Consider the following 56,238-nt stretch of genomic DNA (forward strand, 5'->3'; position numbering starts at 1 on the left):
TCAACAGCCGCAGGGCTGGTCATCCAGTGCCTTTGCGGCAGATGGCCAGAGCGAAAGACGCTGGATGACCAGCCCTGCGGCTGTTGAGAAGCGCCTCCAGCCTTCGCTGGGATGACGGTGAGGGAACGCGTTGCGCTTCGTTGTCCGATCACCTAGCCGTCATAATGGATGCCATGACCACGACCGATACCATTGCCGCCATCGCCAGTGCGCCCGGCGCCGCTGGTGTTGGTGTGTTGCGTGTGTCCGGTCCGGCCGTGCCGGCGATTGCCGAAACCCTACTCGGACGCGCGCCCCAGCCCCGCCACGCGCACTTCGCCGCATTTCGCGATGGCGATGGCGAGTTGATCGATCGCGGCTTGCTGCTCTACTTCCCCGCTCCCGCGTCCTACACCGGCGACCATGTGCTCGAATTGCAGGGGCACGGCAGCATGGTGTTGCTGGACGCCTTGCTGCGCCGCATCTGTGCACTGGGCGCGCGGCTGGCGCGCCCAGGCGAATTCACCGAGCGCGCGTTTCTCAACGGCAAGCTGGATCTTGCCCAGGCCGAAGCCGTGGCGGATCTCATCGCCGCGCGTTCCCACGCAGGTGCACGCGCCGCGCTGCGTTCGATGGAGGGCGTGTTCTCGCGCAAGGTGGATGCGTTGCAGGACGCGTTGATTGCCTTGCGCGTGCATATCGAGGCGGCAATTGATTTTCCCGAGGAGGAAATCGACTTCCTGGCCGATCCGCTGATCAACGAGCAATTGCAGCAACTGCGCACTCAGCTCGACGAGCTGCGCCGCGAGGCCCAGCGCGGTGTACGCCTCAACGATGGCCTGCGGGTGGCGATCATCGGCCGTCCGAATGCGGGCAAATCCAGCCTGCTCAATGCGCTGGCCGGCAGTGATCGCGCCATCGTTACCGACATAGCCGGCACGACCCGCGATGTCTTGCGCGAACAACTGAGCCTCGATGGCATTGCGCTGGAACTGGCTGATACCGCGGGCCTGCGCGAAACCGATGATCCGGTCGAACGAGAAGGCGTGCGGCGCGCGCACGGCGAACTGGCGCGCGCCGATGTGGCGCTGCTGGTCACGGATGCACAGCACGCCGAGCACGATCTCACCCTGCTCGCCGATCTGCCCTCCAGCGTCGAGCGGCTGGTACTTATCAACAAGATCGATCTCCAACACGCGAGTGCGCGCTACGAGACGCGCAACGATTCCATCTGGGTCTGGGCTTCGGCTAAAACCGGTGCTGGCCTAGATGCATTGCGCGAACACCTCAAGCAGCTGGCCGGTGCAGGCAGTGGCGAAGGCGCGTTCAGCGCCCGCCGCCGTCACCTGCTGGCGTTGGAGCAGGTGGTGCTGCATCTCGATTGCGCCGACCATGTTCTGCAAACGACGCGTGCTGGCGAACTCGCGGCCGAAGAGCTGCGCCAGGCCCAGCATGCTCTGGGCGAGATCACCGGCAACTACACCAGCGACGATCTGCTCGGCGCGATCTTCAGTTCGTTCTGCATCGGCAAGTAGTCGCCGCTCGCGCAACGCGACGCAGGTCTGCAATAACCGCCCGTTACCGAACCGTCGGCTGACGTGCCTGACACGATGGCGCTAACATGCTGAGTTCGCAGGCGCAGTTTGAACGAACCCAGGCATGCTCAATCTCTTCTTCGGTGCCTTCGGGCTGTCCACTCTCTGGCTGATCCCCCTGCTCTGGCGCCTGCTGCGGGCGCGACTGGCTCGGCGCAAACCGTCGGTAGGGGGTGAGGGAACGATCCGCTTATGGCTGGGCGCTCTGCTTGTACTGATGGCCAGTGCGACGCTGGAAGGGGCCATCGTCGATCATTACACGGACGATCCGACTGCCGGCGGCGTCATCTGTCGCGCGCTCGCCCACGGTTTTGATCGCTTGCTGGGAACGCCGCTGGCAAGCCTATTGATGTTGGCTACGCTCGGGGCTGCCCTGCCCTGGTACCTGGGCACGCCGTGGCTTTCCGCCCTCAAGCGCATCACAGTCGCCGTCGACCTGCTCGCTGCGCTGTTGGGTCGTGGCGTGGAGATGCTGGGTGCGCGCTTCGGTGGTCGGCGCACGCGCGGTGCGGTACGTCGTGCCGATCGCGCGGCGAGCCCGACTCGCCGCCGCACGCAGGCGAGTGCACGCCGTACTACGGCTGTTGCCGCACCGGCCGCGGTGGTCGAGCGACCAGCGCCGGTGCCACCGGTAGCGTCCCTGATGGCGTCGACTGCCTCGCGTCCACGCATTGCGCCGGTGCGAGAGAAAGTCATCAGCGAACCGTGGCTGCTGCCCAAAAACGCGAGGCTATCCTCACCGGCGCCCGTGATACCAACAGCGCGGGCAACATCGACGATGGTCAAGACGAGCCAACCTGCGATGGCCATGGCCACGGCCGCAAGCATGCGGGCGACCGCTGCTGAAGCGGTGCCGCTCGTGGAAGAGCAGCCGGTCATGTCGACACGTACTGACGTTGTCGTCGACGCGATGCCGATCACGCCGGCGTCGCACGCGCAAGAATCGGTTGAGGTGGTCGCAGCCCTCGATGAGCCAATGGAAGACGGCGTCGAGCCGGACATCGAGCCAGAACTCGTGCCGCTGGCTCAGCTGGTCAATCCGATACCCGTCGCATCGACTCGTTTTCGCGCGGCCAATGATGACCCGGTCGCCGCGATCGTCGTGCCGACGGTGATGCCCGTCGCCATGTCCCCGCGCTCACGTTCGGCGGTCCTGCTGCCGCCGCTGACCCTGCTCGCCGCCGCGACCACGCAGTCGACGTCGGTCGATGAGGCGCAGCTGGCCGAGACCAGCGAGCTGATCGAACAGCGCCTGCGCGAATTCAAGGTGCCGGTGACCGTGGTCGGCGCATCGGCCGGTCCGGTGATTACCCGCTTCGAAGTCGAACCGGCTGTCGGCGTACGCGGCAATCAAATTGTGGCCTTGATGAAGGACCTGGCACGCGGCCTGGGACGGACGTCGATTCGCGTGGTCGAGACGATTCCCGGCAAGACCTGCATGGGCCTGGAGTTGCCGAACGAGCAGCGCCAGATGATTGCGCTATCGGAAATCCTCGACTCGGCTGAGTACCGCGATGCCGATTCGCTGTTGACGCTGGCGATGGGCAAGGGCATCACCGGCGAGCCGGTGGTGGCCGATCTTGCACGCGCGCCGCACATGCTGGTTGCCGGCACCACCGGCTCGGGCAAGTCGGTGGCGGTGAACGCGATGATCCTGTCCATGTTGTACAAGGCCACGCCTGACGACGTGCGCATGATCATGATCGATCCGAAGATGCTGGAACTCTCGGTCTATGAGGGTATTCCGCATCTGTTGGCACCGGTCGTGACCGATATGAAGCTCGCGGCGAACGCCTTGGCCTGGTGCGTGGCGGAGATGGAGAACCGCTACCGCGTGATGTCAGACCTGCGTGTGCGCAATCTCGCCGGCTTCAATCAAAAAGTGCGTGAAGCGCGGGCGGCAGGACGGCCGTTGATGAACCCGTTCCCGGCCCATCCCGAAGTACCCGAGCTGCTCGATACCTTGCCGATGATCGTGGTGGTGATCGACGAGCTGGCCGACCTGATGATGGTGGCCGGCAAGAAGATCGAAGAACTGATTGCGCGCCTGGCGCAGAAAGCGCGTGCGGCCGGCATCCATCTGATCCTGGCCACGCAGCGGCCGTCGGTGGACGTGATCACTGGCCTGATCAAGGCGAACATCCCCACCCGCGTGGCCTTCCAGGTGTCGTCGAAGATCGACTCGCGCACCATCCTCGACCAGATGGGCGCAGAAAGCTTGCTGGGCCAGGGCGATATGTTGTTCCTGCCGCCGGGCACGGGTTATCCACAGCGCATCCACGGTGCCTTTGTCGCCGATGAGGAAGTGCATCGCGTGGTGGCCCATCTCAAGCAATACGGCGAGCCCGATTACAAGGACGAGATCCTCGCTGGCCCACCCAGCGAGGCTCAGGGCGATTTGCTCGGCGAGGAAGGCGGCGATGCCGAACTCGATCCGCTCTACGACGAGGCCGCCGCCTTCGTGCTGCGTTCGCGTCGCGCTTCGATCTCGTTCGTGCAGCGCCAGTTCCGCATCGGCTACAACCGAGCCGCGCGTCTGGTCGAGGCCATGGAAGCCGCTGGACTGGTGTCGTCGATGGGCATCAACGGGCAGCGCGAAGTGATCGCACCCGGTCCGTCCGACTGAAGCACATCAGCCGTGGCTGACGAGCCAGCGATCGAGTTCGTCCAGCCGCGGCATGCCGCCCTGCGCGCCGAGTTTGGAGACGGATAGCGCGGCGGCGGCACAGGCTTTGCGCACGGCGGCCGGCAGGCCTTCGTGCAGGAAGACGGCCAGCGCAGCGTTGAAGGTATCGCCCGCGCCGGTGCTGTCGACCACGTCGATCTTGAAACCCGATTGGTGCACCGGTTCGCCAGCGTCGCAGTACCACGCACCTTCGGCGCCGTGCGTGAGCACGACCGGCGCTGGCGAGCGCTGCATCAGTGCGCGGAAATCCTCCGCGGGGCCCGCGTCCAGCAGGATGGCCAGCTCATGCTGGTTCGGCGTGAGATAACGCGCGAGCTTGAGCCATTCGAGCGGCAGCGGTTGCGCCGGGGCAGGGTTGAGAATGACCGGTTTGCCGAGGCTATGACCGAGCCGCAAGGTCGCTTCCACGGCATCCAGCGGAATTTCCATCTGTACCAGGATGGCATCGGCGCTGGCGAGCGTGGATTGGGCGCGTTCGATCTGTGCAGGCGTGACCCGCGCGTTGGCGGCCGGTACCACGATGATGTGGTTTTCGCCTTGGGCGACGGTTATGGATGCGGTGCCGCTGCCGCAATCAGGGATACGGGCAACATGTTCCAGCGAGATGCCTTCATGGGCGAGGCCGGCATGCAGCTGCTCACCGAAAGCGTCATCGCCCAGCGCGCCAATCAGCGTGACGTCGGCGCCAAGGCGCGCCGCCGCCACCGCCTGGTTGGCACCTTTGCCGCCATGCACGGTGAGAAACCGCTCGCCGAGCAGGGTCTCGCCCGGCGCGGCGAAGCGCGACGCCAGCGTCACCAGGTCCATATTGATGCTGCCGACCACGACAACGCGTGTCATAGCTCATCCATCCGCTGCCCGAAACGACCGGTGAGCATACGTGATGGTGCGTGCCGCTGGGATGACGCGCAGTGAGATGGAACTTAACCGCCGCTGCTGGCCGAGGACGGCACGTGTTGGCCGCGCCGCTCCAGCGCATGCTCCATGGCTTTTTCCCGCATGGCCTTCATCTGGTCACGCTGCGCATTGGTCAGCACCGCATCGATCTGTTTACTGCTGTCCTGCGCCAATGACATGAGCTTGGCGCGACGATCCGCCTGCGACAGACTGGTGTCGGCACGCAGCGCCTGCATCTGCTTATCGCGCTGCTGCAGGATCGGTCCAATCTTGGCCTGCTGATCGGCGCTGAGTTGCAGTTGCTTGGTCAGGCGCTGCAGCTGCTGTTGCGGATCGGGGACGCGACGTCCCTGGTCTGGCTGCGTGGCGTGCGCCGGGGCGGTGGAAGGGCTGTTGTCCTGTGCCTGGGCGCAGGCAACACCGGCGATGGCGAGGCCGAGGGTCAACGCGGCAAAACGGGAGAGGCGGTTCATGGGCTTAACTCCAGTGGGCATGCCAGCGGAGGAACGCGGCGTACGCAACATGGGTTGACGGTACCGCGCCTTCGTCACGCTCTGGCTTGAATCCGCACGGGCTGCCCCGAACATCCTTTCATCGCCCTGAGGAAACGACATGATCGAGCTGCACTACTGGCCCACGCCCAACGGCCACAAGATCACCCTGTTCCTTGGAGAATCCGGCCTGCCCTACACCATCAAACCGGTGAACATCGGTAAGGGGGAGCAGTTCGAACCCAAGTTCCTCACCATTTCACCGAACAACCGCATGCCGGCCATCGTGGATACCCAGCCGGCCGATGGCGGCGAGCCGATCAGCGTGTTCGAGTCGGGCGCCATCCTGCAGTACCTGGCCGAGAAGACCGGGCGCTTCATGCCTGCCGATGCGCGCGGCCGCTACAAGGTGCTGGAGTGGCTGTACTGGCAGGTGGGAGGCCTCGGCCCGATGCTGGGGCAGAACCACCATTTCAATCGGTATGCGCCGGAGAAGATCCCCTACGCCATCGACCGCTACGTCAACGAGACGCGGCGCCTGTACGGCGTGCTGAACAAGCGGCTGGAAGGTCGCGCGTTTATCGCCGGCAAGGACTACAGCATCGCCGATATGGCGGCCTACCCATGGATCGTGCCGTATGAGAACCAGGGCATGGCGCTGGAGGATTTCCCGCACCTGAAAGCCTGGTTCGTAGCCATTCGGGAGCGTCCTGCTACCCAGCGCGCGTATGCGATGGGGGAGCAGATCAAGGGTCGCTTCGACCTCACCACGGACGAGGAAGCGCGCAAGGTGTTGTTCGGGCAAGGCGCCCGGCACTAAAGGCTGAAGCGGTGCTTTCACGTCGGATGTGCCGCTTTTCACGGGAAATTGCTGGTATCGGCTGGCGCGACGCGGTCTAATCGCCGCTTGTTCTTGCGTACGTCGCACCGCCCCAGGAAGTACCCATGCGTGCCCTCCTCTTTGCCGCCCTCACGATGGTGGCCCTGCCGACCATGGCCGAAAAACTTACGATCGAACGCATCTTTGACGGCGGCAGTCTGGCCGGTCCCGCGCCACGCGGCCTGCAGATCTCGCCCGATGGCAGTCGCGTCAGCTTCCTGCGCCCGCGTGCGGACGATCAGTACCAGCTCGACCTGTGGTCCTACCAACTCAAGGACAACCACACGCAGCTGCTGGTCGATTCGAAGAAGCTGGAGCCCAACGGCGAGCAGCTGTCGGATGCGGAGAAGGCGCGCCGCGAGCGCGAGCGCACCGCCGGCCTGCGTGGCATCGTGAGTTACCAGTGGTCGCCGGATGGCAAGCAGCTGCTGTTTCCCATCGGTGGCAAGCTCTATCTGTACTCGCTGGCCACGCCCGATGCCGCACCGCGCCTGCTCGACTCGGGCGACAACGTGATCGATCCCCGCTTCTCGCCCAAGGGCCGCTTCGTCTCGTTCGTGCGCGAGCAGAACCTGTGGGTGATCGACCTCGGCACCGGTGAGGCGAAGCAACTCACCCATGATGGTGGCGGCAGCGTGCACAACGGCGAGGCGGAATTCGTCGCGCAGGAAGAAATGGATCGCAGCAGCGGCTACTGGTGGGCGCCGGACGATTCCTTCATTGCGTTCGAACGCTTCGACGAATCCAAGGTGCCGGTGACCAAGCGCACCGAGCTCTACGCCGACCACACCGAGGTGGTCGACCAGCACTATCCCGCCGCCGGTACAGCGAATGTCGCGGTGAAACTGGGCCTGGTGTCGCCCACGGGCGGTCAGCCGCGCTGGATCGACCTGGGCAAGGACAACGACATCTATCTCACACGGGTGAACTGGCTGCCCGACGGCAGGCATCTCGCCTACCAGCGCATGTCGCGTAACCAGCAACGCCTGGATCTGCGGCTGGTCGATGCGAAGACGCTGGCGCAGCGCACCCTGCTCAGCGAAACCAGCGACACCTGGATCAACCTCAATAACGACCTCACCTTCCTCAAGGACGGCAAGTCGTTCCTGTGGGGCAGCGAGCGCAGCGGCTATCACCATCTCTACCTCTACGGCATCGACGGCAAGCTCAGGCACGCCGTGAGCGAAGGCGAGTGGCAGATCGACGGCGTGCTGGCGGTGAATGAACGCACCGGTACCGTCTACGTCAGCTCCAATCGCGATGCCGTACCCGAACGTCACATCTACGCGCTCAAGCTCGATGGCAGCACCGCCAATGCGCCCATGCGCATCAGCCAGGGCGCCGGCACGCACACCGCCGAATTCGCACCGAACGCATCGTTCTATCTGGACACGTTCTCCAGCATCGACACGCCGCCCCAGGTGAGCGTGCACAAGCCGGACGGCAGCCTGGTGAGCTGGATCGAGCCGAACAAGCTCGACGAGAAGCATCCGTTCTGGCCATACCGCGACAGCCTGATCAAGCCGGAATTCGGCACCATCAAGGCCGCCGACGGGCAACTGCTCTACTACCGCCTGTACAAGCCGGCCGGCTTCGACCCGTCGAAGAAGTACCCGGTGTTCAACATGTTCTACGGCGGTCCGCACGCGCAGCTGGTCACCAATGCCTGGGGTGACTACTTCAACCAGTACATGGCCAACCAGGGCTTCGTGGTGTTCACCCTGGACAACCGCGGCATGGCCCGTCGCGGGCGCAAGTTCGAGGACCCCATCTACCAGCAATTGGGCGCGGTGGAAGTGGAAGATCAGCTCGCCGGCATCCACTGGTTGAAGTCGCAGCCGTGGGTCGACCCCAAGCGCATCGGCGTGTTCGGCTGGAGCTATGGCGGCTACATGACCACCATGATGCTGTCCAAGGCATCGGACGAACTGGCCGGCGGCGTGGCCGTGGCCCCGGTCACCGACTGGCGGCTCTACGACACCTTCTATGCCGAGCGTTACCTCGGCCGTCCGCAGGACAATGACTCAGGCTATACGCGCAGTTCGCCGCTGGCCTGGCTCGACGGCCTCACCTCCAAGCTGTACCTCGTGCACGGCATGGCCGACGACAACGTGCTGTTCCTCAACTCCACCAAATTGATGGCGGAAATGCAGAAGCGCGGCACGCAGTTTCAGTTCATGGCCTACCCCGGCGCCAAGCACGGCCTGAACCTGCCGGGCCAACGCAGCCACGTCTATCACCTGATCGAGAATTTCTTCCAGCGTGAAGTGAAGGGCGCTGCAGCGGTAGCGCCGCGCGTGACACCTGCAGCCGCCTCGACATCGTCCTGATGCTTCGCGCCGGTCGCCCGTCCGACGGGCGCCAAGGCAGGTAACGGATTCAACCGCTGCGTCGTTTTTTCGCACGCCAGCTCGCCTGCTCTGGCGCCAGCGTGTATTGATGCGCTTCATCCAGTAGCCATGCGCGAAAGGCGAGCAAGGCAGGATGTTTCTCGGAGCGTGGCGGATAGACCAGGTAGTGAGCAAACTCGGCGCGCAACCGATGCGTGCTCAGCCATACCAGCTGTCCCGCATCGACCAGTGGGCGGGCCATGGTGACACGGCCGAGTGCGATGCCCATGCCTTCGATGGCCGCCCGGTGCAGCGTCTCGGTGTCGTCGAAGTGCGCGACATAGCGAGCCGGTGGCTTGCCGCCAAACGTATGGAACCACTTGGCCCAGACGTTCTCGGGATCGCGCAGCAGCGGCCAGTCCGACAACGTCTCCAGCGTCGGCCGTCCGAGTCGAGCGATGAGATCGGGGCAGGCGATCGGCGTGAGCCAGTCATCGAACAGATGCTCCGCAATCACGCCCGGCCACTCGCCGGGACCGAAGCGCATGGCCGCATCCACCTGCTCGCGCTCGAAATTGACCAGTTCCACGCACGACTGCAGGTTGAGCTGCAGTTGCGGATGCTGGGCCACGAATTTCGGCAGGCGTGGCAGCAGCCAGCTTGATGCCACCGACGGCATCAGGCTGAGCGTAAGCACATCGGCATGCGGCGCGCAGAATTGCTGCATGGCGCGATCGATGGATTCGAACTGCGGGCCCACCGACTCGAGCAGCCGCACACCTTCCGGCGTCAGTTCGACACCGCGTGGTCCGCGTATGAACACACGAATGCCGAGTCGCTCCTCGAGGCCGCGAATCTGGTGGCTGAGGGCGCTGGCCGTGAGATGGAGTTGCCGGGCAGCGAGCGTGAGATTGCCCGTGCGCGCGGCAATCACGAAGCCTTGCAGGGCAATCAGTGGTGGTCGGCCCATATTGAATCTTCCTCAATACTGGGGTGCAAAAATCTCGCTTTTTGCGAGGCTCTGGCTGGCCTAGTGTAGACCTTGCCCAGCAAGCGGGTGATCTTCGAGGCATACGACCATGTTGCTCTTCATCCAACCCTTCGTGATCAAGGCATCGGCAAACAAGCCGGCTTCATCGTACTTCGACGTCAAAACCGACTTGACCGTGCTGCCCAGCGCAGCGTCTCCCACCGTGCATGAGAAGCCGCGTCACGGCGAATTTCACGTGAGCGGTCTCGACCACTACATCGACAGCCGCTTTTCCGGCGAACTGTTCCGCATCGACTGATGCGCTTCACCCCGCGCGGCAACTCCCAGCCTGAAACGAAACTGCCGGCCACGAGGGCCGGCAGTAGGAGGATGTCACGCGTGATGGATCGGGGCTGCGCTCAGTTAGCGTGGCCCACACCCGAATCGCCTTGTTCCAGCGGCGGCGGTGCGCCGGCGACGGCCAGCAAGGACGTGGCGTAGCCATCCTCGATGCTGACGGTGGACACCTCGTCCCACGAGAAGAACGACGCTTCACGCAGCCATTCCGCATCGGGAGAGATTTCCTGCATGTTGAAGCCGTCTTCCTCGACGCTGACCAGTCGGCCGATGTAACAGACTTCCGACTCGTCCTCGCTGTCCACGTGTACACCGATGACCGGCGCCTGCACGGCAGCGGCCTGGATGACCTCGCGGATGTTGTCCAGCGGGAAGCCGCGCGGCGTGCGTGGCATCAAGTGCTTGACCGCCAGTGCCTTCTCCATGAAGGGGGCATGCTTGTCCGGCGCTTCCAGTTCGGACACGTCGCGATGGCGCATCACATACATGCCGTCATAGGTGATGCCGTCGCCGACGACCCAAAGCAGGAAGAATTCGCGCCCGACACCGCCCACGTAACCACAGAAGCTGCCGTGTTCGAGCTCGGTACGCCACAACCGGATCAGCTGGTGCTTCTGCTGTGCTTCGCGCAGCTGGGCCCGCTGACCGGTGGTTTTCAGTTCGATCACATTACTCATGGTCATAATTTTAACAGCTAGGGGCTTTCCCCTTGTTTACAGGATGTAACGGCTCAAGTCCTCGTCCTGGACCAGGGTGCCGAGATTGATGTCGACATATTCGGCGTCGATCACGTACTTTTCACCGGATTTGTCTGCAGCTTCGTAGGAGATCTTCTCCAGCAGCCGCTCCATCACGGTGTGCAGGCGACGGGCGCCGATGTTCTCGGTGCGCTCGTTGACCTGAAAGGCCACCTCGGCCAGGCGGTCCACGCCGGAGTCGGTGAAGTCCACCGTGACCCCCTCGGTGCCCAGCAAAGCCATGTATTGGGTGGTCAAGGCGTTCTGCGGCTCGCGCAGGATGCGCTTGAAGTCATCGACCGACAGCGCCGACAACTCCACGCGGATCGGCAGGCGGCCCTGCAATTCCGGAATGAGGTCCGACGGCTTGGCCAGCGAGAACGCGCCCGAGGCGATGAACAGCATGTGGTCGGTCTTGATCGGGCCGTACTTGGTCGATACCGTCGAGCCTTCCACCAAGGGCAGCAGGTCGCGCTGCACGCCTTCGCGGCTGACACCTGCGCCACCCCATTCCGAACGCTGCGCCACCTTGTCGATCTCGTCGATGAAGACGATGCCGTTCTGTTCGGCCGCTTCCATCGCCTGCGCTCGCACTTCCTCGTCGTTGAGCAGCTTGGACGCTTCCTCTTCGATCAGCAGCGGGCGCGCCAGCTTGATCGCCAGCTTGCGCTGCTGGGTCTTGGCGCCGCCCAGGTTCTGGAACATCTGGCGTAGCTGCTGGCCCATCTCCTCCATGCCCGGGGGCGACATGATCTCCACGCCCACGTTCATGGCGAAATCGAGCTCGATCTCGCGCTCGTCGAGCGCACCTTCGCGCAGCTGCTTGCGCAGCTTCTGGCGGGTGTCGCTCTGCTCGGGGTTGGCCGGGGCCGCATCGTGGCTCCAGTCGGTGGCCGTCTGCCGGCGCGGCAGCAAGGAGTCGAGGATACGGTCCTCGGCACGATCCTCCGCCTGCGAGCGCACGCGCTTGATCGCCTGCTCACGGGTCAGCTTGTAGGCGACGTCGGCCAGGTCACGCACGATCGACTCGACATCCTTGCCGACATAGCCCACCTCGGTGAATTTGGTCGCCTCGACCTTCACAAACGGCGCATTGGCCAGGCTGGCCAGGCGGCGTGCGATCTCAGTCTTGCCCACGCCGGTGGGGCCGATCATCAGGATGTTCTTGGGCGTCACTTCGTTGCGCAGGTTCGGCTCCAGCTGCATGCGGCGCCAGCGGTTGCGCAGCGCGATCGCCACGGCGCGCTTGGCGTCGTGCTGGCCGATGATGTAGCGGTCGAGTTCGTTGACGATTTCGCGGGGAGTGAGTTCGGACATGAGGTCACCGGAGGTGTGGTCTTGGCTCGTCTTCCCGGCGCATCCGGGTTGACGACGAGGATGGCTGTCGCGCCGTGCGCTTACAGCTCCTCGATGGTGGTGTTGTGATTGGTATAGATGCAGATGTCGCCAGCGATCTTCAGCGCGCGCTCGACGATCTCGAAGGCGTTCAATTCGGTGTTCTCCATCAGGGCCAGGGCGGCCGATTGCGCATACGGGCCGCCGGAACCGATGGCGATCAAGCCATGCTCCGGCTCCAGCACGTCGCCGTTGCCCGAGATCAGCAGCGAGGCTTCCTTGTCGGCCACGGCCAGCATGGCTTCAAGGCGGCCCAGGCGGCGGTCGGTGCGCCATTCCTTGGCCAGTTCGACTGCGGAACGAGTGAGGTTGCCGCCGTGCTTGTCCAGCTTCTGCTCGAACAGCTCGAACAAGGTGAAGGCGTCGGCGGTGGCGCCGGCAAAACCCGCCAGCACGTCGCCCTTGCCCAGGCGGCGGATCTTGCGTGCATTGGCCTTCATCACCGTATTGCCGAGGGTGACCTGGCCGTCGCCGCCGATCACGACGCGCCCATGGCGACGCACCGAGACGATGGTGGTGGCGTGAAAGGATTCCATGGGGGGCTCCGCAGACAAAGTGGTCCGCCAGAAGTGGGGCCGTGCCGACGGAATCCAAGACGCCAGGCGGGTTCAGCGCCGGGAGCCGGCCCTTGACCGTTACTTGCGTCGGGCGCGCGGATGCGCCGCGTCGTACACCTTGGCCAGGTACTGGAAATCCAGGTGCGTGTAGATCTGGGTCGTGGCGATGTCGGCGTGCCCAAGCAGCTCCTGCACGGCGCGCAGGTCGCCCGACGATTCCAGCATGTGGCTGGCAAAGGTGTGGCGCAGCAAATGCGGATGCACATGCTTGGCCATGCCCTGCTGCAGCGCCAGGGTCTTCATGCGCAGCTGCACGGTGCGCGGACTGATCGGCGCGCCGCCGCGTCCTCGGAACACCGGGCTCTCCGGCGTCGTGCCTTCATCGTCGCCCAGCGCGCGCAAGGCGGTCACCGCATGGCGGCCCACCGGCACGATGCGCGTCTTGTTGCCCTTGCCCAGCACGCGCACTTCGCCCGCCTGCAGGTCCAGGTCGATCCAGCGCAGGCCGGTGAGTTCGGACAGGCGCAGGCCCGAGGAATAGAACAGCTCGAGCATGGCGCGGTCGCGCAGGGTCAGTGCACCGTCGCCCACGGCTTCGACCAGGCTGGTGGCTTCATCCACATCGAGCACTTGCGGCAGCTTGCGGTGGACCTTGGGGCCGCGCACGCCAGCCATCGGGTCGTGCATCATCAGGCCTTCGCGGTGCAGTTGGCGGAACAGGCCGCGACAGGACGACAACAGCCGTTGCAGGCTCTTGGGTGCCAGTCCGCCACGATGTTCGGCGGCAACGAAACTGCGCATGCGGTTGGGTTCGAGCGCGTCGAAGGCGTCGATGCCCTGCGCTTCCATCCAGCGCAACAGCTTGGCCAGGTCGCGGCGATACCCATCCACCGTGTGCGCGGAGGCCCGACGCTCGCCCGCCAGTCGGGCGAGCCAGGCGTCGACCTGTTCGCGAGCGGACACGGTGGGCTTACATGCCTTCCTGAGAACGACGCAGCGCGGCGGTCACCGTAGCCGCAATCATCTTCAGGAACAGCGTGCCCATGCCCGGCTGAAAGTGATCCGGGTCGCCGCTGCCGATGGCGAGAATGCCGAACTCGCCCAGCGGCATGATGGCGGTGGAACGGACCTCGGGCGCGTGGTCCCCAAACAGGCGGTACAGCCGCTCGGCCGAAAGGCGGCCGGCGACGGGCTCGTGATGGGACAGGAAGTCAGCAAACTCGGGTACCGCAGTGCGCCCACCGGGGATATTGATCAGCCAGGTGGCCGGCGGCAATCCGACCGCGCCGAACAGCAGCAGGCGCACCTGATCGGTCTTGAAGTCTTCGGAAAGGCGCGCTACCACGCTGCGTGCTGCGACAGCCGGTGTATTGGCGCGCAATACGGCGACGTTGAGGTCATGCACGCGCTGCATCAGACGCTCGTTTTCCGCTGCGATGGTCATCAGGTTGGCGAGCTGGCGTTCCAGCTCGGCGTTCTTCTCGCGCAAGCTCTGCAGCTGGTAGACCGCCAGCGAGGCCACCGGACCTTGTTCGCGCGGCAACGTCAGCTGGGCCGCCAGCTCGGGGTAGTCGGAAAGAAATTCCGGGTGTCGGCGCAGATAGGCCGCCACGTCGCTGGCGCTAAGGGTCTCGGCGAGTGCGGTGTCTGACATGCGCGGGTTACCTCAAACCAGGGGGCGAGAACGATACGACGCTGGCCGGAGTGTGCGGTGTCAGGGTGTCGTCTTTCAACGTGCCATCCGTGAACCCAGCCACTCGCCTTCGAATACAAACGCGGAGGGCCCAGTCATCCACAGGGTCTGGCCGGGGCCGGCCCAGTCGATCGTCAGCTCGCCGCCAGGCAAGGCTACACACACGCGGTCGTCTACTTCGCCGCGTTGATGCATGACCGCCATGGCTGCGCAGGCGCCGGTGCCGCAAGCCAGGGTCCAGCCGCTGCCGCGCTCATGCACGCGCAGGCGCAGGTGGCCGCGGTCCACCACCTGCACAAAGCCGGCATTGGCGCCTTCGGGGAACCGTTCGTGCGTCGTCAGCAGCGGTCCCTGTCGAAACAAGGCGGGCGCTTGCAGGTCAGCTACGACAACGACCGCATGCGGGTTACCCATGGAGACCGCACCCATCATCAGCGTTTCATCACCGACGTCGATGGCATAACCATCGGCTTCGACATCGGCCAGGAACGGAACCTGCAGGGGCGCAAACGCAGGCACGCCCATGTCCACGGTGACTTCATGGGCATTGATCAGGCGTACCGTCACCGGACCGGATGGGCTCTCCAGCCGGACCGTGTCGCCCATGGCCAACTCACCGGCCCGATGCAGCCACGCAGCTACGCAGCGCACGCCGTTCCCACACTGGCCCGATGGCGAACCGTCGGCATTCCAGATGCCGTAGTAGAAGGCGCATGACGGATCGCGCGGTGGCTCGATGCTGATCAGCTGGTCAAAACCCACGCCCGTACGACGATCGGCGATGGCGCGGATCTGCTCCTCGCGCAGCGCGAAGGGCTGGCGACGGCAGTCGAGCATGACGAAGTCATTACCGATGCCGTGCATCTTGGAAAAGTGCAGCTTCATGCGGATAAGCGCGTAGCCGGCATCAGCGGAACGAGCCGCCAACGATGTGGCCAGTCGCATCCTGCTCGGGGAAGTAACGGCTGTTGTTGGTGCGAAATTCCATCGTGGTGATCTCGCCTGGCATCACCAGCTGCACGTCCGGATAGGTCGCCAGGAACTGGGCTGGCGTCGGATGCGTGGCGATAAAGGCGTCGAATGCCTTCATGTCCGTGACATAGCCGTGCACGGGGGCCTGTGCGGCGGGTGCGGGCGCGGGTGCCGCCGCCGGATGGTCGGTAGCGGCCGCTGCGGGCGGCGTCGACTTCGCTGGCATATACAGCGGTCCCTTGTTGCCGCAAGCGGCGATCAGGACAAAAGCGGTGCACAGCGGAAGCAGCAGGAGGGATCGGCGCATGACTAAGGTCTCCGGCAAGGACCGGCGCAGTATAGAGAAAGAAGCCGGAAAAACGCGGCGAGCCCATCGTGCGAGCACACGTTTACGCATCATTCCCCGGCCGGCTATCGTTATCATGCGGCCGTCGCCGCGAAAGTTGCGGTTGGGGAAGTAGAAGATGGATTGGACCGCGCTGTTGCGCCTGCCGTCGACGATCCTGCTGGTACTGGCTGTCGTCGCCTTGTTGTTTACCCTGGTGCAACTGGTGGCGCTGCGTGAGTGCCTGCATGGCGGACGGCGCCTGGCATCGGCCGTACGCGCCGTGGTGTTGCTGGTGGCGTTCTCGCTCACCCTGATGCTGGCGGGCACGGGTTTCGCCCTGCGCGGCTACCGCCTGTGGTCGGAGGAAACCCCGGTGGTCGAGATCGATGTCCGCATCCTGTCACCCCAGCGCTGGGCACTGACCCTGCACTGGCCTGATGGCGCCACCCGCCAGGTTCAGCTGGCGGGCGATGCGTGGCGGATGGAAGCGATCGTATTGAAGTGGAAGGCGCCTGCCGTGCTGGCCGGCTTGCCTCCGGCTTACCGGCTCGATCGTTTGTCGGGCCGCTACGACGACGCGGGGCAGGAAGCAACCGCGCTGCGCACCGTGATCGACTTTCGCGAAGCCGGCAGCTTCGACCTGCTCGACTTGCACAAGCAATATCCGCAGTGGGTGCCGAATGTGGATGTGCTGTTCGGCAGCGGCGTATTCCTGCCGCTGGTCGACCAGGGGCATTACACCGTCAGCCTGATGCGCACCGGCGCCCTGGTGGCACGCCCGGACGAGGCCACGGAGCAGCGCATCGCGCAGCCGTTCTAGCTTCTAGCGTCCTCTCCCCTTTGGGGAGAGGATTGAGGTGAGCCCCTAAAAGGGGGTAAAGGGCGGGTGCTCGCAATAAGGTTCAAAAAAACCTGCTTTCAGGCAGTGCTACCGCAAGTTTGACCCCTCACCCCAGCCCTCTCCTCGCTCCTCAAAGACGGCGCCATCCATGGCGCCTCCCCGCGTGCCCCGGAGGGGAGAGGGAGCAAAGGCTGTCACCCCAGCTTTTTCTCATAACGCCACGCGTCGGCACCATCGCCGTAGTAGCGCTCGTAGTGCCCGATGCGGTCGTAGCCAAAGCGCTCGTAGAGGCGGATGGCAACATCATTGTCGGCACGCACTTCCAGGCGCAGCGCATGACAGCGACGGCGTTTGGCGGCGTGCTCGGCGGCATGCAGCAGGGCGGAGCCCACGCCCTTCCCGCGCGAGGCGGCGCTGGTGGCGATCGAATACAAGCGCGCCACCTGGGTACCCTTGCGGAAGAACACCACGGCCGTGCCCAGGAAACGTCGATGATTGGCGCTGGCGACCAGGACCTGGGCCGTTTCGCTGTCCAGGTGGCGGCGATACTGCGCCCGGCTCAACCGGTCGGTGGCGAAGCTGGTTTCCTCGAGCGCGACGAGATCATCGAGGTCGGAGAGTTCGGCGCGGCGCACGCGCACGGCGGCGGTCGCGGGCATGGGGGTCATCAGGGGCGATTCTCGTCGAGGAGCGTCAGCGCGTGCCAGAGCAGCGCAGGCGGGAGCAGGAAACCAAGCGCGGCACTCTAGCCCCCGGGACCCCCCACGGCAATCATGACTTTTGGTGCATTTAGGTCAGCTTCATCGCAGCACCTTGTGCAGAGCCAGCCATGTGCCAAACTGCGCGCCTTGCGCTGTGCCGCCCCGTCTCCCCGCGTGACGACACGCCTCCGTTCCATCTGACAGAGGTGTCATGACCCGGCTCGTCATTGTCGTCGAGAAGGCCTCCGACTGGAGTTCCTACTATCCGTCCGTCGACGTCGTTACCGCGATGGACTACCTGCGCGAGCCGATCGGCGGCGACGACGAGCGCACGCACGTCATCAACCTCTGCCGCAGTTACAAGTACCTGGGCACGGGTTACTACGTATCCTTGTTGGCCGAGGCGCGCGGGCACCGCGTGATGCCTTCCGTGCGCACGGTGAACGACTTGCGCCGCCGCTCGCTCTACGGCCTGGATATCGAGGACCTGAGCACCAGGCTCACCGACTTCCTGCCTGCCGGCGGCCGCGATACCACCGATTTCGGCATCCTCGTCTACTTCGGCCAGACGGCTTACCCCGCGCTGCAGGACCTGGCGCGGCAGGTCTTCGAAACGTTTCCCTGCCCGCTGCTTCGCGTCGAGTTCGAGCGCGATCGCGTGTGGCAGGTCAGCGCGATCAAGCCGGTGGGCCTGCATACGCTGATCGATGCGCAGGAAGACGCTTTTGCCGAGGAGCTGGATCGCTTCAGCAAGAAGCTGTGGCGCAAGCCCAAGGCGCGCAAGCAGTTCCGCTACGACATCGCGATGCTGGTGGACCCGGCCGAGCAAATGCCGCCGTCGAACAAGAAGGCGTTGAAGTCATTCATCGCAGCTGGCAAGGAACTCGGCATCGAGGTCGATCCGATCGGCAAGAACGACTACCAACGCCTGGCCGAATACGACGGCCTGTTCATCCGCGAGACTACGGCCAGCGACAACCACACCTATCGCTTCGCGCACCGCGCCGAGAAGGAAGGCATGGTGGTGATGGACGATCCGACCTCGATCCTGCGCTGCACCAACAAGATCTTCCTCAACGACCTGATGGTGTCGCGCAAGCTCGCCGTGCCGCGCACCGAGATTCTTTATCGCGACGACAGCAAGGGTTTGAAGGAAGTGGCGTCGAAGCTGGGCTATCCGCTGGTGCTGAAGATTCCGGACGGCTCGTTCTCGCGCGGCGTGGTGAAGGTGGAGAACGAGGTCGCACTGGGCAAGGCCACGGCCGAGTTGTTCCAGCACAGTGCCCTGTTGCTGGCGCAGGAATTCGTCTACACCGAGTTCGACTGGCGCATCGGCGTGCTCAACAACGAGGCGCTCTACGCCTGCAAGTACTACATGTCGCGCGGCCACTGGCAGATCTATAACCATGGCGCGAAAGGCGCGTCGAAATCCGGCGAATCGGAGACGATTCCCGTGCGCGACGCCCCGGCCGACGTGGTGAAGTTGGCACTGAAGGCCACCCAGGCGATTGGCGATGGCCTCTACGGCGTCGACCTCAAGCGCGTGGGCGACAAGCCGGTGGTGATCGAGGTGAACGACAACCCGTCCATTGATGCCGGCGTGGAAGATGCGTATCTCGGCGAGGAGCTGTACGCGCGCATCATGCAGGAGTTCCTGCGTCGCATGGAGCGCAAGCGTTCGGGCACTCGTGGCTGACTACACGGACGATCCGACGGCGCGTCCCTGCGCCGCCGCACCGTGACTTTGCGCGGAGTAGCTTCCGCGATCCACTGCCAAGTGAATTCGATGAAGGCCGGACCGGCCTAGCTCCTAGTTCCAGATCAGCCGGGAAGCCGGTTGCCGGCGGGAGCGGCGCAGCGCACTCAGCACCTGCCGCGGCAGGGCCGGTTCCAGCGCGAGCAGAACGATCAGCGGGGCGCCAATCAGCCAGAAGGCCGGCGTCCAGCCCAGCGACCGCGTATGGACCGGCACCAGGGTCGTCAGCAGCAGCGCGCCACCGGCCAGCAACCACAGCAGGGCGCCGCCGAGCAGGCGTTCTTGACGGGCGGTATCAGGCTTCGATCGCATGCTGGTGGTCCGTTCGTTGCGGGTGGACCCAGCCTGCAACGGCCCGATCTCAAAACCTGCGATAGCTGGTGAAACGATTGCTTCGGGAGCGTCCAGAGACGCCCGGGCCCGCTAAAATGGGGCGGTGGCAACGACCGGGCACGACCTGGCGGGCATCGAGACAGGTTCAAGGAGTACCTATGAGCGCAGGACAATTCGCGGTGTTTGGCCACCCCATCAGCCACTCCCTGTCGCCACAGATTCATCAGGCTTTCGCGCGCCAGTTCAAGCTGGAGCTGGAATACCGCAGCATCGATGCCGCCCCGACCGACTTCGAAACCGCGGTACGCCGCTTCTTTGCCGATGGGGGTCGCGGCGCCAACGTCACGCTGCCGCATAAGGGGGCCGCGTTCGCCTTGGCCGACGAAAGCAGCGTCGCCGCCACGCGCGCAGGCAGCGCCAACGTGCTCACCGTCCTGTCCGATGGCCGCCTGGCTGCCCACAACACCGATGGGGCCGGCATGGTGCGCGACATCGCCGAGCGCCACAGTGTCGATCTGCGCGGCCACACCGCCCTGCTGCTTGGCGCTGGCGGCGCGGCGCAAGGTGTGGCGTGGGCGATGCTGGATGCCGGCGTAGAGACGCTAACCATCGTCAATCGCTCGCCGGAGGCAGCCGATGCCTTGGCTGATGCGATCGGCGATCCGTCCCGGGCACATACCCGCTATTGGGAAGACCTGGCCGGTCTGGGCGCGTTCGATTTGATCATCAATGCCACCTCGGCGGGCGTACTGGGCAAGTCGCTCGACCTGCCGTTCGCCATCGTGGGCAATCGCGCACTCTGCTACGACCTTTCCTATGGCAAGGCCGCTACCGGGTTCCTCGCCTGGGCACGTACCGCTGGTGCGCGCTACGCCTTCGACGGTCTGGGCATGCTGGTGGAAACCGCCGCCGACTCCTTCGAGTTGTGGCATGGACGACGTCCGAATACCGATCCCGTCTACGCCGAACTGCGCAAGCAGTTCGGCTGAGCACCGTGATGCGGCGCGGCCAAGGCGGATCGAAAGCATGACGCTGCCGAGCTGTCGCGCCGATTGCGGCGCGTGCTGTATCGCGCCGTCGATCAGCTCGCCGCTTCCGGGAATGCCACACGGCAAGCCAGCCGGCATGCGTTGCATCCAGCTCACCAACGACAACCGTTGCGCGATCTTCGGTCGGCCAGAGCGCCCTGCCGTTTGTTCGAGGCTGCGCCCGGACGTCGCGATGTGCGGCAGCGACCGTGATCACGCGCTCGCGTATCTCGACGCACTCGAGGCGGCCACGCGCGCTGCCTGACGCTTTCTTCACGACCCTGATCACAGAACGCCTCGTTGCCGAAATGACGGACGGCTGGACGTCCGTTGCCTGAAGACGTCTCGCCGACGCACGTGCTAGCGTGCGCGGCGCAGGGGGCACATTGCGGGGAGTAACGTCATGGTGCCTGAGGGTTTTGTCCGCCATCGTCTGGCGGTAGCCGTACTGTTGGCCACGCTGGCTGGTAGCGGCTTCGTCGCGCCGGCCCACGCTGATCCGGTGATTGGCTCGAACAACGTCGTCGTGGCCGATCCCGGTGTGCCTCGACCGCCGGGGCAGCCCTGTGTGGTGACCTTGTTCACCGACCTGACGTTCACCGACTTCAACACGCGTCCCTACAGCTATACGCCACCTACCGCTTGCAGCGGAAGCTGGGCCAAGGTGGTGCTGGAGGCGGACTTCTCGGTGACGGCAGGTCGCCAGTACGACCGCACCGCTACCTTGTGGCTCGGTGGCGTGAACCTCTATTTCGGCACGACGCAGGAACCGTCCGCCACGGTCTCGCCAGCCTGGCACGTGGAGCGCGATCTCACCGACTATGCAGCGTTGTTGCGTAGTGCCGGCCAGGGCCAGGCGATCATCGGCAATATCGTCAACAGTACATACACCGGGGTGATCCACGGCAGCGCACGCTTGCTGTTCTACCCGGCCAACGCCCAGGCGCGCGCAGCAGATGTGCCCGATGCGGTGTACCCGCTGGGCGCCGATCCGGTGGGCAGCACCACTACGCTGAACACATCGACGGACAAGCTGGCCAGGACGCTCACGCTGCCGCGCAATGTGGAACGCGCTTATCTGGACGTCTTTACGCAGAGCCAGAGTGGCGACGAATTCTGGTACACCTGCGTACCCGACGCGTATGCCGCGCTGGCTGAGGAATGTGGAGGCGGCAATTTCCGCGAGGCGGAGATCAGCATCGACGGGCAGCCTGCGGGTGTCGCGCCGGTGTATCCGTGGATCTATACCGGCGGCATCGATCCTTATCTGTGGCGCCCCACGCCCGGCGTACAGGCGCTCAACTTCATGCCCTATCGCATCGACCTGACGCCGTTCGCGGGCCAGCTAAGCGATGGCGCCGCGCATGAAGTGGCGGTGCAGGTGGCTGGCGCCAACGGCTATTTCTCTGCCACGGCGACCTTGCTGGTCTATCGCGACGCCCAGGCGCAGCAGGTCACTGGCTCGATAACGCGCAATACGCTGGTCGGTCAGCTGCCGACGCCGACCACAGCCAGCACGCTGGCAACGGCCAGCAATGGCGATGTGAGTGGCGATATCACGACAAAACTCGCGCGCAAGTTCGTCATCGAAGGCGTTGCCGATACGTCGCATGGTCACGTGACCAGCACGGTGACGCAAATTGTGGGCTTCGACGACGTGCAACGCTTCACCATCAACAGCAGCACGTATCGTCAGCAGACGTTCCAGCGCACTTGGGCTGAGAGCGTCAGCCAGCATCGTATCGGCTCCGTGCTCACGACTGAGCAACGTGGGCGAGTCAGCTACCCGTTTACGCTCGACTACAACCAGCAGCTAGCCAGCGATGGCAGCATCAGTGCGGCTACTACCGTGCACCAGGGCTATCACCAGCATGACGAGCGCCGTCTGTTCGGCATACCGTTGTATTCGGCCGAGGTGAACAACACGGTGGATAGCGCGGACACCTTGGCCTTCGATGCCAGCGGCGCACTCACCGGTCATAGTGGGCAACAGAGCGCGCAGACGTTCGCGTTCCATGATGCTCTGGGCGGCTGCTATCGCACATCGCTGACCACCCAGGCTGGCGCGCTCGCAAGCTACACCGCGGGACAAGGCTGCCCGGATCATCGCAACCGGGTGTCGTGGTTCACTCATCCCGATGGTTCGCCGGGTCTCAGCTTGTCGCCCGGCGGTTGAACGCGGGCAGGTCGCCGTGATGGGTCACGCATCGCGATCAGGGATGATCGCTTTGTGTGATGTACGTCGCATTCGACGACGCTGGGCAACATCTCCGCAATATGACCTCACTAAGCTGGCGCGCCGGTTGGCGCTTGTGCGCTGGCCTCCACCGATCACTTCAGCGCTGCCCATGTCATCCGCATTCTCGCATCGTCGTACCGAGGGCGTTGCCCGTTACGCCTTGCTCATCGTCATCATCCTTGTCGCCTGCGGCGCTGGCGTGATCTTCTGGTTGCTGAAATCCCGCGCGGACGCCGACGAGCCTTCGACCGTGGTGGTGGCAGCCGCGGGACCCATCATCCGCGCAGGCGCGGATACGGACGAACTGTTGCAGCACGCGCGCCAGGCCATGGCGGAGCAGCGTCTGCTCGCGCCAGCGGGCAACAATGCCTTTGAGCTCTATCTCGCCGTGCTAAAGCGCGAGCCCGGCAACCGTGTTGCACAGGACGCGTTGCGCGAGATCTTCCCGTTCGCCGCCACGGCCGCCGAACAGACCATCGATCAGGGCGATGACGCCGAATCGCAGCGGCAGATCGGTTTGCTGACGCTCGCCGATCCGCAGAACTACACCGTGACGTTATTGCAGGCCAAGCTGCAGGCGCAGCGTGACGCGGTGGCACAGCAGGCGCAGCAAGCGCTGCAAACCCAGAAGAGCGCGCAGCCCACGCCGAGCGTGGCGACAGCAAACCGCACGGTCGCTCCGGTCGCTTCCATGGCGACGGTACCGCCGACGCCCCCGCCCCCGCCGTCCTCGCTCAACAAAACCGCAAACGCCCCCACTCCTTCCGAGCAGGCCTTCGCACGGCTGCACGTGGAGTCCACACCGATCGAGGCCGCGCCAAGGGCCGCCGTGAGGCCGCGCGCGCCAGCCGTGGTCGCCGTGGCGGATGCACAGGGCGCGATGGCTCCCGCACTGGCGCATCGTGTCGAGCCGGTCTACCCGCCCGATGCACGCCGCGAGCGCCGCCAGGGCTGGGTGGATGTCACGTTTATTGTGCAACCCGATGGTTCCGTTGCCGCTGCAAGCGTGGCTGATGCCGATCCCAAGTACGTGTTCGACCGCGCTGCACTGAGCGCTGTGACTCGATGGACATTCACTCCGGCGACGCAGGACGGCACGCCGGTGGCTTCCGAGGTGCGGCAACGTATCGAGTTTCGCCTTTAAGAGGGCGTGCCATGGGGGCGGCTGGGCAAGCACGGCCGTGTCGTCGGGCTGTATCCCAGCCGCGTGATCACCGCCCGTTGATAAACCTCAGCAGGCCCTGGCGAAGGGGATGGACGTCCAATGGCGGCACCGACATCTTCGCGTAAGTCACATCGCTGACATCAGTGATCGCTAATGTGACAGTTCCGCCGGGGCGTCTGAGGGGCAGTCGTTCCCGAGTGCGGTTTCGACCCAATGTAGCGGCTGTCATGTCTCGTCTCGCTTCTCTTGCACCACGTCAGCGCACGCTTGCCACCGTTTCCATCATGGCGGTGCTCGCACTCGCGGGCGGTGGCTTCTGGTTCCTTCATGGCGCAAAAGGCGGCTCAATGATCGCCTCCACGGACGGCCAGACGTCCGCGGCCAAGGACGATGGTGGCGTCGGCATCCTGCTTGATCTGGCCAAGACGGCCATCGGCGAAAATCGCCTCGTCGCTCCGGCTGGCAGCAATGCCTATGAGTTTTATCTCAGCGTGCTGCAGCTCGACCCCAGCAACAAGGCCGCGCTGGATGAGTTGCATGAATCGTTCCCCAGCGCGTCGGCCGATGTAGAGCGCGCAATCAACAACAACGAACTGGACGAAGCGCAGCGTGAGCTGTCGCTGCTGCGAGAGTTCGACAGCACCAACTACATTCTTTCGCTGCTCGGCGGCAAGCTGGATGCGCAACGCCAGATCATGATCCGCCAGGATGAAGCGCGCGCCGAGGTGATCCAGTCGCAGCAGTCGGCTGCCACCGGCGCTACGCCGTAAGCGTTCGGTAGAAGCGCACCCTGTGCGCGATCACGGCGTCGCCGTTAGGTTGTCTGATTGCACACAGGGTGCGCTCCTAGCAAGCAAGCAACGAGGCATCATCCCGCCGCGAGATACTCGTCTTTCAAGCGGACATAGTTGGCCGCCGAGTAATGCAGCTGTTCGATCTGCTCGTCGCTGAGCAGACGCACGAGCTTGGCCGGATTGCCGACCCACAGTTCGCGCTCGCCCACCACCTTGCCCGGCGGGATCAAGCTGCCGGCACCGACAAATCCATACTTCTTCACGGTCGCTCCATCGAGCACGGTGGCGTGCATGCCGATCAGGCAGTAGTCCTCGATGGTGCAGGCGTGGATCACCGCTCCGTGGCCGATGGTGACGCCCTCGCCCACGATGGTGGGGAAACCGCCCGGCGAATACGGGCCATCATGGGTGACGTGGATGACGGCGCCGTCCTGAACGTTGCTGCGGGCGCCAATGCGAATGAAGTGCACGTCGCCGCGCAAGACGGCGCCCGGCCAGATCGATACATCGTCGCCGAGCTCGACCGCACCGATGACGGTAGCCGCCGAGTCGACGTAGACGCGCTGGTGAAGCGTGGGCCAGATGCCCTTGTATTTGCGTATGGAATCCATCGGCCTATGGTACTGCGCGGTGGCCAGAGGCGCGCCTAACGATGAGCGCGCGCGCCCACCTCGAGCACCTGTAGCGTGTGCTGATAGCCCGCATCGATCGCCCGCTGCCAGTCCTTCCAGTCCAACATGCCGATGTGCTCCAGCGGTGGCGTGAGCAGCAGATCGGCGCGTTCACGGCGATGTTCACTCGGTCCCTCGCTGTTGACCATGGCCGCGCGCACCAGGGTGGAAACCAGGCCTGGCCGCTGGATCTCCTGGCGTTTCAGCAACAATCGCCATAACGGCGGCGTCTCGAATTCTTCCGCGGTGGTGAGCAGGGAAATATCGGCGCGGATGTCGACGGCCGTGATATGCGCCATGCCGTCACCGGCCATGACATCGGTGGGCAGGTTGTCCACCAGGGCGCCGTCGACGTAGACACGGCCGTGATGCAGCACGGGAGGCAGCACGCCAGGTATGGCGCTCGAGGCGCGCAGCCATAGCCACAGCGGGCCACGCCGGTGCACCACCATGCCTTCGCCGGAAAGGCAGGTGGAAACGCAGAAGAACGGCAACGTCAGGTCTTCGATATCCAGGGCACCGAACGCGCGTCGCAACATCACCGCCGCCCGGCGGCCGCGGGTGAGTGCGACGATCGGCAGGGTCCAATCCGACAATGGGCGTCCTTCGACGAAGCTGCGGCGAAACGTTTCGATCATCGCGTCCAGCTCCCAGCCGATAGCCACGCCCGCGCCAATGATCGCGCCAATGCTGGTGCCGCCCATGGCATCGAACTCGTGACCTGCTTCGCGCAACGCGCGCAGCGCACCTAGGTGCGCAATTCCACGAGCACCACCCCCGGCCAGCACCAAGCCACGCGCATGACCGCTGATCAGGCGTGCCACGCGGGCGATATCGGTTTGTCCGCCAACATGGTGGTGCTGCAGCTCGCCACTGAATTGCGCACGCCAGCGCTGTGCGGCGCCCAGGCTGGGTTGGCGCCCGGCATGCAGCAGGATCAAGTGGCGCGGACGGTGGCCGGCGCGCGACGGGTGCATGGGCAGCGCCTCCGGCCAGGGGCGTGCCGGTTGCGAAGCGAGCACCGGCAAGAGCAGCACGTCGGCCTGGCGTAGGCAGCGCTGACGCCAATGCTCGTCGCCGGTGGTGTCGAGGTAGATGACGAAGCGGGCTGTCGCCTCGCGCTCGGCGAACCAGTCGCTGCCGCGGCCGGCGCCGTGCTCGGCGTCGATGACGACACAGCTGCCCCAATGCTCCAGCTCCATGGCGAGCTGCATGGCCAGGGAGCGAGCCTGCACCTCAGGGCTCACCGGCAATAAGGCGAAGGTGCGCGCGGAGCCCCGATCCTCTTCACCCCGCATGCGTTCCTGTAGTCGCGCAATCGCCACCCGCGCCACGCCAAGCATGGCCTGGGGATAGCGCCGTACCAGGGCTTCGTAGGCGCTGCGATCCAACCGCAACAGTTCTGAATCGCGCAATGCGCGGACGGTGTATTGCCGGCCTTCACCGGTGATCAGGCCGATCTCGCCCAGGCTGTCGCCGGCCGCCACCAGGCGCACCCGATCGGTCGGACTGTCGAATACGCCCAGGCTGCCGCTGACCACCAGATACAGCGCATCTGCCGGGTCGCCCTGGCGAAACAGCGCGCGTCCGCCGGGCAGGGAAAACCATCGAAGTTCGGGGGCCAGCGCCGTCAGCGCCTCGTCCTGCAAATGCCCGAACACATCGCAACGACGCAACAGGGCGGAAAAATCAGGCATCGACATGGCGGCATGGTACGGCGGCCTCTGTGACAATTCGTGAGAGCGCCCCGATTTCCCCTGCCCGCACTGCTTGATTTCGCCGGGGTGGCTCGCCACGCTGGCGGCCATCCGCCGGCCCGCCTCCTGGCAGCCGGGCGGGGAACCGAGGAGATTCCATGGAACACGACAATCCGCTGCTGGCCGATGACACCTTGCCGGCCTTTTCGCAGATCCGCCCCGAGCACGTCACGCCCGCGATCGACACCATCCTGGCGGACTACCGCAGTGGCATCGATGCGTTGACCGCGCCCGGCGCGCCGCACGACTTCGCCAGCGTGATGCTCACCCAGGAGCGGCTTGAACAACGCCTGGCGCGCGCGTGGGCACCGGTGAGTCACCTGCACTCGGTTGCCGACAGCGAGGCGCTGCGCAAGGTCTATGGCCCGGCGGAGGAAGAACTTACCGACCACGCCATCGAACTGGGCCAGAACCGCGCGCTCTACCAGGCCGTGCAAGCGCTGGCCGATGCGCCGGACTTCGCCAGCCTGCCGCGACCCGAGCGCGCGCTGGTGGAGCACGCCCTGCGCGACTTCCATCTGTCCGGCGTGGCGCTGGAAGAGCCGGCGCGTTCGCGCTACCGCGAGATCGGCGTTGAACTGAGCCGGCTTTCCACCGAATTCTCCAACGCCGTACTCGATGCCACCGACGCCTGGCACGAGCACATCACCGACGAGCGAGACCTGGCCGGTATTCCCGAATCCGGTTGCGCCGTGCTGCGCCAGTATGCCAAGGACCAGGAACTGGACGGCTACCTCGTCACGCTCAAGCAGCCCAGCGTGCAAGCCGTGCTCACCTATGCCGACAACCGTGGCCTGCGCGAGCGCGTCTACTGGGCCTACCAGACACGTGCCTCCGACCAAGGCCCGCAGGCCGGCAAGTTCGATAACAGCGAGCGCATCGAGCGCATCATGTCGCTGCGCCACGAAGCCGCCCAACTGCTCGGCTTCGCCAATGCCGCCGAAGAATCGCTGGCGACCAAGATGGCCGGCTCGCCGACCCAGGTGATGGAATTCCTGCACGATCTGGCCACGCGCGCCAAGCCCGTGGCGCGCGCGGAACTCAACCGGCTGCGCGAATTCGCCACCGACGAGCTGAAGCTCGACAACCTCGAATCCTGGGATGTGGGTTACGCGTCCGAGAAACTGCGCCAGCAGCAATACGATCTGGATGAGGAACAGCTGAAGCCGTACTTCCCGTTGCCCGCGGTTATCGATGGCCTGTTCGATCTCACCGATCGGCTCTACGGCATTTCGCTCAGCGTGCGTGATGGCGTCGATGTGTGGCACCCGGATGTGCGCTACTACGACGTGCACGCCGCCGATGGCCGCGTATTCGCAGGTGCCTATGTCGACCTGTATGCGCGAACCGGCAAACGCGGCGGCGCGTGGATGGATGTCTGCCGCGCACGCTTCAGGGATGGCGGGGACGAACAGCTGCCGGTGGCCTTTCTCACCTGCAACTTCGCGCCGCCGACCGAAGGTCGCCCCGCCCTGCTCACACACGATGATGTGCTGACCCTGTTCCACGAATTCGGCCATGGCCTGCACCACCTGCTGACCGAGATCGCGCTGCCCTCCATCGGCGGCATCGATGGCGTGGAGTGGGATGCGGTGGAATTGCCCAGCCAGTTCATGGAGAACTTCGGCTGGAACCGCGAAGCGTTGGACCTGTTCGCGCGCCACTACGAAACTGGCGAGCGTCTGCCCGACGAATTGTTCGAGCGCATGCTTGCCGCGCGTCACTTCCATGCCGGCCTGTTCCTGGTGCGCCAGCTCGAATTCGCCATGTTCGATTTTCTGCTGCATCTGCAGTACGACCCGACGCAAGGCGCACGCACCATGAGCGTGCTGGAGGAAGTCCGCCACCAGGTAGCTGTGCTGCATCCGCCGGCTTGGCAGCGCTTCCCGCATGCGTTCTCGCACATCTTCGCGGGCGGTTACTCGGCCGGTTACTACAGTTACCTGTGGGCCGAGCTGCTCAGCGCCGACGCGTTCGGCGAGTTCGAGGAACACGGCGTGATCGACCGCGCCACCGGTGACCGCTTCCGCCGCGAAGTCCTCGCTGTAGGCGCCAGTCGCCCCGCCCTGGAAAGCTTCATCGCCTTCCGCGGCCGCGCACCGGAGCCGGAAGCGCTGTTGAAGAGCCACGGACTGGCCTGACGGATGACGGCGTCGATGACTGCATCCCTTAGAATGCGCCCATGAAAATAGCCTCGTGGAACGTAAATTCGCTCAAGGTGCGCATGCCGCACCTCACCGAGTGGCTGGCTGAGGCGAAGCCGGATGTCGTGGCCTTGCAGGAAACCAAGCTGGAAAACGCGAAGTTTCCGGTGGACGAACTGGCCGCGGCCGGGTATCGCGCGGTGTTCTCCGGCCAGAAGACCTACAACGGCGTGGCGCTGCTGGCGCGCGCCGATCTGAAGGGCGAATTCGAAGACGTCGTCACCGACATCCCGAAGCTGGACGATCCGCAGCGGCGCATCCTGGCCGCCACGATAGGTGGCGTGCGGGTCGTGGATCTCTATGTGGTCAACGGCAAGGCCGTGGGCGATGAGAAATACGCCTATAAGCTCGACTGGCTGGCCAAGATGCGCGAGTTCCTCGCCAGCGAGATCGAGCGGCATCCCCAGCTGGTGGTGCTCGGCGATTTCAACATCGCGCCGGACGATCGGGACGTCTACGATCCGGTCGGCTGGGGCGAGGACATCCTATGCTCGCCGCCGGAGCGGGAGGCGCTGAAAAACATCACCGACCTGGGCCTGCACGACAGCTTTCGCCTGTTCGAGCCAGGCGGCGAGCACTACAGTTGGTGGGACTACCGGCAGGGTGCATTCCGGCGCAACATGGGTTTGCGTATCGACCTTATCCTGGTCGGAGACGCGCTGAGGTCCGCGGCAACGGCGGCCGCCATCGACCGCACGCCGCGACGTTGGGAACGACCTTCGGATCACACACCGGTAACGGTGGATCTGGATATCTAGAATGACGGTCGCAAGACCGGCTTGCAAACAGGCAGCTGATGAATACACCCAAGACCGACTGGCCCAGTTCGCTGGACGACAACGAACTCGACGAACTGGACCAATACTTGCGCGCCCACGTTGGCGAGGGCGAACTATTGCTCGATGGCGTGCACGGCCTGCTGTCCGCGCTGACCGTCGGCCCGATGCAAGTGTTGCCGGAAGAGTGGCTGCCGGAAGTGCTACACGACCCATTCGCTGACGAGCAGGAGGGCAATCGCGTATTGGCCCTGCTGGCCAAGCTCAATGATTCGATCAGCGCCGAACTCGATGTGGATGCCTACGAGCCGATCCTGGGCGAAGTGGAAACCGAGGCCGGTCCGGTGCTGTCGGCCGCGGGTTGGTGCGAAGGTTTCAGTCGCGGCATCGATCTGCGCGCAGGGCTGTGGGAAAAGCGCCTGGCCGACGACCCGCAGTTGATGGAATTGCTCGGTCCGGTGATGGCGCTGGCGGTGGACGAAGGCATCCTCAATGCCGATGCCGAGTTCGAGAAACTCGGCGACGACGAATACGATGAATGCCTTTCCCAGGTGCCGTCCGTACTCAGTGCGGTACACCAGTATTGGCACGAGCACCCCGCCACCGAAGCCGAACTGGAAGCGTCGGTTCGTCCCGAGGAAAACGAAGAGCCGCAAACGACCCCGCCGCGTCAACGCAGCGGGCATTGGGTGCATTGAGCATCTGAGGGGCGAGGGATGAGTAGCGAGGAGTTTTGCGCCCTCGCTACTCGCCCCTCACCCCTCCGAGGAAACAGTCCGTTCCGGCTTCAGCGCTTGGGCGCCACCCCTGACGGCATCATCATGGGTGGCATACCAATCCACGGGAGCAAGCCATGACTGAGCGCAGCATCCTCCGTCGCATTCGCGGCACTGACACGTCCGACGGCGCGGGCGTCAAGCTGAAGCGCGTCATCGGCCAGCCAGCGCTGGACATGCTCGATCCGTTCCTGCTGCTGGACGAATTTCGTTCCGACCAGGCGGGCGACTACATCGCCGGTTTCCCCGAGCATCCACATCGCGGTTTCGAGACCGTGACCTACATGCTCGCCGGCCATATGAAGCATCAGGACAACCACGGCAACAGCGGTGACCTCACCCCGGGCAGCGTGCAGTGGATGACCGCCGGCCGCGGCATCCTGCATTCTGAAATGCCGGTGCAGGAAGACGGCCTGATGTGGGGCTTCCAGCTGTGGGTGAATCTGCCCGCGAAGGACAAGATGATTGCGCCGCGCTACCAGGACATCGGCCCCGAGCGCATTCCGGTGACGCATCCGGCCGAAGGCGTCGAAGTCAAAGTGATCGCCGGTGAGTTCGGCGGCGTGACAGGTCCGGTGGCCGAGATCGTCACCCAGCCGATCTACCTGGATATCGCCTTGCAGCCCGGTGCTTCCATCGACATACCGCTGCCAGAAGGCCATGCGGGCTTCGCCTACGTGTTCGAAGGCAAGGCCGCCGAGGTAGGCGGACAACCGTTGGCACGCAGCGAACTGGGTGTACTTTCGCGCAACGGCAAGCTGCGCCTTGCCGGCCGTGATACCGCCGCTCGTGTCCTGCTGGTAGCCGGCAAGCCGCTCAACGAGGCGGTCACCCGATACGGGCCGTTCGTGATGAACACGCCGGAGCAGATCCACGAAGCCATCGCGGATTTCCGGGCCGGCAAGTTCTGAAAGCGGCGCCAGGCTGCCACTCGATTGACGAGCGCCCCGGCCATGCCGGGGCGTTTCGTAGGCGTGTTGGCCACATGGGTTATGCCGATGCTGTGGCGGCTGGCACGGCTCTCGCTTGACTCAAGTGCGGCGCGGGAACTGCCGTTACAGCCACCGTTGTAGGGGGAATCCGGCGGCGGGTAGCACGGATGGCGCCGTTGTTGCATGCCATCCGTGCTGCCGCCGGCTTCACAGAATCAGATAGTTAGCCCAAAAGACGGATTGTAAAGAACTTGTTCGGCCGTTAAATTAAGATTAATACAAGGGGGCGCAATCGGCTGTAGTATCAACTTACAGTTATTTGCGAAGAATCCTCACATAACTAGCTGTATTTAATGCCATGAATGCCCTGATTACGCTTGTTGTCCTGGCCTTGATCGCGACCTTCGCGTCCGCGGTGAAGCGAGTGCCGGCCGACCAGGTCCATAGCCTTTATCGGCGCGGCAAACCCTATCGCCTGTTGCAGCCGGGCATCCATATGACGCTGCCACTGGTCGACCACGTGGTGCACCGGATTGACCTCAGTGGCCAGGTGCTCCGCTTCCAGGAGCCGTTGCCGAACGCGCACGGTGTCAGCGGTACGGTGTACTGGCAAGTGCTGGAGCCCGAGCGCGCCGATGCGGTCATCGAACAGGCGGACCAGCTGATTCGCGGCGGCGCCCTGGCCGCGCTGCGGCAGGAGCCCGAGGCTTATAGCGCGGACCGTCGCGACCTGGGTTCGCGCCTGAAGCAGGCCATGAACGGCGCCCTGCGCGAGCGCGGCATGATGGTGACCCGGGTGGAGTTGGAATTCGCCTGATCCAAGCAGGCCCGATCGGCACTGGCGTCGATCAGGTCTTGGCGAGGTTGCCCCAGAGCGACCGCCACAGGGGAACGACTTGAAACCCGCTACGGCGGGTTTTTCTTTATCGTCGCGCTGGCGTCGGAGACACCGTGCCCGGATACTTCCGCCCCTTCGCACCCCAAGGTACCGCCGAATGACTTCCCGCCACGATCTGCAAACCCAGCTGGAACGCGGTATTGCCGCGCTCGGACTGCAGCTGCCGGCGAACGCGGTGGAGCGCCTGCTCGATTACCAGGAGCTGCTGGCGCGCTGGAACGCCACCTACAACCTCACCGCCGTGCGCGATCCCGCCGAGATGATCACGCGTCATCTGCTCGATTCGCTGGCGATCCTGCCGTACGTGCGCGGTGAGACGCTGGCCGATCTGGGCACTGGCCCAGGCCTGCCCGGCATCCCGCTGGCGATCGCGGCGCCAGGCCGACAGATCCTGCTGGTGGACTCCAACGGCAAGAAGGTCCGCTTCCTGCGTGAGGCGATCCGCTCACTGAAGCTCGAGGGCGTGCGGGCCGTGCAGTCGCGTGTGGAAGACGTGGAAGGCCAGTTCGACTGCGTCACCGCGCGCGCCTTTGCCAGCCTTGCCGACATGTTGGCCTGGGGTGGTCACCTTTTGACCAAGGAGGGCATCTGGCTGGCCATGAAAGGTAAGCGTCCGGACGATGAAATGCCCGCTATACCGGCGGATTTCGAGGTGCGCGGCACCCATGCGTTGAGCGTGCCCGGCCTCGAAGGCGAGCGCCATCTCGTCGTGCTCGGTCGGGCAAGCTGCTAAGCAGGCTGTTAATCTAGCCGCCATTTCACTCGTTCACGGTATCGACGACACCATGGCCCGCATCATCGCTGTCGCCAACCAGAAGGGCGGCGTCGGCAAGACGACCACCGCCGTCAACCTCGCCGCCGCACTCGCGGCTGCCAAGCGCAAGGTGCTGCTGGTCGATTTCGACCCGCAAGGCAATGCCACCATGGCGTCGGGCGTCGACAAGCGCGTGGCCAAGCCCAACGGCTGCGAAGTGCTGCTGGACGAGGCGCCGATTGAACAGGCGATTGTGCAGACCGAGGCGCATTACGACCTGCTGCCCGGCAATGGCGATCTCACCGCGGCCGAATTGAAGCTGATGGACGCGATCGCCCGCGAAAGCCGACTCAAGGAACAGTTGGCCAAGGTGGCCCATCGGTACGACACGATCCTGATCGATTGCCCGCCTTCGCTACACCTGCTTACGCTCAACGCGCTGACGGCCGCGAACGGCCTGCTGATTCCGGTGCAGTGCGAATACTTCGCGCTGGAAGGTCTCTCCAGCCTGCTCGACACGGTGAAGGCCGTGCGTCAGCGACTCAATCCGGCGCTGGAAATCGAAGGCCTGCTGCGCACCATGTACGACGTGCGCAACAACCTCGGCAACGAAGTCTCGGCGCAACTCACCCATCATTTCGGTGACAAGGTGCTGCGCTCGATCATTCCACGCAACGTGCGTTTGGCCGAAGCGCCCAGTCACGGCCAGCCGATCCATCTGTACGATCGCAGCTCGCGTGGCGCGATCGCCTATATCGGCCTTGCCGGTGAAATGATCCGTCGCGAACGTGGCCATAGCGCGGCCGCGGTGCACGAGCATACCGGCGATGTCGTGGCGGTAGCACTGCACGCCGACGCCGACGAGACGCTCGACGATATCGTCGACATCCATCAGGAGTAAGCATGTCCGCTGCGAAAAAACGGGGGCTCGGACGTGGGCTCGACGCGCTGCTTGGCGGTGACGGTGCAGGTTCGCCGTCCGTGATCGAGCAGGAAGGCGAGCTGCGCATGTTGCCGATCCAGCAGATCCAGCCGGGCAAATACCAGCCACGCCGCCATTGGAACGACGAGGCGCTGGACGAACTGGCGGCCTCGATCCGGGCGCAGGGCCTGATCCAGCCGGTGGTGGTTCGTGCCATCGGCAAGAACAGCTATGAGCTGATCGCCGGCGAACGCCGCTGGCGTGCCGCGCAGCGCGCGCAGCTGAGCGAGCTGCCGGTGTTGGTGAAGGACGTGCCGGAAGTCGCCGTGCCGGCGATGGCGCTGATCGAGAATATCCAGCGCCAGGACCTTACTCCGCTGGAAGAAGCCGACGCGCTCAAGCGGCTGATCGACGATTTCGACCTCACCCACCAGCAGGCCGCCGACGCCGTGGGCCGCTCGCGCGCCGCCGTGTCCAACCTGCTGCGCCTGACCGAGCTGCCTCACTCCATCAAGAAGCTGCTTGACGAAAGCAAGTTGGAGATGGGCCATGCCCGTTGCCTGCTGACCTTGCCCGAGAGCCTGGCCGAAGGGCTTGCACTGGAAGCGGCGCGCCATGGCTGGAGCGTACGCGAGCTTGAAGAAGCCGCCCGTCGCGCGCAGACCGAGCCCAAGGGCAAGGCCAAGCATGCGCCGTCGCGCGACCCGAATGTCGCCGACCTGGAGCGCCAGCTGGCCGAACGCTTCGCCACTCGCGTCGAGCTCGCCCAGGGACGTGGGGGCCGCGGCAAGCTGGTCATTCACTATCACAGCAATGACGAGCTGGAAGGCATTCTCGGCAAGATCCGCTGAGTCTCCTGGGCCCGTCATCCCAGCTTGACCAGCCCTCCGGCTGTTGAGAGCCGCTGGGATGACGAGCTTTGAGAGAGGATCGCGGCTCCGCGCCCTCCGCTGACGCGATAGCGCTGACCCACTAGAATGGCGCCCTGGCGCCGCGCGCCCTTTGGTTTTAGACAAGGCCCAACCATGCCCCAACTGTCCGTCGTCGTGCCGGTATTCAACGAGCGCGACAACATCCCGCCGCTGCTCGCCGAAATCGCCGCCGCTCTGCGGGGCAAGGTCGAGTTCGAGATCGTCTACGTCGACGACGACTCCAGTGACGACAGCGTGGCCGTGCTCGCTGCGGAAAAGACCAGCTATCCCGAACTGCGTATCGTGCGTCACCTGACCCGCAGCGGTCAGAGCACCGCGGTCTGGAATGGCGTACGCGCCTCGCGTTCGCCGTGGATCGCCACGCTGGATGGCGACGGCCAGAACGATCCCGCCGATATTCCGAAGTTGCTGGCGGCGCGCCAGGGCGCGGCGGAGAACGTGCGCCTGTTCGCTGGCTGGCGTACCACGCGCCGCGACAGCTTCAACAAACGCATCTCCTCCAAGATTGCCAATGCGGTGCGTTCGCGCATGCTCAAGGACGCGACGCCAGATACCGGTTGCGGCCTCAAGCTGTTCGATCGCGAGGTGTTCCTGCGCCTGCCCTATTTCGATCACATGCATCGCTACCTGCCGGCGCTGGTCAAACGCGCCGGTTTCCAGAGCAACAGCGTGCCGGTTGGTCACCGTCCGCGTACGGCGGGCACGTCCAAATACGGCATGCTCGATCGTCTCTGGGTCGGCCTGGCCGACCTGCGTGGCGTCGCCTGGCTGATGCGCCGTGGCAAGGTCACCCAGGTCGAAGAGATCTGAGCATCGCCCGCTGGCCCTCGCTCGCAGGCGTAGGGCCGGCTGGATCCTTCGGGGCCCCACGCGTCCAGGCGCACCGCTCCACAACGCGCACTTACGCATCTCATGACGTGTCTTTCATCGGCGTATGCTGAACATTCCCCTCTTTGGGGAGGCCGCCCACTCATGAGCATTAACGTTAAGCGCGTCTACGAACCCGCCGCGTCGGACGATGGTTACCGCGTGCTGGTCGATCGCTTGTGGCCGCGTGGACTGAAGAAGGAAGACGCTGCGCTGGATGCCTGGACCAAGGAGTTGGCACCTTCACCCACGCTGCGCAAATGGTTCGGCCACGATCCGGCGCGCTGGGAAGGTTTCCGCCATCGCTATGCCACCGAGCTGGATGCCGCCGCCGAACATTGGCGGCCGTTGGCGACGCAGGCCTCACGCCACCGCCTCACCTTGCTGTTTGGCGCGCGCGACGAGGAACACAACAACGCGGTGGCGCTCAAGTGCTATCTGGATGCGTGGCTCAAGGCTCACGGGCCCCATTGAGGCGTCGTGTCGGCTGCCAATGGGTGAGTGCGCGCCGTGCCTGCATGCGGCCCAGTTCGATCAGTTCACGGGCGCGATAGAACTCGTACACGGTGGCGACGTTTCGAGGCATGCGGATCAGCAGGTCCGGCTCATAGGCGGCCAGGCGCAGCCGTGAGAGATTCGCCTGCATCAGGTCCATCGACTGCGTCAGCAGTTCGAGCATGCCCGGTTCACGAGGCTTCTCCGCGCCGTGCGGGATCAATTTGCCGATGAACTCACCAACGCGCTCCCGATAACTGTCGGGCGTCTCTGTTTTGGCGGCGGGCATGACTTCCGGTGTGGAGACATCAGGGGGACCATCCATGCTTACCGCAAACAGGAAGTCTGCGGTATCGCGGATGAGCGGCGTCACCGGTACGGGATTGAGCAAACCACCATCGACGAGCCGTCGATCCCCCAGCGTATGCGGACGAAACACGGTGGGAATGGCAATCGACGCACGAATCGCATCGAACAGCGAACCTCGCGTGAGCCAGACCTCGCGCTCGCGGTCCAGATCGGTGGCAACCGCGGTGAAGGCCAGCGGCAGATCTTCGATGCGGGCATCGCCGATCAGCTTGCGTAGCGTGCCGATGATGCGTTCGCCCTTGATCAGGCCACCACCGGATAGTGTCCAATCGACCAGGCGCAGCACATCCAGCTTGGCCAGCGAGCAAACCCAATCGCTATACACCTCGAGCTTGCCCATCGCGTAGATGCCACCGATCAGGGCGCCCATGGAGGTGCCGGCGATGGCGACGATCTCGTAACCCTGCGCTTCGATTTCCTGGATCGCGCCGATATGCGCCAATCCTTTGGCGCCGCCGGAACCAAGTGCCAGCGCAATGGTCGGTTTGCGGGTGGACTTATTTTCAGCAGGCTTGGCAGAGGATGGAGCAATGTCGCTAGGACTCATGGAAGAAACAGCGTGGCGGTGGTCAACGCTAGCGTCACCGCGCGTGAGTCCCAATGCAAGTCGTTCCGCAAAGACGTGGCTGTGTTCAGCCTGGCGGTTGCTGGTAACCGCTGAGAGCCAGCTGCAATTGGATCTTCAGCTCCTCGCGCAGCGACAGCGGCGCCACCACTTCCGCATCCGGTCCGTACTTGAGTACGTCCATCAGCAGTTCCTTGGAATTGGAATAAGGCACCTGCAATTCGTAGCGGCCGTCGGGCAGCCATTCGCCTTTCTGTTGCGAATGCCAGTGCTCGTCGGCCACCCAGCGCGCGGCGTGCTGCGAGAAACGCAGCGTGGCCCAGGCTTTCGGCTTGCCGGCGAAGATGCCGTAGCTGGAAGCGAGCGCGTCGTTGAGCTCGTTCTCCGCCACGTCACGAGCGGGTTGATCCAGTGCCTGCGGTTCAGCGATGCGATCCACTGCAAAGCTGCGCAGTGCTTCGCGGTCGTGATCCCACACATCCAGGTACCAGTTGTCGCGGTAATGCGTCAGCCGTTGTGGCGACACCGTGCGATGGCTGTCGGCATTGGTAGTGCGCGCGCGATAGCGAAAGCGCAGTTGCCTGCGCTCGAGCACGGAGCCCGCTACGATGCGGAATACCTGTTGGTCGAGCGTGCGCTCGCCCCACGCGATCACGCGAATGCGTTCGATCGGCAGTGCTTTGCCACTACCCTGGTCGGAAAGCAGATGTTCGATGCGTGCCTTGAACGGAGCGAGCGCGCCAGCAAGCACGCCCGGGCCACTGCGCCCAATCAATTCGTTGAGTGCGAGCAGCGCAGCGAGTTCGTCGGAAGTAAGCCAGAGGCCAGGCAGCTCAAAGCGCTCGCCTTCACCGATCGCATAGCGGAACGCGGCGTGTTCGCCACCCGCGCTTTCGATCGGCGCACCCAGCGCATCGCGCAGAAACGCCACGTCGCGATACAGCGTTGCACGCGAGCACTCCAGCTCGTCCATCAGACGCGGCAGGGGCACGGGATAGTGCGCCGACTTCAGCAATCGGTGCAGGGTCAGAATGCGCTCGTAACGATCCATGAAATGATTTTCGACGGCAGCCTCTGCGTAGCATGCGCACCCTAGGCGATTGTCGCAAGTCCACCATCCGGTGGACGTGGAACAAAACGCAGAAAGGGTGGTCCGCCCGTGATGCACCCTTCACATAGAGAAGACAGAAAACTCATGAAGCAGCCAGGCGACACGGAGCAGTCCACCATCGGTGCAGATGGCGGTCCGATACTCGCGCATCCCTTGCGCGTGGGCTCCATGCTGCTGCAGGTGCTTGGCTTTACCGGCTACGGCTTGTGGATGTTGCTGGGGCTCGCGTTGGCCATGGGTATTTATAGCCCCGGTCGTGGCGATGCCCTGGTGCCGCTGACCTTGGGTGGCGCACTGATCAGCTTCGGCTTGGTCGCCGCTTGCCTGCGCACGCGCTGGACACCGACCTGGCATGGCTGGCGCATCGTCGAAAGCCAGCTACCCACACGTGAGGCGCTGATCGCGCTGGCGACCTTTCTGCCGATGCTGGCGGTCGCCGGCCTCGCGCGCGGGAACGACGCGTTCTGGGCGACCCGGCTGGCTGGCGCCGCGTTGGCGCTGTGCAGTCTGGCGACCTTGATCCTGACGACACGTGGCGACATTCTCGACCGGGCCCCTAATGTGGACAGTCGCATGGCTGCACAACTGCCGCTAAGTCGCGTGGTTTCGGCCACCTATGCCGGCGGCTTGTGGCTCTGGGTGTGCGTGACGGGTCAGGACGGTGGTGGCTTATTCGGCGGCACGTTGTCGTGGGTCGTCGGCTTGCTGTTGCTGGGGCTGCTACGGGGGCTCGTCGAGGGTATGCGCTGGCAGACTCTGCTGGCGCGGTTTCCAGGTCCGCGCGCTCGGTTGGAACTGCAGCCCCGGCGCTATCTGGCGGCTGCACTGGCTTATGCCGTACCGTCGACGGCGCTGTTGCTCACCAGTTTCAGCGAAGGCCGGGTTTTTCTGTCCGTGGTGGCCGCGGCCAGCTGCACGCTTGGCCTATGCATCGAGCTCAGTTTGTATGATGGAGCCTTGCCGACCATCCCACCCAGCCGCTGAAACGGCCATCTGAAGCCGTTCCAGCCGCGTTTGAGGCAACTTGTTCACAGGCAGTTCAATCCACCCCGTTAAGGTGGCGGCCTGCTTTTATTTAACGAAAATGGAATAAATCCCATGAAAAAGACTTTGATGGCGGGCGCCTTGCTCGCCGCGCTGGTAAGTTTTGGCGCTCTGGCCGACGATGCGGCCCCCAGCAATCCCCCCGCCAGCAACCCGGCCGACAATGGCGGCTGGAGCGGCTCGGGTGAATTCGGCTTTGCCTCGTCCTATGGCAACTCCCGCTCGGAAAATATCAACGCCAAGCTGGGTCTGAACCAGGAAAATGACATGTGGAAGAACAATTTCTTCCTCACCGGCCTGCGTTCGAAAGCGGATGTAAAGGTGGTGGACGCCAACGGCAACACGACCGACCAGCTCACTACCACGGCGAATCGCTACGACCTCGGCGCCTCGGTGGGCTTCAAGCTCGATCCGCGCAGCTACATCGTGACCGCCACCCGCTATGAGCATGACGATTTCGGCGCCAACCTGTGGCAGAGCATCATCTCGGTCGGCTACGGCTATATCGCGCTGAAGACCGAAAGCACCGAGCTGTCGTTCGAAGCGGGCCCTGGTTACAAGCGTTATCGCCCGGCGGATCTCACCCAGACGGTGAATGGCACGAGCACGCGAGTGCAGCAGGATATCCAGAGCGAAGCGGTGGGCCGCGGACTGGTCAACTACAAGTACCGCCTCACCGACAACACGGCGCTCGAGAATACGTTGCTGATCGAAGCGGGCTCGCAGAACAAGTACTACCAGAACGACATCGGCATGTCGGTCAGCATGACCAGGAAGATGGCGCTGAAGCTCGGTTACCAGGTGCGTTACAACAGCGACGTGCAGCAGGACACCAAGCACACGGATACGCTGCTCACCACCAATCTGCTCTACAACTTCTGATCCGTCGGCTCCCGCCGTCGTGCAGGAGCGCACCCAGTGCGCGACTAACCGGCAGGCAAACCGGTTTGCACAGGCAAGCTGCCCGCAGGGCGAGGGCCAAGGATGGCCCGAGTGAAAAGCCAACGAAGCGCGGACGCCGTGGCACCCTTTCGCGCACTGGGTGCGCGCCTACTTGGGATCAGTGGCCGAGCAGCTTCTTCGCGCCCTGTGCAAACAAGGCATCGGCGACCTTCAGGCCGAGTGCGACGGCCTGATCGCCATCTGCCTGCGCTTCGGCCAGCAAGAGGCGGCCGCTGTTGACGTCACCGACCATGCCGCGCAGGTGCAGGCCGCGCTCGGTCAGCGTGCACCAGGCACCCACGGGAACCGTGCAGCTGCCGCCCAGCGCGTGATTCATGGCACGCTCGGCGGTCACCGCCAGGCGCGTGTCGGCATCATCGAGTACCGCCAGAAGGTCCAGCACGTCAGGCCGATCGTTGCGCGCCTCGATGGCGATGGCCGCCTGTCCCGGTGCCGGCAACCAGTCCGGTGCGGTGAGGCGGCTGCGGATGCGAGCGGCCAAACCGAGTCGCTCCAGGCCGGCGCACGCCAGCAGGATCGCCTCGTAGTGGCCGGCATCGAGCTTGGCCAGACGCGTGCCTACATTGCCGCGTAGATCCAGCAAGGTGAGGTCAGGGCGCACGGCGCGCAACAGCGCCTGGCGTCGCAGCGAGGACGTGCCCACATGGGCGCCGAGCGGCAACGCGGCGAGATCGCTGAAATCATTGCTCACGAAGGCATCGGCGGCGTCTGCACGTGGCAGGATGGCGGGCAAGCTAAAGCCCGGCTCCAGTTCGGCAGGTACGTCCTTGAGCGAATGCACGGCGAGATCGGCACGCCCTTCGAGCATGGCCACTTCCAGTTCCTTGAGAAACAGGCCCTTGCCACCGATGGTGGCCAACGGCTTGTCGAGGATTTCGTCGCCCCGCGTCGACATCGGCACCAGTTCCACCTGTAGGCCGGGATGGGCAGCGCGCAGCTCGGCGGCGACGTGTTCGGCCTGCCAAAGTGCGAGCGCGCTCTTGCGGGTGGCGATGCGCAGGATGGATAAGGTCATGGTGCTCTCGATAAAGGCGCCGCGCGCGGCGTCAGTGGGGCTGGCATTGTCGCGCAATTGCACGGGAGAAGCAGACACGGCGTGTGTCAGGCATCGTCGCAGCAAGGTATGAGTCCAACGGCCGGGGCAGCCTCGGGCGCCAGCTCATTGGCGAGGACCTGAAGCGTCCTGCGCAGGCTTTGAGTGGACCTCGATTCAACCCATCCGCAGCAGCTTGCGCAAGGTCGGCAAGTTGCGACGGCTGACTTCGGGCGTCAGTTCGGTGCCGCCGAGCCGCGCCAGTACGCGGCCATCGGACAGCGTCTTCAGGCCGATCAGGCGCTGGGACGGCACCAGGCAGTTTCGATGCAAACGAATCAGCTGGTCGGGGTAGGCGTCTTCCAGCTGGCGCAGGGATTCCTCCAGCAGCAGCTGGCCGCCACGATGCTGCACGACCACGTACTTTTCCTCGGCCAACAGGCAGATCACGTCGTCCAGCGCGACGCGCACCTGTTCGCCACCCAACCGTCCATGCAGATAGTTGGCCGTTTCGCGTGGCGCCTGCACCAGGCGCTGTCGCGCGCGCTGCAATGCCTCCTGGAGGCGCTCGAGGCGCACCGGCTTGAGCAAATAATCGACGGCACCCAGGTCGAATGCATGCAACGCATGGTTTTCGTAGGCCGTGCAGAACACCACCTGCGGTCGTGATCGGCCCGCAAGCCGCTGGGCCAGCGCGGTGCCGCTCATGCCGGGCATGTTGATGTCGAGCAGCAAGACGTCCGGATGCCACTCGCCCAACGCGACGAGCGCGGCCTCGCCGTCACTTACGCTGCCGGCGATCTCGACGTCGGCGCACTCCCCCAGCAGGGCGGCGAGCCGCGCGCGCGCCAGGGGTTCGTCGTCAACGATCAGTACGCGCATAAAACCGCCCCTAGTCTTGCGGAAGTTGCAGTCGCACCACGAAACGGTCGCCCATCGGGCCGGCCAGCACGTGTGCGCGGGGACCGTAGCGATAGGCCACGCGCTGGCGGACATTGTCCAGTCCGTGCCCGTGCCCGCCTGGTGCGGGATCGCCGCCACGGGGGTTGTCGATCTCGATGATGATGCCGTCGCGCTCGCGCCATCCGCGCAGGACCACTTCACCCCCTGCGCGCAGCGGCTGCACACCATGGCGTACCGCATTCTCGACCAGCGGCTGCAACAGCAGGCGCGGTAGCGGAAACGCGTGCGGCAGTTCGTCCAGTTCGCGGCGCACCTGCAGGCGATCGCCGAGCCGAAGTTGCTCGATCGCCAGATAGCGATCGACCAGGGTGAGTTCGTCACCCAGGGTGCCGTCCTGCGTGCTGTGCTCGCCGAGTGCGGCGCGAAACAGTTCCGATAGATCTTCCACCGTGCGTTCCGCCGCCGCCGGATCGACGCGCACCAGCGCGGCTACCGTATTCATGCTGTTGAACAGGAAGTGCGGGCGAATGCGCGCCTGCAGGGCGGCGACCTGGGCCCGGGTAACGGCGGCGAGGCGTACCTGCCACTGGGTCAGCACGAAGAAGTAGCGCAGCAACGCACCGCCGAGCAGGGCCGCGATCAGCGTGTTGTTGCGCACGAAGGTGCTGGCGCTGTCGCTCAGCAGTTCCATCTGCATGGCCGCGTCCATCCAGTGCACCAGCGCACTGCCGCCCGCCACGATCAACACCATCACCAGCCACACGCCGGCATATGGCGTCAGGCTCGGCAAGCGTTGCAACAGCGGCCGCAATTTGCACAAGGCCACGCCGATCACCATCGCCAGCCAGTTGGCGAACAGCATGCCCACGCTATAGCCGCGCCAGCCGTGGCCATTGTTGGGGGCCAGCCACATCACCGTGACGGTGAGCGCAGCGACGATGAGCAGCGCGAAGATCACCGGCGGGCTGCAGAAATCCGGAAGCAGCTGGTGCTCGGAGCGGCTGTCGGTGGATGGCTTGGTGGCGGGGGCCGTCATGCGGCGGAGTATGCCGTATGCATGCAAAGCGTTCCGCGACTCTCCCGTCATCCCGGCGGCTTCCGATAGTCGACGGGTCGGTCAGGCCGGGATGACGGCGAGGATGGTTGTTTTCAGTCCAAGACTCAGGCCGCCAGGCGTGTGGTCATCCACTGGCGCAGATCGAGCACCTCTTCCCCGCACACCGAATGCGGCATCGGATAGGTGTGCCAGGCCACCGAGTAGCCCAGCGACTGCAACAGGTCGCGCGAAGCGACGCCGCGCGTCAGCGGCACGATCGGGTCGGCCGTGCCGTGACCCCAGAAGATCGGCGTGTGGGCGTTGGCGGGGTTGCGTTCGGCGGCGAACGAGTCGTGCAAGGGTAGATAAGTGGACAGGGCGACGATGCCGGCGAGCCGGTCGGCATGACGAAGCCCGGCAGCCAGCGCAATGGCGCCGCCTTGCGAAAAGCCGGCGAGCAGAATGCGCGATGCGGGCACGCCACGCTCGTTCTCGCGAGCGATCAGTACGTCGACGCTGGCGATGGACGCGCGCATGCCGGCTTCATCCTGACGCGAGACCAGATCCACGCCTGCAATGTCATACCAGGCCCGCATGGGCATGCCGCCGTTGACGGTCACGGGGCGCACCGGCGCGTGGGGAAACACGAAGCGCAAGGCCGGCCACGAAGGCGATACCAGCTCTGGCACGATCGGCGCGAAATCGTTGCCATCGGCGCCGAGGCCATGCAGCCAGATCACGCTGTGGGTGGGGTGGGCGGCGGTTTCGGTTTCGACGGTGGGCAGGACCATGGGACTTCGCTGGGGCAGGGACGATCAGGGGGGAGCGTGCCGTATGGGGCTGGCGCGAGGATCTTAGGGAACGCTCGACGCATGCGCCGGACGACAGGGACTCGCGGGGCGGCTAACCCGTAAGACTACCGGTCGGGGCGGTCATGGCGAAACGGGACCATCGGCGCTTGCCAGCCGACGAAGCTTGGTTATGCTCAGGCGTTTTGACTGTGGAGCGCCCTATGCGTCGACTGCTCTTCGCCGGCCTTGCCGCCCTAGCCGCGTTGCCCGCGGCGGCCTTGTCGCCATCCGCCGCCGGCGGAAAGCTCGATCTGGAAACCATCATGGCCAATCCGGATTGGATCGGCACGGCGGTGGAGTCGCCGTACTGGAGCGTGGATGGACGCAGCGTCTACTACTCGCTCAAGCGTGACGGCAGCAAGGTGCGGGATCTCTATCGCGTCGACCCGGCCAGCGGCCAGAGCACCAAGCTCGATGCGGCGGCGGTGGCGCAGGCCGATGGCGCGCCGGTGTTCGACCGGGCCCATCGTTATGCCGCCTTCGTGCGCCATGGCGACGTGTTTCTGGTCGACCTGGCCAGCGGCCGCCGTGTCCAGGTGACGCGTAGCACCGACGAGGAGTCCTCGCCGCGCTTCTCCAGCGACGACCGTCGCCTGCAATACCGTCAGGGCAACAACTGGTTCGTCTACGACATCGCCAGCGGCGTAAGCGCACCGGCTGCCGTGCTGCGTTTCGTCGATGACCCGCAAGCCAAGCAGCCGGACGCGCTGGGACGGCAGCAGCTGGATCTGTTCAACGCGCTGCGCCAGAACAAGTCCGACAAGGATGCCCAGCGCGAAAACGACGATGCGCTCGCCGCGGCCGATCCGGGCCGCGCGCCCAAGCCGATCTTCCTGGGCGATGGCGGCGAGCCGGTGGATACCGAGCTGTCGCCCGACGGTCGCTGGATGTTGGTGGTCACCAAGCCCAAGGACTTCAAGAAAGGCAAGGAGCCCGAGGTCACCCACTACGTGACTGATTCAGGTTACGCGGAGCAGCAGGAAACGCGCACCTATGTCGGTCGCAACGACCCCGCCCCGCAGTCGCTGCTGCTGGTCGATCTGCAGGCCGCCAAGTTCTATCCGCTGAAGACCGACGGCCTGCCCGGCATCAAGGACGATCCGCTCAAGGCCATCCGCAGCAAGACCATGGCCGCGCTGGAGAAGGCCGGCAAGGCGGATGAGGCGAAGGCGTTGAAGGCGCCGGACCAGCGCTCGGTGCGCATCATCTCGGGCGCCGAGGATGGCGGCGGTGGCGGCATCGTGTGGAGCGATGACGGCCAGAACGTGGCCGTGCAGCTGCGCGCGATCGACAACAAGGATCGCTGGATCGCCAACGTCGATTTCGACAAGCACGCCCTGGTCACCCAGCACCGCCTTACCGACAACGCCTGGATCAACTGGAACTTCAACGATTTCGGCTGGCTCAAGGATGGCCGCACGCTGTGGTACCTCAGCGAGGAAACCGGTTATTCGCAGCTCTACAGCAAGAGCCTTGGCGGCAAGCCCAGGGCGCTGACCTCGGGCAAGTTCGAGATCAGCCACCCGCTGCTCAGCGACGACGGCCAGTGGTTCTACGCGCGCACCAACCAGGTCGCGCCGTATAGCTACGACGTCTATCGCGTGCCCAGTGGCGGCGGCGAACTGAGCCGCGTCACGCAGTTCCAGGGCATGGACGATTTCGTGCTGTCGCCGGACGGCCGCCAGCTGGCGGTGTTGCATTCCTCGCCGTATCGACTGGCGCAGCTGGCGGTGCAGGATGCCGCTGGCGGCGCCGCGCGTGAACTCACCAACACGATGAAGCCCGAGTTCACCGCGCATGCGTGGATTGCGCCGCAGATCGTCGGCGTGCCGTCCTCGCATGGTGCCGGCACGGTCTGGGCGAAGTACTACGGCCCGGCCGATCCGGCGGTGGCGGCATCGCGTCCGGCGGTGATCTTCGTGCATGGCGCGGGTTACCTGCAGAACGTCACGCTGTCGTACTCCAACTACTTCCGCGAGCAGATGTTCCACAACCTGCTGGTGCAGCAGGGCTTCGTGGTGCTCGACATGGACTACCGCGCCTCCGACGGCTACGGCCGCGACTGGCGCACGGCGATCTACCGCCAGATGGGCCATCCGGAGCTGGAAGACCTGCTCGACGGCAAGGCCTGGCTGGTGAAGAACCAGGGCGTCGATCCGCGGCGCGTGGGCATGTATGGCGGCAGTTACGGCGGCTTCATGACGCTGATGTCGCTACTGCGCGCGCCGGGTGAATTCGCGGCGGGTTCGGCCCTGCGTCCGGTGACCGACTGGGTGACCTACAACCACGAGTACACCTCGAACATCCTCAATGACCCGCAGCTCGACCCCGAGGCTTACGCCACCAGCTCGCCGATCGAATATGCGGACAAGTTGCAGGATGCGCTGCTGATCCAGCACGGCCTGATCGACGACAACGTGCTGGCCAGCGACTCCGTCCGCATGTACCAGCGCCTCATCGAGCTGCACAAGAACAACTTCTGGATCTCGCTGTACCCGATGGAGCGCCACGGCTTCGTGCATCCGGACTCGTGGCATGACGAGTACCGCCGCATCGATGAGTTGTTCCAGACCTGGTTGCGGCCGACGCCGCCACCCGCGACGAATTGAAGCTCCTACTCCCTCTCCCCTCTGGGGAGAGGGCTGGGGTGAGGGGCGGGTGCTCGCGACAGCGCGACAACTGAGCGTGGCCGCAAGGGTGCCGCTTACGCAGCGGGCGTTTCGACTGCCTGCCGGCAGCCGAGTCACTTTTCTTTGCTGGCCCAAAGAAAAGTAACCCAAAGAAATGGCCTCTAGAGCTGGTAGCACTCCGTTGGATAGAAGCGTCGGAAGGTTTTCGCGATCGGATCGTGTGCTACCCAAGGCGCTACACAGCGGCTACACCGCAACGCGCCAAGGCGGTGAGGACTTAAGGCAGGCCTGGCCGACGGTCGAAACGCTTGCGGCGTCCAGCTGCTCGGTTAGCACGACACCACCCACGCATTAAGCCCTCTCGGCCTCGGCGCGTTGCGGTGTAGCCGCTGTGTGTCGGCCGTGGGCCGCCACCTATCCGGCTGGCCACGCCCGTCAGGCTTGCATCCCACGTAATGCTTTGAGCTCTCAAGGCCGTTTTCTTTGGGTTACTTTTCTTTGGGCCAGCAAAAGAAAAGTGACGCGGACCGCGGCAGCGGTTCGGAACGCCCGCTGCGTAAGCGGCAACCTAGCGGCCACGCTCAGTTGTCGCGCGATCGCGAGCACCCGCCCCTCATCCCAACCTTCTCCCCGGAGGGGAGAGGAAGTCAGAGCAGGCGCCTGCAACGCAACGGACACCACGGGCAACAACGGTTGCCCGAACAAATACATGCTGCAATATATTTGCCTTGACAAATATATTGCGAGCAATAAAATGCCCGCCCATGAACCCGCCATCCCACTCCCCGGCGACTTCGCAGGAAGGCCTCGGCGTCCTGATAAGTCTGGTCCGCAGCGAGCTGGTCCGCGCGCTTGAGGCCAAGCTGCAGGCCTCAGGCGTGGGCCTGCGCTTCACCCAGTTCCTGATCCTGAAACGCCTGGCCTTGCTGGGCCCGATGTCGGCCAGTGAGCTGGCCCGGGCGGTGGAGCTGGATGGCGGCGCGATGACGCGCCAGTTGGACCAGCTTGAGGGCAAGGGTTACCTGCGCCGGGTCAGGCACGAGCAGGATCGTCGCGCCCTGCGGATCGAGCTGACCGAGGCTGGCGACGTGCTGTGGCGGCGAATGAACATCTGCAATGACCTGGTGCTGGAAGCGGCTCAGGCGGCGCTGAACCCGACCGAACGCCAGCAACTTCAAGACTACCTGGGGCGCGTCCTGCAAGCGCTCCGCGACAAGACCTGATTCCCGCTTACTTCCTGGAAGACCATTCCATGCGACTGCAACTACTTGCGGCAGCTACCGGCCTCACCCTCGCCCTGGCGGGTTGCGCCAGCAGCGGTGGCCTGCATCCGGAAGGCTCGCTGACCGACACCGCTTCCCTCAAGGCTGAGCGCAGCCTTGCCGGTGTCGCGCTCTCCCCCGCTGCGTGGCCCGCCGAAGACTGGTGGACCGGCCTGGGTGATCCCCAGCTCAGCGCCTTGATCGGCGAAGCCCTGAAGGACAACCCGAGCCTGGCCGTGGCCGATGCGCGTGCCCGTGAGGCGCAGGCCCAGGCCGGCGTAGCTGATGCGGAACGCGGGCCCACGGTCAACGCCGGCGCCAACGTGGTCGGCCAGCGTCTTCCCACCACGGCGTTCCCGCCGGAATTGGGCGGCGGCCACTTCACCTGGTTCAAGGACGTGCGCGCCAGTTTTAGCTGGGGCCTCGACCTATGGGGTGGCAAGCGCGCCGCCTGGGAGGCCGCGCTCGGTCAGCAGCGCGCCGCTGAGGTGGAATCGCGTGCCGCTCGCATCGAGCTGTCCAGCAACGTCGCCCTCGCCTATGTGCAACTGGGCTACGCGTTTGCGCAACAGGACGTGGCCAAGGAGGTGCAGGATCGCGCCAACACCGTGCACAAGCTGACCTTGCAGCGCGTGGATGCTGGTGTCGACAGCCAGCTGCAGCTCAAGCAGAGCGATACCGAGGTCGCCAATGCCGACCAGCAGTTGTCGGCCGCCAACCGCGCCATCAAGGCCGCCCGTTCCTCGCTGTCGGCGCTGCTGGGCAAGGGGCCGGATCGCGGCCTCGACATCACCCGCCCGCAGCCACTCGAACCCGCCGCGCTTTCCGCACCTGCGAACCTGCCGGTCGAACTGATGAGCCATCGCGCCGACCTGGTCGCCGCGCGCTGGCGCGTCGAGGCGGCTGGCAAGGAGATCAAGGTCGCCAAGACCGAGTTCCTGCCCGACATCAGCATCAGTGCGATGGCTGGCTTCGTGGCCGCGGGCGGTACCAATCCACTGCAGATGCCGGCGCGCTTCTTCACTGCCGGTCCGTCGTTCAGCCTGCCGATCTTCGACGGCGGCCGCCTGCGCTCGAACCTCGCTGGCAAGGACGCGCAGTACGACGTCGCCGTGGCGCAGTACAACCAGACCCTGGTCACCGCTGTGAACGAAGTGGCTGACCAGTACGACGCCGTGCAGTCCGCGCAGGAACAGGTGGCCGCCCAGCAGCGCGCGCTCGACGCCGCGTCCCAGGCCTGGGAACTGTCCGAACAGCGCTACAAGGCGGGGGTGGGCAGCTACCTGGAGGCACTGATCGTGCGCCAGCAGCTGCTGCTGGCCGAGCAGCGCATGGCCGCACTCAAGTCACAGCAGGCCGAGTCCTCCGTGCAGCTCATCCAGGCCCTCGGTGGCGGATTCCGCCCGCAGGCCGGCGCGGCCGATGCCGCCCTCCCTTCTTCTGAACATTCGCTCTAAAGGCTATCCCCCATGTCTAGCCAAACCCCGCTCGCGGCCGACAACACGGCTCCTGTCCAACCACCCAAGAACCGTCGTGGCTTGCTGCTGCGCCTGCTCGCCGTCGTGCTCGTGCTCGCCGCCATCGGCTGGGGGCTGTGGTACTTCTTCGAAGGCCGCTGGTACGAAGGCACCGACGACGCCTACGTCAGCGGCAATATCGTGCAGATCACCCCGCAGGTGGCGGGCTCGGTCGTGACCATCGGTGCCGATGACGGCGATCTGGTCCATGCCGGCGACATCCTGGTCAAGCTCGATCCGGCCGATGCCGATGTCGCGCTGGCCCAGGCCAAGGCCAACCTCGCCAGCACCGTGCGCAAGGTGCGCGGCCTGTACAGCAATGTGACCGGCGCCCAGGCCGAAGTGGCTGCGCGCAAGATCGCCGTCGATAAGGCGCAGGCGGACTACAACCGCCGCCGTGACCTGGCCAAGACCGGCGCCATCTCGGCGGAAGAGCTGTCGCACGCCGAAGACACGCTGACCACCGCACAGAGCGCCCTCACCACCGCGCAGCAGCAGTTCCAGACCAGCAATGTGCTGGTCGACGATACGGTGGTTGCCTCGCATCCGGACGTCCAGACGGCCGCGGCCAAACTGCGCGCCGCCTTCCTCGACGACGTGCGCACCTCGATCATCGCGCCGGTCGATGGCTACGTCGCCAAGCGCTCGGTCCAGCTGGGCCAGCGCGTGGCGACTGGCGCCCCGCTGATGGCCGTGGTGCCCCTGCATGGCGTGTGGATCGACGCGAACTTCAAGGAAACCCAGCTCACCCAAATGCGCATTGGCCAGCCGGTGGAGATCAAGTCCGACGTCTACGGCGGCGCGGTGACCTACAAGGGCAAGGTCGAGAGCCTTGGCGTAGGGACAGGTAGCGCGTTCGCCCTGCTGCCGGCACAGAACGCCACCGGCAACTGGATCAAGATCGTGCAGCGCGTGCCGGTACGCGTGTTCTTCGATGATCCGAAGCAGCTTGAAGAGCATCCGCTGCGCATCGGCCTGTCGACCAAAGTGGACGTGAACCTGCGCGACCAGAGCGGCCCGCTGCTGTCCAAGCAGTCGCCGACGCAGCCCGCCTTCAACACCGATGTGTACCAGCAGCAGCTGGCCAAGGCCGATGGCCTGATCGCCGAGATCATCCACGCCAACACGGCTGGCGGCAGTCACGACAAGCAGTAATCAAGCATGCGGCGCCGGCTTCGGCTGGCGCTCTTCTTTTACCCAAGGTTATTCGTGCGATGAGCAGTGAATTTCGTCCGCCCAACCTGGCACTGGCCACGGTCGGCCTCTCGTTGGCGACCTTCATGCAGGTGCTCGATACGACCATCGCCAACGTGTCGTTGCCGACGATCGCCGGCAATCTCGGCGTCAGTGTCAACCAGAGCACCTGGGTCATTACCTCTTTCGCGGTCAGCACGGCCATCGCGCTACCGCTGACCGGCTTCCTCAATCGTCGTTTCGGCGAGGTGAAGCTGTTCATCTGGTCGACCCTGTTGTTCTCGCTCGCCTCGCTGCTGTGCGGCCTCGCGCAGAGCATGCCGATGCTGATCCTGTTCCGCGCCATCCAGGGTGCGGTAGCGGGTCCGATGTACCCGATCACGCAAAGTCTGATGATCTCGATCTATCCACCCGCGAAACGCGGCATGGCGCTGGCCTTGCTGGCGATGGTGACCGTGGTGGCGCCGATCGCCGGACCGATTCTCGGTGGCTGGATCACCGACAACTATTCGTGGCCGTGGATCTTCTTCGTCAACGTGCCGATCGGCATCTTCGCCTGCATGGTCGTCAGCAACCAGATGAAGCTGCGCGTGGATACCACTTCGCGCCCGAAGATCGACTACGTGGGACTGATCACGCTGATTGTTGGCGTGGGCGCGCTGCAGATCGTGCTGGACAAGGGCAATGACGAGGACTGGTTCAACTCTTCGTTCATCGTGATCACCAGCATCGTGTCGGCCATTGCGTTGGCGGTCTTCCTGATCTGGGAACTTACCGACGACGATCCGATCGTCAACCTGCGCTTGTTGCGCCATCACAATTTTCGGGTGGGCACGATCGCGCTGGTGCTGGCCTACGCGGCGTTCTTCGCCATCGGTCTACTAGTGCCGCAGTGGCTACAGCGAAACCTGGGCTACACCTCCACCTGGGCTGGCTTCGCCGCGGCGCCACTGGGCATCCTGCCGGTGATGCTGACCTTTATCGTCGGCAAGTACGCCAGCCGGACCGACATGCGCCTGCTCGCGTCGTGCGCGTTCCTGGTGATGGGTATTACCTGTTTCCTGCGTTCCAATTTCTTCCTGCAGATCGACTTCAACAGCGTGGCGCTGGTGCAGCTGCTTCAGGGCCTCGGCGTGGCGCTGTTCTTCATGCCGGTGACGACGATCCTGTTGTCGGATCTCAAACCCAATGAAATTGCCTCGGGTGGCGGCCTGGCAACCTTCCTGCGTACCTTGGGCGCGAGCTTCTCCGCCTCGCTCACGACCTTCCTGTGGGATCGCCGGGCCATCGTGCACCACGCGCACCTGAGCGAACACTTCACCCCGTACGACTCATCCGCGCAGGCGACGTTGCAGGCGGCGGGCGTGAGCAGTCCGCAGGCGGCCAATGCCACACTTGAACAGCTGATCACGCAGCAGGGTTACCAGATCTCGTTCAACGAGGTGTTCCATCTGCTGGGCTGGGTATTCTTCGCCCTGATCGTGGTGATCTGGATGGCCCGTCCGCCCTTTACCGCAAAGGCGGGCACGGCCGGAGGCGGGCACTGAACTTCGAGGCTACGCAAACGACAACGGCCCTGCGGGGCCGTTGTCGTTGATGTGTCCAAGGTCGCAGCATCGCTAGAGCAAGACACCGTCGACCGGTTGCAGCGGCTCGGGCAGATCGTGTTCACCCAGTAATGCCCCGAGGCTGATCTCGATGCTGCGGCACATGGCATCGAGAGCGAGATCGTTGGGCAGCCGCTCGAACGGGCTTTCGATCTGATCGCCCAACGCGTCCAGCCCGAAGAAGGTGTAGGAGAGCACGCCCACCATCAGCGGCGTCGCCCAGCCTACCGTGCCGACCAGGCAGAACGGCAGCAACAGGCAGTACATGTAAACCGTGCGATGCAACAGCAGGATATAGGCGAACGGAATCGGCGTGCCGTGGATGCGCTCGCAGCCGCCGAGCACATACGACATACGGGTCAGCTGCGCGTCGATGCTGGCTAGCAGGATGCTGTCGAGCCGGCCTTCGCGCCGCAGTTGCGCGTAGCTTTCGCCGATCAGGCCCAACAAGGCATTCGGTGGATTCGGTGACGGCAGTAGCGCCGCGACCTCGGCCGGCGCCATCCAGCGCCCCAGGTCGTGCTCCGGCTCCGAGCCGCGCAGCATGTGGCGCAAAGCGTGCGCGTAGGCGATCAGTCGATGCACGCGCTGGCGCTGCTCGTCGTGCGGCAAGCCGTCGGGCAGGCTGATGGTCTGGCGCGCCACGTTGCGCAGCACGATCAACAACTCGCCCCACAACGTGCGCGCTTCCCACCAACGCTCGTAGGCCACGCTGTTGCGGAAGCCGAGGAAGATCGCCAGGGTGAGTCCCATCAAGGTCAGCGGGACGGCGCCGATCTCGATACCGGTATGCGGCAGACGATGCTCCATCAGCACGACCAATACAGCGAGCGCCACCATGCCGACCACCCGCTTCCAGATGACCGGCACGATCGAACCGCGCAGGGTAAACAGCATCAGCCGCAGCGGGCGGGAAGGCGGGTGGACGACCATGGCAAGCGCGGCGGGAGGGAGGGGGCCTGCACTTTAGCGCGGGAGCCCGAGGCGCGCCGAAAGGGTCGCTGGCCCTTCGGTCCCCGGGATTGACGGCGGCCTTTTCACCCGGACATAATCTGCCCATATTATTACCCGGGCAAAAGTATGGCTTCCAGCGAGAGCACCCACTGCGTCGCTTTTCACGGTCATCAACAGATCGCCTCGGGCGTACTGGCCAGTGTCGCGTTGGCCGTAAAAAAGGCGCTGGACGACGGGGCATCAGGTCCCGTGCTGATCTTCGACGACCACAGCAGCCGGCCGATCGAGATCGATTTTCGCGGCACCCCCGATGAGGTGCTGGCGCGCCTGCAGGTGGCGGCGGCGGAACCGGCCGAGCCCGCCAGCCGGGGTCCCGGCCGCCCGAAACTCGGTGTCGTGGCCCGTGAAGTCACCCTGCTGCCGCGGCATTGGGAGTGGCTTTCCCACCAGCCTGGTGGTGCTTCGGCGGTACTGCGAAAGCTGGTCGACGAGGCGCGCCGCAAGGGCAGCGGCCTGGAACGTGCCCGCCTGGCAGGCGAAGCGGTTGATCGCTTCATGCTGTCGATGGCGGGAGACCTGCCGGGCTATGAGGAGGCATCCCGCGCGTTCTGGCGCAAGGAACAGGCATGTTTCAGTCAATTGACAGATGCGTGGCCCGCCGATGTGCGCGAGCATGTACGCCGACTCGCTGCGACGGCGTGGCACAACGACGCGACAGCCTGACTGCTCTTCGTTCTCTCCCCTTTCCCCTTCGCGGAAAACCCATCGATGTCATCTGTCGCCGCAAGGCAGCCCCTGCTCACTGAAGGCCCGATCGCGCGCACCTTGCTGATGTTCGCCTTGCCGATCCTGGGCAGCACGGTGCTGCAATCACTGAATGGTTCGGTCAACGCGATGTGGATCGGCCATTACCTGGGCGAGGCGGCGCTGACGGCGGTCAGCAACGCCAACCTGATCCTGTTCCTGCTGCTCGGCGCCGTGTTCGGCTTGAGCATGGCCTGCACCATCCTGGTCGGCCAGAGCCTGGGCGCGCGCAACATGCTCGAAGCGAAGCGCGTCGTGGGTACCGGCGTGACGTTCTTCGTGGCGGTCTCGGTACTGGTGGCCATCGCCGGTTATGCGGGCACGCCGTGGATGCTTGGCGTGCTGGGTACGCCGGTCGACGCGCAGGCGTTCGCCGTGCCGTACCTGCGCATCATCTTCATCGCCGTGCCATCGATGTATTTCTACAGCTTCCTGATGATGACGCTGCGCGGCGCTGGCGATTCGCGCACGCCTTTCATCTTCATGGGCTTGTCGGTGTTGCTGGATATCGCGCTCAACCCGATGTTGATCTTCGGCGTCGGTCCGTTTCCGCGCATGGGCATCGCCGGTTCGGCGACCTCGACCCTGATTGCACAGAGCGTGGCCCTGGTCGCGCTGCTCTGGACCCTGTATGCGCGCAAGCACTTCCTGCGCCTGACCCGTGGCGAGCTGCGTTTCCTGCGTCCGGACATGACCATCCTGCGCGCACTGGTGTTCAAAGGCCTGCCGATGGGCCTTCAAATGATCGTGATCTCGACCTCCGCGATGATCATGATCCACATGGTCAATGGCTACGGTTCGAAGACCACCGCCGCCTATGGTGCCGCGACCCAGTTGTGGACGTATGTGCAGATGCCGGCGATGGCGATTGGCGCGGCCGTGTCGTCGATGGCGGCGCAAAACGTCGGCGCCAGATTGTGGGACCGCGTGAGCCGCATCACCAAGGTGGGCGTGCTGTACAACTTCCTGCTCAGTGGCGCGCTGATCGGACTGATCTACCTGTTCAACCATGCCGCGCTCAACCTGTTCCTGCCCAACGATGGCGAGGCGCTGGCGCTCGCGCAGCATCTGAACGGCATCGCCGTGTGGTCCTTCATGTTCTTTGGGGTGACCTTCGTGCTGTTCGGCGTCGTGCGTTCCACTGGTGCGGTGATGCCGCCCCTGGTCATCCTGTTCATCTCGATGTGGTTGATCCGCCCGCCGTTCGCGCTGTTGCTGGCACCTGGCATCGGTGCGGACTCGATCTGGTGGAGTTTTCCGCTCGGTTCGCTCGCCTCGATGCTGATGGCGATGGGCTATTACCGCTGGGGCGGCTGGCGCCGCGCGCACATGCTCACGCCGCCGATCAAGACCGTCGACGAACAGGCGGCCGTATCGGGCCAGCAAGCACCGACCACCGGCCAGGGTGTACCCGCTTCCGTGGATTGAACCATAGCGGCAATATTCGCCATTCCGACTTAGCCACGATCAAGGCGAACCGTTTCCGGTACGTCGTGTAAGGACACATGGATGCAAACCCCGACACAAGCCTCAGTACTGGCCAATCGTAATTTTCGACTGCTCTTTGCCGGCAGCACCGTATCGGCGCTGGGTGACCAGTTCACGCTGGTGGCGCTGCCCTGGCTGGTGCTCAAGCTCACCGGTGACCCGGCAGCCCTGGGCCTGGTGCTGGCGGCCATGGCGCTGC

General features: G+C 64.7%; 52 protein-coding genes and 2 pseudogenes (1 of these 54 only partly in view). 33 read left to right on the top strand and 21 right to left on the bottom strand.

Features of this window, described 5'->3' with window-relative positions; translation table 11 throughout:
* Positions 1–164: 164 nt before the first annotated feature.
* The 3 genes and pseudogenes from mnmE to OUZ30_RS20325 all read left to right on the top strand — a co-directional run.
* Positions 165–1,514, top strand: coding sequence for a tRNA uridine-5-carboxymethylaminomethyl(34) synthesis GTPase MnmE (mnmE, locus tag OUZ30_RS00005; protein WP_425601469.1), 1,350 nt, complete (start codon positions 165–167; stop codon positions 1,512–1,514).
* Between the two features lie 124 nt (positions 1,515–1,638).
* A pseudogene (locus OUZ30_RS20390) lies at positions 1,639–1,983 on the top strand (DNA translocase FtsK 4TM domain-containing protein); the annotation flags it as partial.
* A 462-nt stretch (positions 1,984–2,445) separates the two neighbouring features.
* A pseudogene (locus OUZ30_RS20325) lies at positions 2,446–4,200 on the top strand (DNA translocase FtsK); the annotation flags it as partial.
* 6 nt (positions 4,201–4,206) lie between these two features.
* On the opposite strand, the gene rbsK reads toward OUZ30_RS20325, so the two are convergent.
* A complete protein-coding gene (gene rbsK / locus OUZ30_RS00020) occupies positions 4,207–5,100 on the bottom strand; it encodes a ribokinase (RefSeq protein WP_266180099.1) in 894 nt (297 codons plus the stop codon).
* Positions 5,101–5,183: 83 nt separating this feature from the next.
* Complete coding sequence (locus OUZ30_RS00025; RefSeq protein WP_266180100.1) at positions 5,184–5,630, bottom strand: hypothetical protein; 447 nt, start codon at positions 5,628–5,630, stop codon at positions 5,184–5,186.
* Positions 5,631–5,769: 139 nt separating this feature from the next.
* On the opposite strand from OUZ30_RS00025, the gene OUZ30_RS00030 reads away from it, so the two are divergent.
* A complete protein-coding gene (locus OUZ30_RS00030) occupies positions 5,770–6,468 on the top strand; it encodes a glutathione binding-like protein (RefSeq protein ID WP_266180101.1) in 699 nt (232 codons plus the stop codon).
* A 125-nt stretch (positions 6,469–6,593) separates the two neighbouring features.
* Positions 6,594–8,858, top strand: coding sequence for a S9 family peptidase (locus OUZ30_RS00035; RefSeq protein WP_266180102.1), 2,265 nt, complete (start codon positions 6,594–6,596; stop codon positions 8,856–8,858).
* A 49-nt stretch (positions 8,859–8,907) separates the two neighbouring features.
* Here the strand turns inward: OUZ30_RS00035 and OUZ30_RS00040 are convergent, their stop codons facing one another.
* On the bottom strand, positions 8,908–9,828 hold the full coding sequence (locus OUZ30_RS00040) for a LysR substrate-binding domain-containing protein (RefSeq protein WP_266180103.1): 921 nt from the start codon (positions 9,826–9,828) through the stop codon (positions 8,908–8,910).
* A gap of 109 nt (positions 9,829–9,937) precedes the next feature.
* On the opposite strand from OUZ30_RS00040, the gene OUZ30_RS00045 reads away from it, so the two are divergent.
* Complete coding sequence (locus OUZ30_RS00045; protein WP_266180104.1) at positions 9,938–10,147, top strand: hypothetical protein; 210 nt, start codon at positions 9,938–9,940, stop codon at positions 10,145–10,147.
* A gap of 100 nt (positions 10,148–10,247) precedes the next feature.
* Here the strand turns inward: OUZ30_RS00045 and OUZ30_RS00050 are convergent, their stop codons facing one another.
* The 7 genes from OUZ30_RS00050 to lptM form a co-directional block, all read right to left on the bottom strand.
* Complete coding sequence (locus OUZ30_RS00050; protein ID WP_266152003.1) at positions 10,248–10,862, bottom strand: hypothetical protein; 615 nt, start codon at positions 10,860–10,862, stop codon at positions 10,248–10,250.
* Between the two features lie 36 nt (positions 10,863–10,898).
* Positions 10,899–12,239, bottom strand: coding sequence for an ATP-dependent protease ATPase subunit HslU (gene hslU / locus OUZ30_RS00055; RefSeq protein WP_266180105.1), 1,341 nt, complete (start codon positions 12,237–12,239; stop codon positions 10,899–10,901).
* A gap of 80 nt (positions 12,240–12,319) precedes the next feature.
* Positions 12,320–12,853 carry an ATP-dependent protease subunit HslV gene (hslV, locus tag OUZ30_RS00060; protein WP_266152001.1) on the bottom strand — a complete coding sequence of 178 codons (534 nt, stop codon included), beginning with the start codon at positions 12,851–12,853 and terminating at the stop codon, positions 12,320–12,322.
* 99 nt (positions 12,854–12,952) lie between these two features.
* Positions 12,953–13,837, bottom strand: a complete 885-nt coding sequence (gene xerC, locus OUZ30_RS00065; RefSeq protein ID WP_266180106.1) for a tyrosine recombinase XerC — start codon at positions 13,835–13,837, stop codon at positions 12,953–12,955.
* Between the two features lie 7 nt (positions 13,838–13,844).
* The gene (locus OUZ30_RS00070; RefSeq protein ID WP_266180107.1) at positions 13,845–14,528 is read right to left on the bottom strand and encodes a DUF484 family protein; all 684 of its coding nucleotides are present in this window, start codon (positions 14,526–14,528) and stop codon (positions 13,845–13,847) included.
* A 75-nt stretch (positions 14,529–14,603) separates the two neighbouring features.
* On the bottom strand, positions 14,604–15,452 hold the full coding sequence (dapF, locus tag OUZ30_RS00075) for a diaminopimelate epimerase (RefSeq protein ID WP_266180108.1): 849 nt from the start codon (positions 15,450–15,452) through the stop codon (positions 14,604–14,606).
* Positions 15,453–15,474: 22 nt separating this feature from the next.
* Positions 15,475–15,846, bottom strand: a complete 372-nt coding sequence (lptM, locus tag OUZ30_RS00080; RefSeq protein WP_266180110.1) for an LPS translocon maturation chaperone LptM — start codon at positions 15,844–15,846, stop codon at positions 15,475–15,477.
* 157 nt (positions 15,847–16,003) lie between these two features.
* Between lptM and OUZ30_RS00085 the strand changes: the two genes are divergently transcribed.
* Positions 16,004–16,687: a hypothetical protein gene (locus tag OUZ30_RS00085; protein WP_266180112.1), complete on the top strand. Its 684-nt coding sequence runs from the start codon at positions 16,004–16,006 to the stop codon at positions 16,685–16,687.
* 215 nt (positions 16,688–16,902) lie between these two features.
* Here the strand turns inward: OUZ30_RS00085 and OUZ30_RS00090 are convergent, their stop codons facing one another.
* Positions 16,903–17,376 carry a GNAT family N-acetyltransferase gene (locus tag OUZ30_RS00090; protein WP_266180114.1) on the bottom strand — a complete coding sequence of 158 codons (474 nt, stop codon included), beginning with the start codon at positions 17,374–17,376 and terminating at the stop codon, positions 16,903–16,905.
* A gap of 244 nt (positions 17,377–17,620) precedes the next feature.
* Between OUZ30_RS00090 and OUZ30_RS00095 the strand changes: the two genes are divergently transcribed.
* Positions 17,621–19,105 (top strand): RimK family protein, encoded by a 1,485-nt coding sequence (locus OUZ30_RS00095; protein ID WP_266180115.1) that lies wholly within the window; start codon positions 17,621–17,623, stop codon positions 19,103–19,105.
* A 114-nt stretch (positions 19,106–19,219) separates the two neighbouring features.
* On the opposite strand, the gene OUZ30_RS00100 is transcribed toward OUZ30_RS00095, so the two are convergent.
* Positions 19,220–19,477: a hypothetical protein gene (locus tag OUZ30_RS00100; RefSeq protein ID WP_266180116.1), complete on the bottom strand. Its 258-nt coding sequence runs from the start codon at positions 19,475–19,477 to the stop codon at positions 19,220–19,222.
* A 179-nt stretch (positions 19,478–19,656) separates the two neighbouring features.
* Between OUZ30_RS00100 and aroE the strand changes: the two genes are divergently transcribed.
* The 5 genes from aroE to OUZ30_RS00125 all read left to right on the top strand — a co-directional run bounded on the left by aroE (position 19,657) and on the right by OUZ30_RS00125 (position 24,700).
* Positions 19,657–20,487: a shikimate dehydrogenase gene (gene aroE, locus OUZ30_RS00105; RefSeq protein ID WP_266180117.1), complete on the top strand. Its 831-nt coding sequence runs from the start codon at positions 19,657–19,659 to the stop codon at positions 20,485–20,487.
* A gap of 37 nt (positions 20,488–20,524) precedes the next feature.
* Entirely contained in the window at positions 20,525–20,791 is a 267-nt protein-coding gene (locus tag OUZ30_RS00110) for a YkgJ family cysteine cluster protein (RefSeq protein ID WP_266180118.1), read from the top strand.
* Positions 20,792–20,929: 138 nt separating this feature from the next.
* Positions 20,930–22,702, top strand: coding sequence for a peptide-N4-asparagine amidase (locus OUZ30_RS00115; protein WP_266180119.1), 1,773 nt, complete (start codon positions 20,930–20,932; stop codon positions 22,700–22,702).
* 172 nt (positions 22,703–22,874) lie between these two features.
* Positions 22,875–23,909 carry an energy transducer TonB gene (locus OUZ30_RS00120; RefSeq protein WP_266180120.1) on the top strand — a complete coding sequence of 345 codons (1,035 nt, stop codon included), beginning with the start codon at positions 22,875–22,877 and terminating at the stop codon, positions 23,907–23,909.
* Positions 23,910–24,157: 248 nt separating this feature from the next.
* Positions 24,158–24,700, top strand: a complete 543-nt coding sequence (locus tag OUZ30_RS00125; protein ID WP_266180121.1) for a hypothetical protein — start codon at positions 24,158–24,160, stop codon at positions 24,698–24,700.
* A gap of 98 nt (positions 24,701–24,798) precedes the next feature.
* Here OUZ30_RS00125 and OUZ30_RS00130 read toward each other — a convergent pair whose 3' ends face one another.
* Together OUZ30_RS00130 and OUZ30_RS00135 are read right to left on the bottom strand one after the other, a co-directional pair.
* Positions 24,799–25,335, bottom strand: coding sequence for a gamma carbonic anhydrase family protein (locus OUZ30_RS00130; protein WP_266180122.1), 537 nt, complete (start codon positions 25,333–25,335; stop codon positions 24,799–24,801).
* 35 nt (positions 25,336–25,370) lie between these two features.
* A complete protein-coding gene (locus tag OUZ30_RS00135) occupies positions 25,371–27,098 on the bottom strand; it encodes a patatin-like phospholipase family protein (RefSeq protein WP_266180123.1) in 1,728 nt (575 codons plus the stop codon).
* A 152-nt stretch (positions 27,099–27,250) separates the two neighbouring features.
* On the opposite strand from OUZ30_RS00135, the gene OUZ30_RS00140 reads away from it, so the two are divergent.
* From OUZ30_RS00140 to OUZ30_RS00185, 10 genes are all read left to right on the top strand, one after another.
* A complete protein-coding gene (locus tag OUZ30_RS00140; RefSeq protein WP_266180124.1) occupies positions 27,251–29,293 on the top strand; it encodes a M3 family metallopeptidase in 2,043 nt (680 codons plus the stop codon).
* Between the two features lie 41 nt (positions 29,294–29,334).
* Positions 29,335–30,114 (top strand): exodeoxyribonuclease III, encoded by a 780-nt coding sequence (gene xth / locus OUZ30_RS00145; protein WP_266180125.1) that lies wholly within the window; start codon positions 29,335–29,337, stop codon positions 30,112–30,114.
* 38 nt (positions 30,115–30,152) lie between these two features.
* Positions 30,153–30,830: a YecA/YgfB family protein gene (locus OUZ30_RS00150; RefSeq protein ID WP_266180126.1), complete on the top strand. Its 678-nt coding sequence runs from the start codon at positions 30,153–30,155 to the stop codon at positions 30,828–30,830.
* Between the two features lie 155 nt (positions 30,831–30,985).
* Positions 30,986–31,819: a pirin family protein gene (locus OUZ30_RS00155; RefSeq protein WP_266180127.1), complete on the top strand. Its 834-nt coding sequence runs from the start codon at positions 30,986–30,988 to the stop codon at positions 31,817–31,819.
* 379 nt (positions 31,820–32,198) lie between these two features.
* On the top strand, positions 32,199–32,657 hold the full coding sequence (locus tag OUZ30_RS00160; RefSeq protein ID WP_266180128.1) for an SPFH domain-containing protein: 459 nt from the start codon (positions 32,199–32,201) through the stop codon (positions 32,655–32,657).
* A gap of 178 nt (positions 32,658–32,835) precedes the next feature.
* The gene (gene rsmG, locus OUZ30_RS00165) at positions 32,836–33,471 is read left to right on the top strand and encodes a 16S rRNA (guanine(527)-N(7))-methyltransferase RsmG (RefSeq protein ID WP_266180129.1); all 636 of its coding nucleotides are present in this window, start codon (positions 32,836–32,838) and stop codon (positions 33,469–33,471) included.
* A 52-nt stretch (positions 33,472–33,523) separates the two neighbouring features.
* Positions 33,524–34,393 (top strand): ParA family protein, encoded by an 870-nt coding sequence (locus OUZ30_RS00170; RefSeq protein WP_266180130.1) that lies wholly within the window; start codon positions 33,524–33,526, stop codon positions 34,391–34,393.
* A gap of 2 nt (positions 34,394–34,395) precedes the next feature.
* Entirely contained in the window at positions 34,396–35,265 is an 870-nt protein-coding gene (locus OUZ30_RS00175; protein WP_266180131.1) for a ParB/RepB/Spo0J family partition protein, read from the top strand.
* 174 nt (positions 35,266–35,439) lie between these two features.
* Positions 35,440–36,156: a glycosyltransferase gene (locus tag OUZ30_RS00180; RefSeq protein ID WP_266180132.1), complete on the top strand. Its 717-nt coding sequence runs from the start codon at positions 35,440–35,442 to the stop codon at positions 36,154–36,156.
* Positions 36,157–36,318: 162 nt separating this feature from the next.
* Positions 36,319–36,687, top strand: coding sequence for a DUF488 domain-containing protein (locus OUZ30_RS00185; RefSeq protein ID WP_266180133.1), 369 nt, complete (start codon positions 36,319–36,321; stop codon positions 36,685–36,687).
* Here OUZ30_RS00185 and OUZ30_RS00190 read toward each other — a convergent pair.
* A complete protein-coding gene (locus OUZ30_RS00190; protein ID WP_266180135.1) occupies positions 36,665–37,624 on the bottom strand; it encodes a patatin-like phospholipase family protein in 960 nt (319 codons plus the stop codon). The genes OUZ30_RS00185 and OUZ30_RS00190 overlap by 23 nt on opposite strands.
* Positions 37,625–37,709: 85 nt before the next feature.
* Positions 37,710–38,693, bottom strand: coding sequence for a helix-turn-helix transcriptional regulator (locus tag OUZ30_RS00195; protein ID WP_266180136.1), 984 nt, complete (start codon positions 38,691–38,693; stop codon positions 37,710–37,712).
* A 144-nt stretch (positions 38,694–38,837) separates the two neighbouring features.
* Here OUZ30_RS00195 and OUZ30_RS00200 point away from each other — a divergent pair, with 144 nt between their 5' ends.
* Together OUZ30_RS00200 and OUZ30_RS00205 are read left to right on the top strand one after the other, a co-directional pair.
* Positions 38,838–39,737, top strand: coding sequence for a hypothetical protein (locus OUZ30_RS00200; protein WP_266180137.1), 900 nt, complete (start codon positions 38,838–38,840; stop codon positions 39,735–39,737).
* Between the two features lie 114 nt (positions 39,738–39,851).
* Complete coding sequence (locus OUZ30_RS00205) at positions 39,852–40,679, top strand: DUF481 domain-containing protein (RefSeq protein ID WP_266180138.1); 828 nt, start codon at positions 39,852–39,854, stop codon at positions 40,677–40,679.
* A 178-nt stretch (positions 40,680–40,857) separates the two neighbouring features.
* Here OUZ30_RS00205 and hemC read toward each other — a convergent pair whose 3' ends face one another.
* The 4 genes from hemC to OUZ30_RS00225 form a co-directional block, all read right to left on the bottom strand.
* Positions 40,858–41,775: a hydroxymethylbilane synthase gene (hemC, locus tag OUZ30_RS00210; RefSeq protein ID WP_266183068.1), complete on the bottom strand. Its 918-nt coding sequence runs from the start codon at positions 41,773–41,775 to the stop codon at positions 40,858–40,860.
* 195 nt (positions 41,776–41,970) lie between these two features.
* Positions 41,971–42,675: a LytR/AlgR family response regulator transcription factor gene (locus tag OUZ30_RS00215; RefSeq protein ID WP_266180139.1), complete on the bottom strand. Its 705-nt coding sequence runs from the start codon at positions 42,673–42,675 to the stop codon at positions 41,971–41,973.
* 10 nt (positions 42,676–42,685) lie between these two features.
* Complete coding sequence (locus OUZ30_RS00220) at positions 42,686–43,732, bottom strand: sensor histidine kinase (RefSeq protein WP_266180140.1); 1,047 nt, start codon at positions 43,730–43,732, stop codon at positions 42,686–42,688.
* 125 nt (positions 43,733–43,857) lie between these two features.
* Positions 43,858–44,523 carry an alpha/beta hydrolase gene (locus OUZ30_RS00225; protein WP_266180141.1) on the bottom strand — a complete coding sequence of 222 codons (666 nt, stop codon included), beginning with the start codon at positions 44,521–44,523 and terminating at the stop codon, positions 43,858–43,860.
* A 221-nt stretch (positions 44,524–44,744) separates the two neighbouring features.
* On the opposite strand from OUZ30_RS00225, the gene OUZ30_RS00230 reads away from it, so the two are divergent.
* The 5 genes from OUZ30_RS00230 to OUZ30_RS00250 all read left to right on the top strand — a co-directional run bounded on the left by OUZ30_RS00230 (position 44,745) and on the right by OUZ30_RS00250 (position 52,733).
* A complete protein-coding gene (locus OUZ30_RS00230; protein ID WP_266180142.1) occupies positions 44,745–47,192 on the top strand; it encodes a S9 family peptidase in 2,448 nt (815 codons plus the stop codon).
* A 785-nt stretch (positions 47,193–47,977) separates the two neighbouring features.
* Entirely contained in the window at positions 47,978–48,436 is a 459-nt protein-coding gene (locus tag OUZ30_RS00235) for a MarR family winged helix-turn-helix transcriptional regulator (RefSeq protein WP_266180143.1), read from the top strand.
* A 29-nt stretch (positions 48,437–48,465) separates the two neighbouring features.
* Complete coding sequence (locus OUZ30_RS00240) at positions 48,466–49,932, top strand: efflux transporter outer membrane subunit (protein WP_266180144.1); 1,467 nt, start codon at positions 48,466–48,468, stop codon at positions 49,930–49,932.
* A gap of 12 nt (positions 49,933–49,944) precedes the next feature.
* Entirely contained in the window at positions 49,945–51,147 is a 1,203-nt protein-coding gene (locus tag OUZ30_RS00245) for an HlyD/EmrA/EmrK family protein (protein WP_266180145.1), read from the top strand.
* 59 nt (positions 51,148–51,206) lie between these two features.
* Complete coding sequence (locus OUZ30_RS00250) at positions 51,207–52,733, top strand: DHA2 family efflux MFS transporter permease subunit (RefSeq protein WP_266180146.1); 1,527 nt, start codon at positions 51,207–51,209, stop codon at positions 52,731–52,733.
* A gap of 72 nt (positions 52,734–52,805) precedes the next feature.
* Here OUZ30_RS00250 and OUZ30_RS00255 read toward each other — a convergent pair whose 3' ends face one another.
* Entirely contained in the window at positions 52,806–53,726 is a 921-nt protein-coding gene (locus OUZ30_RS00255) for a bestrophin family protein (RefSeq protein ID WP_266180147.1), read from the bottom strand.
* Positions 53,727–53,873: 147 nt separating this feature from the next.
* Here OUZ30_RS00255 and OUZ30_RS00260 point away from each other — a divergent pair, with 147 nt between their 5' ends.
* The 3 genes from OUZ30_RS00260 to OUZ30_RS00270 all read left to right on the top strand — a co-directional run.
* Positions 53,874–54,470: a DUF2239 family protein gene (locus tag OUZ30_RS00260; protein ID WP_266180148.1), complete on the top strand. Its 597-nt coding sequence runs from the start codon at positions 53,874–53,876 to the stop codon at positions 54,468–54,470.
* Positions 54,471–54,515: 45 nt separating this feature from the next.
* Entirely contained in the window at positions 54,516–55,979 is a 1,464-nt protein-coding gene (locus OUZ30_RS00265) for an MATE family efflux transporter (RefSeq protein WP_266180149.1), read from the top strand.
* Between the two features lie 81 nt (positions 55,980–56,060).
* Positions 56,061–56,238 carry the start of an MFS transporter gene (locus OUZ30_RS00270; protein WP_266180150.1) on the top strand. 1,112 nt of this gene lie beyond the right edge of the window, so 178 of the gene's 1,290 nt are visible here — the first part of the coding sequence; its start codon is at positions 56,061–56,063; its stop codon lies off the right edge, out of view.

The sequence above is a fragment of the Dyella humicola genome (assembly GCF_026283945.1).
In the GTDB taxonomy this organism is placed as follows: domain Bacteria; phylum Pseudomonadota; class Gammaproteobacteria; order Xanthomonadales; family Rhodanobacteraceae; genus Dyella; species Dyella humicola.

What these genes read in the sequence shown, in the direction of transcription:
- xth (WP_266180125.1), top strand. Translation starts at nt 29,335, where the DNA reads ATGAAAATAGCCTCGTGGAACGTAAATTCGCTCAAGGTGCGCATGCCG.
- OUZ30_RS00180 (WP_266180132.1), top strand. Translation starts at nt 35,440, where the DNA reads ATGCCCCAACTGTCCGTCGTCGTGCCGGTATTCAACGAGCGCGACAAC.
- OUZ30_RS00035 (WP_266180102.1), top strand. Translation starts at nt 6,594, where the DNA reads ATGCGTGCCCTCCTCTTTGCCGCCCTCACGATGGTGGCCCTGCCGACC.
- OUZ30_RS00150 (WP_266180126.1), top strand. Translation starts at nt 30,153, where the DNA reads ATGAATACACCCAAGACCGACTGGCCCAGTTCGCTGGACGACAACGAA.
- OUZ30_RS00235 (WP_266180143.1), top strand. Translation starts at nt 47,978, where the DNA reads ATGAACCCGCCATCCCACTCCCCGGCGACTTCGCAGGAAGGCCTCGGC.
- OUZ30_RS00225 (WP_266180141.1), bottom strand. Translation starts at nt 44,523, where the DNA reads ATGGTCCTGCCCACCGTCGAAACCGAAACCGCCGCCCACCCCACCCAC.
- OUZ30_RS00185 (WP_266180133.1), top strand. Translation starts at nt 36,319, where the DNA reads ATGAGCATTAACGTTAAGCGCGTCTACGAACCCGCCGCGTCGGACGAT.
- OUZ30_RS00135 (WP_266180123.1), bottom strand. Translation starts at nt 27,098, where the DNA reads ATGTCGATGCCTGATTTTTCCGCCCTGTTGCGTCGTTGCGATGTGTTC.
- OUZ30_RS00200 (WP_266180137.1), top strand. Translation starts at nt 38,838, where the DNA reads ATGAAGCAGCCAGGCGACACGGAGCAGTCCACCATCGGTGCAGATGGC.
- OUZ30_RS00115 (WP_266180119.1), top strand. Translation starts at nt 20,930, where the DNA reads ATGGTGCCTGAGGGTTTTGTCCGCCATCGTCTGGCGGTAGCCGTACTG.
- OUZ30_RS00050 (WP_266152003.1), bottom strand. Translation starts at nt 10,862, where the DNA reads ATGAGTAATGTGATCGAACTGAAAACCACCGGTCAGCGGGCCCAGCTG.
- OUZ30_RS00260 (WP_266180148.1), top strand. Translation starts at nt 53,874, where the DNA reads ATGGCTTCCAGCGAGAGCACCCACTGCGTCGCTTTTCACGGTCATCAA.
- OUZ30_RS00170 (WP_266180130.1), top strand. Translation starts at nt 33,524, where the DNA reads ATGGCCCGCATCATCGCTGTCGCCAACCAGAAGGGCGGCGTCGGCAAG.
- OUZ30_RS00265 (WP_266180149.1), top strand. Translation starts at nt 54,516, where the DNA reads ATGTCATCTGTCGCCGCAAGGCAGCCCCTGCTCACTGAAGGCCCGATC.
- OUZ30_RS00155 (WP_266180127.1), top strand. Translation starts at nt 30,986, where the DNA reads ATGACTGAGCGCAGCATCCTCCGTCGCATTCGCGGCACTGACACGTCC.
- rsmG (WP_266180129.1), top strand. Translation starts at nt 32,836, where the DNA reads ATGACTTCCCGCCACGATCTGCAAACCCAGCTGGAACGCGGTATTGCC.
- OUZ30_RS00190 (WP_266180135.1), bottom strand. Translation starts at nt 37,624, where the DNA reads ATGAGTCCTAGCGACATTGCTCCATCCTCTGCCAAGCCTGCTGAAAAT.
- OUZ30_RS00095 (WP_266180115.1), top strand. Translation starts at nt 17,621, where the DNA reads ATGACCCGGCTCGTCATTGTCGTCGAGAAGGCCTCCGACTGGAGTTCC.
- OUZ30_RS00125 (WP_266180121.1), top strand. Translation starts at nt 24,158, where the DNA reads ATGTCTCGTCTCGCTTCTCTTGCACCACGTCAGCGCACGCTTGCCACC.
- OUZ30_RS00100 (WP_266180116.1), bottom strand. Translation starts at nt 19,477, where the DNA reads ATGCGATCGAAGCCTGATACCGCCCGTCAAGAACGCCTGCTCGGCGGC.
- aroE (WP_266180117.1), top strand. Translation starts at nt 19,657, where the DNA reads ATGAGCGCAGGACAATTCGCGGTGTTTGGCCACCCCATCAGCCACTCC.
- OUZ30_RS00130 (WP_266180122.1), bottom strand. Translation starts at nt 25,335, where the DNA reads ATGGATTCCATACGCAAATACAAGGGCATCTGGCCCACGCTTCACCAG.
- OUZ30_RS00230 (WP_266180142.1), top strand. Translation starts at nt 44,745, where the DNA reads ATGCGTCGACTGCTCTTCGCCGGCCTTGCCGCCCTAGCCGCGTTGCCC.
- OUZ30_RS00205 (WP_266180138.1), top strand. Translation starts at nt 39,852, where the DNA reads ATGAAAAAGACTTTGATGGCGGGCGCCTTGCTCGCCGCGCTGGTAAGT.
- OUZ30_RS00255 (WP_266180147.1), bottom strand. Translation starts at nt 53,726, where the DNA reads ATGGTCGTCCACCCGCCTTCCCGCCCGCTGCGGCTGATGCTGTTTACC.
- OUZ30_RS00220 (WP_266180140.1), bottom strand. Translation starts at nt 43,732, where the DNA reads ATGACGGCCCCCGCCACCAAGCCATCCACCGACAGCCGCTCCGAGCAC.
- dapF (WP_266180108.1), bottom strand. Translation starts at nt 15,452, where the DNA reads ATGAAGCTGCACTTTTCCAAGATGCACGGCATCGGTAATGACTTCGTC.
- OUZ30_RS00175 (WP_266180131.1), top strand. Translation starts at nt 34,396, where the DNA reads ATGTCCGCTGCGAAAAAACGGGGGCTCGGACGTGGGCTCGACGCGCTG.
- rbsK (WP_266180099.1), bottom strand. Translation starts at nt 5,100, where the DNA reads ATGACACGCGTTGTCGTGGTCGGCAGCATCAATATGGACCTGGTGACG.
- hslU (WP_266180105.1), bottom strand. Translation starts at nt 12,239, where the DNA reads ATGTCCGAACTCACTCCCCGCGAAATCGTCAACGAACTCGACCGCTAC.
- mnmE (WP_425601469.1), top strand. Translation starts at nt 165, where the DNA reads ATGGATGCCATGACCACGACCGATACCATTGCCGCCATCGCCAGTGCG.
- OUZ30_RS00040 (WP_266180103.1), bottom strand. Translation starts at nt 9,828, where the DNA reads ATGGGCCGACCACCACTGATTGCCCTGCAAGGCTTCGTGATTGCCGCG.
- OUZ30_RS00070 (WP_266180107.1), bottom strand. Translation starts at nt 14,528, where the DNA reads ATGTCAGACACCGCACTCGCCGAGACCCTTAGCGCCAGCGACGTGGCG.
- OUZ30_RS00090 (WP_266180114.1), bottom strand. Translation starts at nt 17,376, where the DNA reads ATGACCCCCATGCCCGCGACCGCCGCCGTGCGCGTGCGCCGCGCCGAA.
- OUZ30_RS00240 (WP_266180144.1), top strand. Translation starts at nt 48,466, where the DNA reads ATGCGACTGCAACTACTTGCGGCAGCTACCGGCCTCACCCTCGCCCTG.
- OUZ30_RS00215 (WP_266180139.1), bottom strand. Translation starts at nt 42,675, where the DNA reads ATGCGCGTACTGATCGTTGACGACGAACCCCTGGCGCGCGCGCGGCTC.
- lptM (WP_266180110.1), bottom strand. Translation starts at nt 15,846, where the DNA reads ATGCGCCGATCCCTCCTGCTGCTTCCGCTGTGCACCGCTTTTGTCCTG.
- OUZ30_RS00085 (WP_266180112.1), top strand. Translation starts at nt 16,004, where the DNA reads ATGGATTGGACCGCGCTGTTGCGCCTGCCGTCGACGATCCTGCTGGTA.
- OUZ30_RS00160 (WP_266180128.1), top strand. Translation starts at nt 32,199, where the DNA reads ATGAATGCCCTGATTACGCTTGTTGTCCTGGCCTTGATCGCGACCTTC.
- OUZ30_RS00245 (WP_266180145.1), top strand. Translation starts at nt 49,945, where the DNA reads ATGTCTAGCCAAACCCCGCTCGCGGCCGACAACACGGCTCCTGTCCAA.
- OUZ30_RS00120 (WP_266180120.1), top strand. Translation starts at nt 22,875, where the DNA reads ATGTCATCCGCATTCTCGCATCGTCGTACCGAGGGCGTTGCCCGTTAC.
- OUZ30_RS00250 (WP_266180146.1), top strand. Translation starts at nt 51,207, where the DNA reads ATGAGCAGTGAATTTCGTCCGCCCAACCTGGCACTGGCCACGGTCGGC.
- OUZ30_RS00195 (WP_266180136.1), bottom strand. Translation starts at nt 38,693, where the DNA reads ATGGATCGTTACGAGCGCATTCTGACCCTGCACCGATTGCTGAAGTCG.
- OUZ30_RS00045 (WP_266180104.1), top strand. Translation starts at nt 9,938, where the DNA reads ATGTTGCTCTTCATCCAACCCTTCGTGATCAAGGCATCGGCAAACAAG.
- hslV (WP_266152001.1), bottom strand. Translation starts at nt 12,853, where the DNA reads ATGGAATCCTTTCACGCCACCACCATCGTCTCGGTGCGTCGCCATGGG.
- OUZ30_RS00030 (WP_266180101.1), top strand. Translation starts at nt 5,770, where the DNA reads ATGATCGAGCTGCACTACTGGCCCACGCCCAACGGCCACAAGATCACC.
- hemC (WP_266183068.1), bottom strand. Translation starts at nt 41,775, where the DNA reads ATGACCTTATCCATCCTGCGCATCGCCACCCGCAAGAGCGCGCTCGCA.
- OUZ30_RS00140 (WP_266180124.1), top strand. Translation starts at nt 27,251, where the DNA reads ATGGAACACGACAATCCGCTGCTGGCCGATGACACCTTGCCGGCCTTT.
- OUZ30_RS00025 (WP_266180100.1), bottom strand. Translation starts at nt 5,630, where the DNA reads ATGAACCGCCTCTCCCGTTTTGCCGCGTTGACCCTCGGCCTCGCCATC.
- OUZ30_RS00110 (WP_266180118.1), top strand. Translation starts at nt 20,525, where the DNA reads ATGACGCTGCCGAGCTGTCGCGCCGATTGCGGCGCGTGCTGTATCGCG.